Annotated in this window: 41 protein-coding genes (2 of these 41 only partly in view); 16 read left to right on the top strand and 25 right to left on the bottom strand. The window is 60.7% G+C overall.

Annotation, left to right across the window (positions count from 1 at the left end):
- Positions 1-184 carry the 3' portion of an aminoacyl-tRNA hydrolase gene (gene pth / locus B5G09_RS06465; protein ID WP_087404534.1) on the top strand. The gene continues 380 nt to the left of window position 1, outside the view, so the window shows 184 of its 564 coding nt (coding positions 381-564); its start codon lies beyond the left edge, outside the window; it ends in the stop codon at positions 182-184.
- Positions 185-707: 523 nt separating this feature from the next.
- Here pth and B5G09_RS06460 read toward each other — a convergent pair.
- The 8 genes from B5G09_RS06460 to rsmH form a co-directional block, all read right to left on the bottom strand.
- Positions 708-1,109 (bottom strand): RNA-binding S4 domain-containing protein, encoded by a 402-nt coding sequence (locus B5G09_RS06460; protein WP_087404533.1) that lies wholly within the window; start codon positions 1,107-1,109, stop codon positions 708-710.
- Positions 1,110-1,189: 80 nt separating this feature from the next.
- Positions 1,190-2,545 carry an FtsW/RodA/SpoVE family cell cycle protein gene (locus B5G09_RS06455; RefSeq protein ID WP_087404600.1) on the bottom strand — a complete coding sequence of 452 codons (1,356 nt, stop codon included), beginning with the start codon at positions 2,543-2,545 and terminating at the stop codon, positions 1,190-1,192.
- Positions 2,546-2,806: 261 nt separating this feature from the next.
- Positions 2,807-4,156, bottom strand: a complete 1,350-nt coding sequence (murD, locus tag B5G09_RS06450; protein ID WP_087404532.1) for a UDP-N-acetylmuramoyl-L-alanine--D-glutamate ligase — start codon at positions 4,154-4,156, stop codon at positions 2,807-2,809.
- Between the two features lie 10 nt (positions 4,157-4,166).
- Complete coding sequence (mraY, locus tag B5G09_RS06445) at positions 4,167-5,411, bottom strand: phospho-N-acetylmuramoyl-pentapeptide-transferase (RefSeq protein ID WP_087404531.1); 1,245 nt, start codon at positions 5,409-5,411, stop codon at positions 4,167-4,169.
- Positions 5,412-5,451: 40 nt separating this feature from the next.
- Positions 5,452-6,936 (bottom strand): UDP-N-acetylmuramoyl-L-alanyl-D-glutamate--2,6-diaminopimelate ligase, encoded by a 1,485-nt coding sequence (locus tag B5G09_RS06440; RefSeq protein ID WP_087404530.1) that lies wholly within the window; start codon positions 6,934-6,936, stop codon positions 5,452-5,454.
- 4 nt (positions 6,937-6,940) lie between these two features.
- Positions 6,941-9,199 carry a penicillin-binding transpeptidase domain-containing protein gene (locus tag B5G09_RS06435; RefSeq protein ID WP_087404529.1) on the bottom strand — a complete coding sequence of 753 codons (2,259 nt, stop codon included), beginning with the start codon at positions 9,197-9,199 and terminating at the stop codon, positions 6,941-6,943.
- A gap of 6 nt (positions 9,200-9,205) precedes the next feature.
- On the bottom strand, positions 9,206-9,733 hold the full coding sequence (locus tag B5G09_RS06430; RefSeq protein WP_087404528.1) for an FtsL-like putative cell division protein: 528 nt from the start codon (positions 9,731-9,733) through the stop codon (positions 9,206-9,208).
- Positions 9,734-9,737: 4 nt separating this feature from the next.
- The gene (rsmH, locus tag B5G09_RS06425; protein WP_087404527.1) at positions 9,738-10,640 is read right to left on the bottom strand and encodes a 16S rRNA (cytosine(1402)-N(4))-methyltransferase RsmH; all 903 of its coding nucleotides are present in this window, start codon (positions 10,638-10,640) and stop codon (positions 9,738-9,740) included.
- Positions 10,641-10,734: 94 nt separating this feature from the next.
- Between rsmH and B5G09_RS06420 the strand changes: the two genes are divergently transcribed.
- Both B5G09_RS06420 and B5G09_RS06415 read left to right on the top strand, forming a co-directional pair.
- Positions 10,735-11,568 carry an acyltransferase gene (locus B5G09_RS06420; protein ID WP_087309532.1) on the top strand — a complete coding sequence of 278 codons (834 nt, stop codon included), beginning with the start codon at positions 10,735-10,737 and terminating at the stop codon, positions 11,566-11,568.
- 37 nt (positions 11,569-11,605) lie between these two features.
- A complete protein-coding gene (locus B5G09_RS06415) occupies positions 11,606-12,598 on the top strand; it encodes a GNAT family N-acetyltransferase (RefSeq protein WP_087404526.1) in 993 nt (330 codons plus the stop codon).
- A gap of 348 nt (positions 12,599-12,946) precedes the next feature.
- Here B5G09_RS06415 and B5G09_RS06410 read toward each other — a convergent pair whose 3' ends face one another.
- The 3 genes from B5G09_RS06410 to B5G09_RS06400 form a co-directional block, all read right to left on the bottom strand.
- The gene (locus B5G09_RS06410; RefSeq protein ID WP_239403214.1) at positions 12,947-13,183 is read right to left on the bottom strand and encodes a hypothetical protein; all 237 of its coding nucleotides are present in this window, start codon (positions 13,181-13,183) and stop codon (positions 12,947-12,949) included.
- Between the two features lie 294 nt (positions 13,184-13,477).
- Entirely contained in the window at positions 13,478-14,839 is a 1,362-nt protein-coding gene (locus B5G09_RS06405; protein ID WP_087404525.1) for a sigma-54 dependent transcriptional regulator, read from the bottom strand.
- 4 nt (positions 14,840-14,843) lie between these two features.
- Positions 14,844-17,360: a hybrid sensor histidine kinase/response regulator gene (locus B5G09_RS06400; RefSeq protein ID WP_087404524.1), complete on the bottom strand. Its 2,517-nt coding sequence runs from the start codon at positions 17,358-17,360 to the stop codon at positions 14,844-14,846.
- A gap of 188 nt (positions 17,361-17,548) precedes the next feature.
- On the opposite strand from B5G09_RS06400, the gene B5G09_RS06395 reads away from it, so the two are divergent.
- The 4 genes from B5G09_RS06395 to B5G09_RS06380 all read left to right on the top strand — a co-directional run bounded on the left by B5G09_RS06395 (position 17,549) and on the right by B5G09_RS06380 (position 23,439).
- The gene (locus B5G09_RS06395; protein WP_087309536.1) at positions 17,549-18,475 is read left to right on the top strand and encodes an ABC transporter ATP-binding protein; all 927 of its coding nucleotides are present in this window, start codon (positions 17,549-17,551) and stop codon (positions 18,473-18,475) included.
- A gap of 34 nt (positions 18,476-18,509) precedes the next feature.
- Positions 18,510-19,838, top strand: coding sequence for an ABC transporter permease (locus B5G09_RS06390; protein WP_087404523.1), 1,329 nt, complete (start codon positions 18,510-18,512; stop codon positions 19,836-19,838).
- A 210-nt stretch (positions 19,839-20,048) separates the two neighbouring features.
- Complete coding sequence (locus B5G09_RS06385; RefSeq protein ID WP_087404522.1) at positions 20,049-21,311, top strand: phosphoglycerate kinase; 1,263 nt, start codon at positions 20,049-20,051, stop codon at positions 21,309-21,311.
- A gap of 127 nt (positions 21,312-21,438) precedes the next feature.
- Entirely contained in the window at positions 21,439-23,439 is a 2,001-nt protein-coding gene (locus B5G09_RS06380; RefSeq protein ID WP_087404521.1) for a M13 family metallopeptidase, read from the top strand.
- Positions 23,440-23,736: 297 nt separating this feature from the next.
- On the opposite strand, the gene B5G09_RS06375 is transcribed toward B5G09_RS06380, so the two are convergent.
- Positions 23,737-26,040: a patatin-like phospholipase family protein gene (locus B5G09_RS06375; protein ID WP_087404520.1), complete on the bottom strand. Its 2,304-nt coding sequence runs from the start codon at positions 26,038-26,040 to the stop codon at positions 23,737-23,739.
- A 76-nt stretch (positions 26,041-26,116) separates the two neighbouring features.
- Between B5G09_RS06375 and pheS the strand changes: the two genes are divergently transcribed.
- From pheS to mnmG, 5 genes are all read left to right on the top strand, one after another.
- Positions 26,117-27,142 carry a phenylalanine--tRNA ligase subunit alpha gene (pheS, locus tag B5G09_RS06370; RefSeq protein WP_087404519.1) on the top strand — a complete coding sequence of 342 codons (1,026 nt, stop codon included), beginning with the start codon at positions 26,117-26,119 and terminating at the stop codon, positions 27,140-27,142.
- A 12-nt stretch (positions 27,143-27,154) separates the two neighbouring features.
- The gene (locus B5G09_RS06365) at positions 27,155-28,954 is read left to right on the top strand and encodes a tetratricopeptide repeat protein (RefSeq protein ID WP_087404518.1); all 1,800 of its coding nucleotides are present in this window, start codon (positions 27,155-27,157) and stop codon (positions 28,952-28,954) included.
- Positions 28,955-28,964: 10 nt separating this feature from the next.
- Entirely contained in the window at positions 28,965-30,086 is a 1,122-nt protein-coding gene (locus B5G09_RS06360) for a peptidoglycan DD-metalloendopeptidase family protein (RefSeq protein ID WP_087404517.1), read from the top strand.
- Positions 30,087-30,264: 178 nt separating this feature from the next.
- Positions 30,265-30,696, top strand: coding sequence for an rRNA maturation RNase YbeY (gene ybeY, locus B5G09_RS06355; RefSeq protein WP_087404516.1), 432 nt, complete (start codon positions 30,265-30,267; stop codon positions 30,694-30,696).
- Positions 30,693-32,735: a tRNA uridine-5-carboxymethylaminomethyl(34) synthesis enzyme MnmG gene (gene mnmG, locus B5G09_RS06350; RefSeq protein WP_087404515.1), complete on the top strand. Its 2,043-nt coding sequence runs from the start codon at positions 30,693-30,695 to the stop codon at positions 32,733-32,735. Before ybeY ends, mnmG begins: the two co-directional genes overlap by 4 nt.
- A gap of 476 nt (positions 32,736-33,211) precedes the next feature.
- Here mnmG and B5G09_RS06345 read toward each other — a convergent pair whose 3' ends face one another.
- The 6 genes from B5G09_RS06345 to B5G09_RS06315 all read right to left on the bottom strand — a co-directional run bounded on the left by B5G09_RS06345 (position 33,212) and on the right by B5G09_RS06315 (position 41,461).
- The gene (locus B5G09_RS06345) at positions 33,212-34,246 is read right to left on the bottom strand and encodes a branched-chain amino acid aminotransferase (RefSeq protein ID WP_262481261.1); all 1,035 of its coding nucleotides are present in this window, start codon (positions 34,244-34,246) and stop codon (positions 33,212-33,214) included.
- Between the two features lie 35 nt (positions 34,247-34,281).
- Entirely contained in the window at positions 34,282-36,324 is a 2,043-nt protein-coding gene (gene metG, locus B5G09_RS06340; protein ID WP_087404513.1) for a methionine--tRNA ligase, read from the bottom strand.
- Positions 36,325-36,712: 388 nt separating this feature from the next.
- Positions 36,713-38,848, bottom strand: a complete 2,136-nt coding sequence (locus B5G09_RS06330; RefSeq protein ID WP_087404511.1) for a S46 family peptidase — start codon at positions 38,846-38,848, stop codon at positions 36,713-36,715.
- Positions 38,849-38,877: 29 nt separating this feature from the next.
- Positions 38,878-39,090 carry a hypothetical protein gene (locus B5G09_RS06325; RefSeq protein WP_087404510.1) on the bottom strand — a complete coding sequence of 71 codons (213 nt, stop codon included), beginning with the start codon at positions 39,088-39,090 and terminating at the stop codon, positions 38,878-38,880.
- A complete protein-coding gene (gene nadA / locus B5G09_RS06320) occupies positions 39,077-40,018 on the bottom strand; it encodes a quinolinate synthase NadA (RefSeq protein ID WP_087404509.1) in 942 nt (313 codons plus the stop codon). Before nadA ends, B5G09_RS06325 begins: the two co-directional genes overlap by 14 nt.
- A gap of 390 nt (positions 40,019-40,408) precedes the next feature.
- Positions 40,409-41,461 (bottom strand): Mrp/NBP35 family ATP-binding protein, encoded by a 1,053-nt coding sequence (locus tag B5G09_RS06315; RefSeq protein WP_087404508.1) that lies wholly within the window; start codon positions 41,459-41,461, stop codon positions 40,409-40,411.
- Positions 41,462-41,669: 208 nt separating this feature from the next.
- Between B5G09_RS06315 and sppA the strand changes: the two genes are divergently transcribed.
- The 4 genes from sppA to B5G09_RS06295 all read left to right on the top strand — a co-directional run bounded on the left by sppA (position 41,670) and on the right by B5G09_RS06295 (position 48,007).
- Positions 41,670-43,445 carry a signal peptide peptidase SppA gene (sppA, locus tag B5G09_RS06310; protein ID WP_087404507.1) on the top strand — a complete coding sequence of 592 codons (1,776 nt, stop codon included), beginning with the start codon at positions 41,670-41,672 and terminating at the stop codon, positions 43,443-43,445.
- Between the two features lie 119 nt (positions 43,446-43,564).
- Entirely contained in the window at positions 43,565-44,023 is a 459-nt protein-coding gene (locus B5G09_RS06305) for a 6-carboxytetrahydropterin synthase (RefSeq protein WP_197714849.1), read from the top strand.
- 14 nt (positions 44,024-44,037) lie between these two features.
- Positions 44,038-46,920, top strand: coding sequence for a DNA polymerase I (gene polA / locus B5G09_RS06300; RefSeq protein ID WP_087404506.1), 2,883 nt, complete (start codon positions 44,038-44,040; stop codon positions 46,918-46,920).
- Between the two features lie 85 nt (positions 46,921-47,005).
- Positions 47,006-48,007, top strand: coding sequence for an aldo/keto reductase (locus tag B5G09_RS06295; protein WP_087404505.1), 1,002 nt, complete (start codon positions 47,006-47,008; stop codon positions 48,005-48,007).
- Between the two features lie 70 nt (positions 48,008-48,077).
- On the opposite strand, the gene B5G09_RS06290 is transcribed toward B5G09_RS06295, so the two are convergent.
- The 7 genes in view from B5G09_RS06290 to B5G09_RS06260 are tightly spaced (at most 29 nt apart) and all read right to left on the bottom strand, a layout consistent with a single transcriptional unit that may run on beyond the window.
- Positions 48,078-48,986, bottom strand: coding sequence for a hypothetical protein (locus tag B5G09_RS06290; protein ID WP_087404504.1), 909 nt, complete (start codon positions 48,984-48,986; stop codon positions 48,078-48,080).
- Positions 48,987-48,989: 3 nt separating this feature from the next.
- Positions 48,990-50,474, bottom strand: coding sequence for a RagB/SusD family nutrient uptake outer membrane protein (locus B5G09_RS06285; protein WP_087404503.1), 1,485 nt, complete (start codon positions 50,472-50,474; stop codon positions 48,990-48,992).
- Between the two features lie 10 nt (positions 50,475-50,484).
- Positions 50,485-53,556 (bottom strand): TonB-dependent receptor, encoded by a 3,072-nt coding sequence (locus B5G09_RS06280; protein ID WP_087404502.1) that lies wholly within the window; start codon positions 53,554-53,556, stop codon positions 50,485-50,487.
- A gap of 29 nt (positions 53,557-53,585) precedes the next feature.
- Positions 53,586-54,938: an alpha,alpha-trehalase gene (locus B5G09_RS06275; protein WP_241147590.1), complete on the bottom strand. Its 1,353-nt coding sequence runs from the start codon at positions 54,936-54,938 to the stop codon at positions 53,586-53,588.
- On the bottom strand, positions 54,931-56,052 hold the full coding sequence (locus tag B5G09_RS06270) for a glycosyl hydrolase (RefSeq protein WP_087404500.1): 1,122 nt from the start codon (positions 56,050-56,052) through the stop codon (positions 54,931-54,933). Before B5G09_RS06270 ends, B5G09_RS06275 begins: the two co-directional genes overlap by 8 nt.
- A gap of 19 nt (positions 56,053-56,071) precedes the next feature.
- Positions 56,072-57,202 (bottom strand): glycosyl hydrolase, encoded by a 1,131-nt coding sequence (locus B5G09_RS06265; protein WP_087404499.1) that lies wholly within the window; start codon positions 57,200-57,202, stop codon positions 56,072-56,074.
- Positions 57,203-57,209: 7 nt separating this feature from the next.
- Positions 57,210-57,671, bottom strand: partial view of an AraC family transcriptional regulator gene (locus B5G09_RS06260; protein WP_087404498.1) — the 3' portion only. 432 nt of this gene lie beyond the right edge of the window; only the last 462 of its 894 coding nucleotides appear in the window; its start codon lies off the right edge, out of view; its stop codon occupies positions 57,210-57,212.

The following is a 57,671-nucleotide window of genomic DNA, read 5'->3' as shown; positions in this document are numbered from 1 at the left end:
CCGGATGCGCTTCGGCATCGGGGGCGACTTCCCGAAGGGGCACCAGGTGGACTACGTCCTGGGCGAGTGGACCGAAGAGGAACGGACGGCCATGCCCGAACGGCTGAAGGTCTTCATCGACGCCATCCGCTCGTTTGCCACGCAGGGATGCGCCATGACGATGAACTTCTTCAACAAGAAATAAGAGAGGACGGCAGCTGCGACCGCCCTGTGGATTCCGATCCGACCCCCCAAAAGAGCCCGACAGGATTTTCTTCATTGCGAGTAATTTCAAGCGAGAAAAGAGTTGCGTCACCCTGCCGCGGCTCTCTTTTTTTGCCCGGAGGGAAGATCCCGGCTGCGCAGCTACCCGACAAAAAGGACGGCACGGCAACACAACAACGCGGCGCCCTGACGGCTCAATGCCCCGGCAACCCGGCGCCCCGGCGACAAGAGCCGCACGACGGCATGGCGCCCCGACCAGCAAGTTCCCCGGCGACCCAACGCCCCGGCGCCCTGACAGCCCCCGGCAACAAGGCTCCACGGCGCCCTGACAGCCCCCGGCAACAAGGCTCCCCGTCCGCACGACGCCACTCCCCGCATTCAGCCGATAAGACCGACACCGAAGCCCGATTACAGGCCTGTTTCGGGCCGTTTCCGCCCCACGGGATAACATTGCCCCACAGACCGACGACCCGTCCTGCAGACCGGGCCAGGGGACTATTCCACTATTCCTCCTCGTCGTCGCCGTAATAGACTTCGTCCATCAGGGTGTCGAGCTCACGGCGCTCCTTCTTGGTAGGACGCCCCGTACCGCGGTCGCGGAAGACGAAGATCGTCTCACGCGGAACGTTCAGCTTGTCGAGTTCCTCCTGCGGGGTGATGTTGAGGCAGTAGGCGGGGACATTCTTGGCCGGCTGGCGGCTCGAAACCAGATCGAGTACCTTGTAGGAGTAGGTCACCTGCATCTTGCGCACGGCGATCACGTCGCCGATCTTCACCTCGCGCGAGGGTTTGGCATAGGAGCCGTTGACCGTCACCTTGTTGGTGCGGATGGCATCGGCGGCATCACTGCGGGTCTTGAAGACGCGCACGGCCCAAAGGTATTTGTCGAGACGGATATCGTCCATTGAATCTTCTGTTTTTACGGTTGCATTTGTTTTTCCTCCCGCGCTCCGGGGAGGGGTCGGCTTCGCGCCTCCCGGCGGCATCAGTCGCCGATCCGCAGCTCCTCGTTCTTCGGCCGGTCGTGCGACTGCTCGTCGTTCTGGCGGCTGACGCTGAGGATCATCCCCAGGGCGATGGTGGTGAAGAGCACCGACGAACCGCCGCGCGAGATGAGCGGCAGGGTCTGCCCCGTCTCGGGGATGAGGTTGACCGTCACCATGATGTGCAGCAGCGCCTGACAGGTGATCAGCAGGGCCAGACCCAGCACCAGCAGCCCCGGGAAGGCCGTACCGCAGCGGCGGAAGATCTCGATCGCCCGGAAGAAGATCCACAGGTAGAGCATCAGCAGCACCACGGCCAGAATGATGCCGTACTCCTCGACGAAGAAGGCATAGGCATAGTCGCTTTCGGGGTGGATCATCTCCACGCGCATGGCGCTCTGCCCGGCCCCTTCGCCCAGCAGGCCGCCGTTGTGGATGGCGATCATCGAGCGTTCGGTATCGGAGAGGTGTTCGATGGGCTTTTCGGTCTGGGACTGGGTCCAGAGGTGGATCCAGGTCGAGACACGTCCTTCGGCGGTCTCGCTGCGGCCCAGATTGAGGACCATGATGAGGACCACGCCGGCCAGCGCCCAGCCGACGAGCTTCATCAGTTCGCTGAAGCGCACGCGCCCGATGAGCATCATCACCCACGAGGCCAGAAAGACCAGCACGGCCGAAGAGGTGTGGGCCGGGAAGATCACCAGACACGACACCAGCACGGGCATCAGAATGGGCCATGTTCCCTCCTTCCAGATCTTGCGCTGCAGGGCCGACGAACGCCAGGTCCAGAACTTCCAGCTCGGGACGATGCGCAGGCGGTCGATCTTCGACTGCCGGCCGGCCAGCTGACGCGCCAGGAAGAGCACCGTAGCGACCTTCAACGCTTCGGAGGGCTGGAACTGGAAGGGTCCGAGGGGGATCCAGCGGGCGGCACCGTTGGTCGTGGCGCCGATGAAGTAGACGGCGACGGTCAGCGCCACCGAGACATAGTAGATCGGGCGCGAAAAGAGGTTGTAGACGCGGCAGTTGATCTTCTGCACGGCGATCATGATACCCAGACTGACGATGAGGATCATCAGCTGCTGACGCAGGAAATGGGCCGTCGTACGGGCCGTATGGGCGTCGTAGGCCATCTTGGCCGTCGAGGAATAGACAACCAGCACGGAGATGACCGCCAGCGCCGCAATGATGATCCACAGCACGCGGTCACCCGTAAAGAGGCGGAAGCGACTCTTCCCGGCCTCCCCGGCCCCGGCGACTGAGCCCGCAACCCCGGTGGACCCTGCGGCCGTCGACCGGGTGGAACCGCTCCGTCTCCGCATACCTCCACCGGCAGTGTCTGCGGCCCCGGTTTCCATACCGTTCAAGGCCGAAGCCCTTCCGGCAGCCTCCCGGCGGCCTCCGCGAAGGGTTGTCCGACCGTCATTCCGCAGCGGATCCTCCCCGCGCGAAACAGAGGCATCTTCGCGCTCCAGCTCGCGGGGCAAACGCCCCGGATCGCGCGCAAAGGCGCCTCCGGCCGGAGCCGTGCGTCCCGTCGCACGGTCTTCACCGCGCGGCGCGGCATCACGGGCCCATTCGGCCGCCGTACGCTCATCGTATGCGTCGCGCTCCATCGTTTAGGCGTGCTCGCGGACCCACTTCTTGAAGAGTTCGCCGCGTTGTTCGTAGTTGTGGAACAGATCGAAGCTGGCGCAGGCCGGCGAGAGCAGCACCACGTCACCCGGACGGGCCGCCCGCTTGCAGGCCGTGAGGGCCGCATCGAGCGAATCGGTCGAGATGATCTCGGGGATGACGCCGGTGAACTCACGCACCAGTTTGGCGTTGTCCAATCCCATGCAGACCAGCGTATGGACCTTCTCGCGGGCGAACTTCTTGAGAGGTTCGTAGTCGTTGCCCTTGTCCGTCCCGCCGGCGATCCACACCACGGGACGCGTCATGCTCTCCAAGGCGTAGAAGACCGAGTCGACGTTCGTCGCCTTCGAGTCGTTGATCCACAGCACGCCATCCTTTTCGAGCACGGGTTCGAGCCGGTGCTCGACCGGTGCGAAGTCGTAGAGCGAGCGGCGGATCTTCGTCGGCGCAACCCCGGCGGCCAGTGCCGCCAGCGAAGCGGCCATGGCGTTGTAGGCGTTATGCAGCCCCTTGATCTGCAGCTTTGCGGTGTCGATCTCCACGGCGTGCCGACCGACTGCGGCCGTGAACTTGCCGTCGCACAGGAAAGCGTCGCCCGCCCCGCTGGCCACGGCGCTGTGGGCCATGAAGGGGAGCTGGCGCATCCGCAGGTCGTACTTCGGCAGTTGCTCGCGGATCACCTCGTCGTCGCCCGAATAGATGAACCAGTCGCGCGAGGTCATGTTCTGCGTAATGCGCATCTTGGCGTCGATGTATTTCTGGAAGCAGTGGTCGTAGCGGTCCAGATGGTCGGGCGTGATGTTCATCAGCACGCCGATGTGGGCACGGAACTTGTACATGCCGTCCAGCTGGAACGAACTCAGCTCCAGCACATACCAGTCGTAGTTGCCCGTGGCGACCGAATAGGCGAAACTCTCGCCGATGTTGCCTCCCAGGGCGACGTTGTAGCCCGCGTCGCGCAGGATCTTGTAGATAATCGACGTGGTGGTGGTCTTGCCGTTCGAGCCGGTGATGCAGATGCACTTGGCGCGGCCCATGTAGCGGCCGGCGAACTCCATCTCGGAGATTAGCGGGATGCCCGCCTCGCGGATCTTGCGCACGATGGGAGCCGAATCGGGAATCCCCGGCGACTTGACGACCTCCGTGGCGGCGAGGATGCGCTCTTCGGTATGTCCGCCCTCCTCGTAGGGGACCTGCCACTCGTCGAGTTTGGCCCGGAAACGGTCGGCAATCTTTCCGGCATCGGAGAGGAAGACTCCGAAGCCCTTCTTGCGGGCGAGGATCGCGGAGCCGTAGCCGCTGATGCCTCCGCCCAGTACGACAATGTTTTTCATGATATCGGGATTATCGAATCTTCAACGTAACCAGCGTAATGGCTGCCAGCAGCAGCGAGATGATCCAGAAGCGGGTGACGATCTTCGTCTCGAAGATGCCTTTTTTCTGGTAGTGGTGGTGGATCGGGGACATGAGCAGCAGGCGATGTCCCTCGCCGTACTTGTGCTTGGTGTACTTGAACCAGCTGACCTGCAGCATCACCGAGAGGCTCTCGACCAGGAAGACACCGCACAGAATCGGCAGCAGCAGCTCCTTGCGGATGCAGAGGGCGAAGACGGCTATCACGCCGCCGATCGTCAGCGAGCCCGTATCGCCCATGAAGATCTGCGCCGGGAAGGAGTTGTACCAGAGGAAGCCGACCAGCGCTCCGACGAGTGCCGCGGCATAGACCACCAGCTCGCCGCTGTCCGGGATGTACATGATATTGAGGTAGTCGGCGTAGACGATGTGGCCCGAGAGATAGGCCAACGCCCCGAGCACCGCCACGATCGGGACCGAGACGCCCGTCACCAGTCCGTCGAGACCGTCCGTAAGGTTGGCGCCGTTCGAGACGGCCGTGACGACAAGGATCGCCACCACCACGTAGAGCAGCCAGGTGGCCGTTTCGTTGCCTCCGGTGAGCCAGCCGTAGTCGAACTCGTTGTTCTTGACAAAGGGGATGGTCGTCTGGGTGGTTTTGAGGCTCTCGGAGCTCAGCACGACGTTGCGCTGGACGCTCTCGATGACCGAACCGTCGGGATTCATGTAGACCGTCTGCACGGGCTGCGTCACCTTGTCGCGGACGACGATCTGGGGCGAGAGCCACATGGTCGTTCCGACGATGATTCCCAGCCCGACCTGTCCGACGATTTTGAAACGCCCCTTGAGCCCCTCCTTGCGGTGGCGGAAGACCTTGATGTAATCGTCCAGACCGCCGATGAGCCCCAGCCAGACGGTCGAGACGAGCAGCAGCTGCACGTAGACGTTGTCGAGTTTGCCGAAGAGCAGCATCGGCACCAGAATGGCCACAAGGATGATCACGCCGCCCATGGTCGGGGTTCCCTTCTTCTGGAGCTGGCCCTGGAGTCCGAGGTCGCGGATATCCTCGCCGATCTGGCGCCGGCGGAGGAAGTCGATGATCCGCCGGCCGAAGATGATGACGATCAGCAGCGAGAGGATGATGGCCGCCGCCGCACGGAACGAAATGTACTGGAACATGCCCGAACCGGGCAGGTCGTAGGCTTCGTCCAGGTATTTGAAAAGATGGTAAAGCATGATGTCTATCGAGTCAGTATGTTCTGTAAATCAAAGTGTTTCAGCATTTCGCAGCGGCGGGTCCGTCGGCCGGAGACAAGAGTCCGAAGGCGCGGCGCACCTCCTCACGGTCGTCAAAGTGGTGCTTCACGTCGCCGATGATCTGGTAGGTTTCGTGGCCCTTGCCGGCGATGAGGATCAGATCGCCCGGACGGCTCATCAGCACCGCCGTGCGGATGGCCTCGGCGCGGTCCGTGATGCGCACGTAGCGCGTGCCGGGCTGCAGGCCGGCCACCATCTCGTCGAGAATCGCCTCGGGCGACTCGTGGCGCGGGTTGTCCGACGTAAAGATGGCCGTCGTGGCGTAGCGGACGGCGATCTGCGCCATCTCGGGACGTTTCGTGCGGTCGCGGTCGCCGCCACAGCCGCATACGACCAGCAGCTGCTGCGAGGGCTGGCGCAGCTCCTCGATCGTCCGCAGCACGTTTTCGAGTGCATCGGGCGTGTGGGCGTAGTCGACCACGGCCACCGTGCCGTTGGCGGCGCGGACGATCTCGAAGCGCCCGCTCACGGGGTGGAGCGTCGACAGGACGCGCAGCACCTCCGCACGGTCAAGTCCCAGCAGCACGGCGGCGCCGTAGACGGCCAGCAGGTTGTAGGCGTTGAACCGCCCGAGGAGCCCCGTCCAGAGCTCCTGTCCGTCGATGCGCAGCAGCATGCCGTCGACGTGCATCTCGAGGATCTTGCAGCGGAAATCGGCCATCTCGCGCAGCGAATAGGTGCTCACGGCGGCCGCCGTGTTCTGTACCATGACGCGGCCGTTGCGGTCGTCGACGTTCGTCAGGGCGAAGGCCCCGGCCGGCAGGTGGTCGAAGAAGAGCTTCTTGGCCCGGATATACTCGGCGAAGGTCTTGTGGTAGTCCAGATGGTCGTGGGTGATGTTCGAGAAGATCCCGCCGGCGAAGTCGAGACCGCGGATGCGCTCCTGGACGATGGCGTGCGACGAGCACTCCATGAAGCAGTACTCGCAGCCGGCGTCGACCATCTCACGCATCATGGCGTTCAGGCGAATGGGATCGGGCGTCGTGTGCGTGGCCTCGATCTCGCGTCCGTCGATGCGGTAGACGACCGTCGAGATCAGTCCGGCACGGTAGCCCAGACCGCGCACCAGGTCGTAGAGCAGCGTGACGGTCGTGGTCTTGCCGTTGGTTCCCGTGATGCCCACCAGCCGCAGTTCGCGGCTCGGGAAGTCGTAGAAGGCCGCGGCCAGATCGGCCATCGCCCCCGACGAATCCCCCACCACGACATAGACGACGCCGGCAGCCGGCTCCTCGGGGCACCGCTCGCAGACCACCGCCGCAGCTCCCCGTTCGACGGCCATCGGGATATAGTCGTGGCCGTCGCTCTGCGTGCCCCGGATGGCGAAGAAGCAGTCGCCGGGGTTCACGTGCCGCGAGTCGTAGGTCAGCCCCCCGACCGCGGTTTCGGGATCGCCCGTCACCGCCACGACGGGCGTATGACGTATCAGTTCCGAAATTTTCTTCATCTCTCTATTTCAACGTTATGGTTACCGCCGCCCCCGGAGTGATGCGGGATCCGGCGGGAATCGTTTGCTGTATGACGGCCCCCTGGCCCGAGAAGCGGACCCGCAGGCCGCGGCTTTCGAGCAGGAAGAGGGCATCCTTCAGCCCCATGCCCCTCACGTCGGGCATCACGCCGGGCGTCTCGTCGATCGCCGTGACCACCACCCGCGAGAGGCTGTCGACGCGCGTACGGCCCCATCCCCGACGCGCCTCACACTCGGTGCGGGGCGAGAACTTGCCGGCCACACGGCGGATCTGGGCGATGTCGCCCCCCTTGATGCGGTCGGGATAGCGGCGCGGACCGTCCGCCTCGACCCTTCCGTACCAGTCGTTGCCGCGGTTGTAGATGTAGTCGACCATGCGTTTGACGACGGGACCCGCCAACGGACCTCCGTAGTAGGCCTTGCCCGGCTGGGCGCGGGTCTCGATGGTCGTCAGCACCGTATAGCGCGGCGCATCGGCCGGGAAGTAGGCGATCATCGAACCCAGATAGGGGCGGCCGCCCTCCGACGGGGCGGTAATCTGGGCCGTACCGGTCTTGGCGGCGACCCTCACGCGCGTCGTGTCGCGGAAGAAGGCGCTGGCCGTACCCTCGGTGCAGACCGCCTGCAGACACTGCTGCACCTCGTGCAGGGCCGCCCGCGAGGCGATCGACGAGGCGATCGTGCGGCTTTCGAAACGCTCCTCGACCCGATCGCCGCGCCGCAGCTCGCGGATCAGCACCGGCGAGATCATCTTCCCGCCGTTGGCGATGGCGTTGTAGAAGGTGATCATCTGAATCGGCGCCAGCCGCACGCGATAGCCGTAGGCCATCTTCACCAACATCACGCCGGGATCGGGGACCTTCCAGTCGGTGGTGATCGACGGCTGACGTTCGCCGAGGCGTTCGAGGCCGACGGTCTGGCCCAGGTGCAGCGTTTCGTGGAGGTAGCGGCTGTAGTCGAACTTCTTGCCCGTGATGCCGTAGCGGTCCCAGACCGCCTCGGCGAAGTAGACGTTCGACGACGAGGCCACGGCCCGCCGGAAGTCGATTTCGTGGTCGCCGCGGTGCGAATCGCGGATGTTGCGGGCCGGACCGACGGTCACCGGATCGCCGTTGTGGGTATCGTAGACGGTCGAGGGCGACATCCGCGCATCGTCGAGCAGCGTGAGCATCGTGGCCAGCTTGAAGGTCGATCCGGGCTCCATCGAGCGGCTCAGGGCGTAGTTCTCGCGTTCGGAGTAGCCGCCGCCGGGATCGCGCCCGAGGTTGGCCAGCGCCAGGATCTCGCCCGTATGGACCTCCATGACGATCGTCGTGCCCCAGACGGCATTCTGCTGTTCGAGCTGCCGGCGCAGCGCCTTGTCGGCCACATCCTGCAGATCGAGATCCAGCGTCGTCACCACATCACAGCCGTCGACCGGATCGACATGATCGGCCCCGGCCACGCGGCCGTAGAATCCGCGGGCGATGCGCTGCCGGATGGCCTGTCCGTCGCGGCCGGCCAGCTCCGTACGGTAGGCCTCCTCGATACCGTAGTTGCCGCGGTTGCCCGTCAGACCGATCGTCCGTCGGGCCAGTTCGCCCTGGGGGTAGATGCGTTCGTCGCGTTCGACGAGCGTGTAGACCATGCCCATGTTCCAGTTCAGCAGCGGATAGCGGCGCAGCACCTCCCATTCGGCATAGTCCACCTCGCGGGGGAAGATGTTCACCGGCGTATGGTCGCGCAGCGTGTCGTAGATGCGCCGCGTGATGTACTCTTCGCCGCGCAGGCGGTCGAAGAAGCGGGCGATGCGCCCCTCGGAGCGCAGACAGGTTGTATCGCGGGGCCGCACCAGCCGATAGCGCCGGGCATGCTCCTCGCGGAACATGCGGGCATAGGCCGAGGCGGGTTTGTCCCGGAAGAAGGCGGCGAGCAGTTTGGAGAGCGAATCGGCCTGTTCGCGGAAGGTGTCGAGCGAATCCAGACCGGGCGAGGCGAAGTCGAAGGCGGCCTGATAGCGGAAGATCGACGTGGCGAGGGGTTCGCCGTCGCGCGAGAGGATGCTGCCGCGCTGCGCCTTGATCTCCTCGCGGGTGAAGATGCGGCTCGAGAGGCGATCGGCGTTGTAGGCCACCTCGCGGCTGAAGAGCTGCACCCAGACGATCCGGGTGAGCACAACGGCCCCGGCGAGGATGAAGAGCACGTACAACAACCTCACCCGCAGCAGGATATCGCTTTTGACTTTCGAACGTTCCTCCTTCATGGCCGATCAGTTTTCGATGATTTCACCCGGTGCGAGCGGGTCGTAGAGGTCGATGCCCCGGGCATGGAGCTCTTCGATGACGGCCGAGTGGGTCGTGCGCTGGAAGCGCTGCTCCTGCAGGCGAATCGAGCGTTCGCGCAGCTTCTGCACCTCGCGTTCGAGACGCGTGTAGCGCATGTCGAGGTGCAGCGACCAGAACATCACCACGATGCTCAGGAAGAACATCCCGGCGATGGTCAGCAGATAGGGGTAATAGCGCGACACCCCGCGGCGCACGAGAATCGTCCCCGAGAAGAGCTGCCACAGGGTGCTCGACCGTCGGCGGCGTTCGCGGGCTTCGCGCCGGCGTGCTTCGGCCTGCCGGGCCTCCTCCTCGGCCGCTTCGGCCTCCTCCTCGGCGCGGATCTCCTCGTCGACCTCGCCGCGCTCCATGCGGCGCACCTCGCGGCGCACGCGGCGGGCGAACTCCGCCTCCTCGTCGCGCCGGGCCTGCTCCTCGGGAGTGATGGGATCGAATTCGTGGTCCTGATACATGGTGTCAGCGTTTTACGGCCGCCCGGAGTTTCGCCGAACGGGATCGGGGATTGCGCGCCAGCTCCTCGTCCGAGGGGGTGACGGCCTTGCGGGTCAGCGCCTCGAACGGGGCGAGCGGACGCCCGTAAAAGTCCTTTTCGACCTCGCCCGTAAAGTTCCCGCTGCGCAGGAAGTTCTTCACCAGCCGGTCTTCGAGCGAATGGTAGGAGATAACCACCAGCCGTCCGCCGGGTTTGAGGACCTTCAGACTCTGTTCGAGGGCCATCTTCAGCGCCTCCATCTCGCCGTTGACCTCGATGCGCAGCGCCTGGAAGAGTTTCGTGAGGAATTTCGAGGGATCCCGGGACGGCGTACAGGGCTTCACCGCCGCAACCAGTCCGGCCGTGGTCGTCAGGGGAGCCTCCGCCCGGGCCTTCACCAGACAGTTGGCCACCTTCCACGGAGTCTCCAGCTCGCCCCAGTCGCCCAGGATGCGGGTCAGATCCCCGCTCGGATAGGTATTGACCACATCGGCGGCCGTTAACCGTCCGCGCTGGTTCATGCGCATGTCGAGCGGGGCGTCGCCGCGGAACGAGAAGCCGCGTTCAAGATCGTCGAAGTGGTGGGACGAGACCCCCAGATCGGCCAGAATACCGTCAACCGCGGTCACGCCGCGCAGCCGCAGCGCCCCGCGCAGAAAGCGGAAGTTGCTCTCCACGTAGTGGAACCGCGCGTCGTCGGGGCAGTTTTCGCGGGTATCGCGGTCCTGGTCGAAACCATAGAGCCGCCCCTGGGGTCCGAGGTCGGCCAGGATGCGGCGCGAATGGCCTCCGCCGCCGAACGTCAGGTCGGCGTAGATGCCGTCGGGACGGATACCCAGCAGGGCCACAGACTCTTCCAGCAGTACGGGTGTATGGTAGGCAGACATGATTGCGGTTGACAAAGGTCTATTTGGGGTGTAAAGTTAGTGCTTTTCTGAAAAAGAATGCCTATATTTGTTCGATTAAATTTTCGAAGACTCCATGCCTCAGATAGACATCGGCGCCGTGCTGCGGGAAAAGGCCCCGCGTGCGGCCCGCTGGATCCCCCGCCCGATAGTCGGATGGCTCCGCCGTACGATCCACGAACGGGAGATCAACCACATTCTCGCCAGCTACTGGACGCTGCCGCCGCAGGAGTTCATCCGTGCGGCCTTCCGCGAGTGGCAGGTCACCTACTCCGCGCAGGGGCTCGAACGTCTCGACCCGCGCGGGCGCTACCTCTTCGTCTCGAACCACCCGTTCGGGGGCATGGACGGCATGATGCTGGCCGACAAGCTGATCGAACGTTTCGGCGATGCCCGCGTGGTGGTCAACGACCTGTTGATGCACCTCGAACCGCTGCGGCCGCTCTGGATCCCGGTCAACAAGCACGGCGCGCAGAATGCGGCCTATGCCCGCAAGTTCGACGAGGAGTTCTTCGGCGACCTTCCGATCCTGACCTTCCCGGCGGGGCTCTGCTCGCGGACGGTCAACGGCCGGGTCACCGACCCCGAATGGAAGGTGAGCTTTCTGAAAAAGGCCTACGCCTCGCAGCGGCAGATCGTCCCGGTCTTCGTCGAGGGGCGTCTGTCGAACTTCTTCTACCGCCTCTACCACCTGCGCAAGGCGCTGGGCGTGAAGTTCAACATCGAGATGCTGTGGCTCCCCGACGAGATGTTCTCGCAGAAGGGGCGCCACTTCCGCATCGTCGTGGGCGACCCGATTCCGGTGAGCGAACTCCAGCACCTGGGCTCGCTGCGCGAACAGGCCGAAGAGGTACGCAAAAAGGCGTATTTTCTGGAAAAAAAGCTCAAAGAACCGGCAAAATCCCGCTAATTGTGGTATTTTTGCCGCGTCAAAGCAACAGAAAAGCATGGAACCCATCATCGAACCCGTCGACCGGGAGCTGCTGCTGGCTGAACTGACCCCGGCCCGCAAAGTCCGCGACACCCATCGGGCCGGCAACGAAATCTATATCTTCCCGGCTGCGGAGTGTCCGGCGCTGATGCGCGAAATCGGACGACTGCGCGAAGTGGCCTTCCGGAGCGCCGGCGGCGGCACGGGCCACGAGGTCGACATCGACGAGGAGGATCTCGCCCCCGACGGCTACTACCAGCTCATCGTCTGGGACCCGGCCGCCCGCGAGATCATCGGCGGCTACCGCTTTATCATCTGCACGACGCCCAATCCGCGCCACCTCTCCACGGAGCACTACTTCCGCTTCAGCGAGCGTTTCCGCCGCAAATACCTGCCCCGCACCATCGAACTGGGGCGTTCATTCATCCAGCCCTCCTACCAGGCGCGCGGCAACTCGAAGAGCATCTATGCGCTGGACAACCTCTGGGACGGACTGGGGGCGCTGATCGTGCTGAATCCCAAGGCGAAATACCTCTTCGGCAAGGTCACCATGTACACCACCTACAAGGCTGTGGCGCGCAATGCGCTGATCTGGTTTCTGCGCCGCTACTTCCCCGACCGCGAGGGGCTGGTCGAGGGGATTCACCCGATCCGGCTCGATCTGGACGACCCCTACTACGAGGAGCTCTTTTCGGGCGAGACCTATATGGAGAATTACCGCATTCTGATCCAGAAGGTGCGGGAGTTCAACGAGAACATTCCGCCGCTGATCAACGCCTACATGAATCTCTCCCCGACGATGCGGGTCTTCGACACGGTGTCGAATCCCGACTTCGGCGGCGTGGAGGAGACGGGCATCCTGGTGACGATCCGGGACATCTACCCCGAAAAGAGGCTTCGCTATACGCGCTGGCAGGGGTGGCGGGCCAACCTGAAGCACCGCCGCGAGGAGTTCAGCGAACAGTTGCGCCAGCATCTCGGGCGCATCACCAAAAAACGGGACGTCTGACCCGCCCGACAACCGTTTCATTCCATCTGCAGGCTTCGGAGTGTCCGGAGCCTGTTTTTTGATCCTCCACCGACTCTGTCGCCCGCTTCCGGGATCTACACTCCGCCACGACCGCACCTTCCCCGTCCGGCCATCGGCTCCGGGCAACCCGCCTCCCGGTCACCGGCCTTGTCCATCCCAGACCCCATACCCAAAAAAAATCCCTGCCCGAAGGCAGGGAACCAGGCAAACAATTGTTTAACTAAAAATAAATTAAATGAAAACTAAAAAGGACGGAGGTCCGCGACGATCCTTCTCAAGCTCACTCTCCACACAAGGGATCTTCGCTGAGCCCGTCCAGATCAAATATTATTCAATCGACAGCGATACAGGGTCTGCAGGAGTCTGATCAGGAGTCGAAGGCTCCTCCTCGGGTTTCTGATCAGGCGCCGAAGGCTCCTCCTCGGGCTTCTGGTCGGGCGCAGGCTGCTCGTCGGGCACCGGGCAATCCTTCTTCGGGGGTTCCTGCTTCTCGGGCTCCTGAGCCATTACCAGACCTCCAGCCATCAACATCATCACTGCCAACATTACCATTGTCTTTTTCATAACTCACAATTTTTAACAGGTTGGACAATCATTTTTCGGTGAACGGTGTCTCAGTTACGTTCTGTCTCCCTGAAGTTCAAGCCCGGTGCCAAAAATTCAGCAAGATTGTAACTCGCTGTTTATCAGGAACAATAAACTTCGGCGACACCCTGGGACCATTTGTCGGAGGTGTGGAAAAGCGGTCGCAGGTGTGGCATTTTTCCACAATCCGGCCGAAAGGGCCGAAAAACGAAAAGTTCCGGAGCTCGGCCCCGGAACCCTGGTCGTAAACAAGAGCGGCAAAGGTGCGCGATGTCACTCGATGCCGTACAGATGCAGTTTGTTGTAGAGCGTCTTGCGGTCGATGCCGAGCAGTTTGGCGGCCTGCGACTTGTTGCCGGCCGCCGCAGCCAGCGCCCGCCGGATCTGCTCCTCTTCGGTGGCGGGGTCGTGGAGCGAATAGCTCGGAACCGGCCCCGACGCCCCGGTAATCTCGCGCGGAAGATCTTCGGCAGTGATGTATTCGCCCGCGGCCAGCAGCGTCGCCGACATCACCGTGTTCTTCAGTTGGCGCAGGTTGCCCGGCCAGTCACAGGCCGTCAGCGCCCGCAAGGCCGACGCATCGAAACCGACAATCCGTTTGTCGAGTTCGCGGTTGGCCTGGTCGAGGAAGAAGTCGGCAAAGAGCGGAATATCCTCGCGTCGTTCGCGCAGCGAGGGGACCCGCAGCATAAAGGAGTTGATGCGGTGGTAGAGATCGGCGCGGAACGTTCCGCGCACGATGGCAGCCTCGAGATCCTCGTTCGTGGCGGCCACCAGCCGGATATCGACCGGGATTTCGCGATTCCCGCCCACGGGACGGATCCGCCGCTCCTGCAGGGCGCGCAACAGCTGGACCTGCGTCTCGTAGGTGAGGTTGCCCACCTCGTCGAGGAAGAGCGTTCCGCCGTCGGCCAGCTCGAAGGCACCCTTCTTGTCGCCCACCGCACCGGTGAACGAACCCTTGACATGACCGAAGAACTCCGAGGCGGCCAACTCCCGGGGAATGGCGCCGCAATCGACCGCCACGAAGGGTTTCCCGGCGCGTTTGCTGTTCTGATGAATGAGTTGCGCGACGTGCTCCTTTCCCGTACCGCTGGCGCCGTTGACGAGCACCGACATGTTGGTCGGGGCCACCAGCCGGATATACTCGTACAGACGTCGCGAGGCATCGCTGCGCCCCTCGATGTAGTTGAGTTTCGCACGCTTCGCATCAACGGCCGACGTGGAGCCGGAGCCGCCGCGGCGTGCGGGTTTTCCGGCCGGCTCCGCTTCGGTGGAGGGTTCCAGCGCCTCGCCGATCTTCTTGAGCAGCTCGTCGGGATTGACCGGTTTGGCCACGTAATCCCGCGCCCCGAGCTTCATGCAGCGCACGGCGTTCTGAATATCGGCATAGCTCGTCATGACGATCACCGGGGCCGTCATGCCCTGTCCGGCCATCCACTGCAGCAGGGAGATCCCATCCTCGTCCGGGAGCCGCATATCACACAGAACCAGGGAAAAGGCCTCTTCGGAGAGGCTCTTGCGCGCCGCGGCGACCGTCGATACGGCCGCCACCTCGAAACCGCGTTTCGAGAGCCACGTCCGCAGCATCAGCGCAAAGGTGATATCATCGTCAACAATCAGAATTCGTTTCATCGTATTACAAAGATAAGATTTTTTCCGCTTCTGCGACCAGAGCACGGATTTTCGCCGCCGTCTGCCGCAGTTCGCCACAGTGGATCAGGGGTTCGTCGGCGGTTTCGGCCCGGCGCAGCTCCTCGGCGATCTCCCGCGCGCGGAGCATCGTGAAGATCGGCAGCATCTTGTGCGAGAGGGCCTTCACGGCGGCGGCATCCTGCCGGTCGAGCGCCTCGGAGAGGGCCGTAAAGTTGGCCGTCGTCTGTTCGACAAAGGAGTGCAGGATGCTCCGGGCCGCCTCGCGGTCGTCGCCGGCGTAGGCCGTCAGGGCTCGGAAATCCGCCCCGGCAGCCGGTTGCTCCGTCCCGTCGGCAATCGCTGCGGCGGCGGTTGGCGTCGTCGTCCCGTCCGGCAAGACACCGCCATGCCGCTCCGAACCGGCAGTCGGACCGGCCGCCGAAGCCGCCGGAACCGCCGCCCGGATCGCCTCGACGAGCTCCTGCGAGGTGAAGGGCTTGCGCAGACACCCGGCAAAGCCCCGCTGCGTGAGGTCGGCCGCATCCAGTTCGCCACGCGCCGAGACGGCCACCACGGGCAGTTCGGGATCGACCCCGTGTACGGTCTTCAGCACGGTGAATCCGTCGGCCGACGGCATCTGTATGTCGGTCATCACCAGGTCGAAATGGCCCTCGGCGACGAGTTTGCCCACATATTCGGGGAACTGGCAGCTTTCGGCCGTCATCCCGGCCCGGCGGCACATCGCCGCCGTCATCTCCAGCTGCAGCGGGTCGTCATCGACCAGCAGCACGCGCCATTCGCCCCCTTCGGCCGACACCGCGGCCGGACACGCCGCGGGCCGATCCGCCTCCGCGCCGGCGGCAGCATCCCTCACCGTCTCACAGCCCCCGCCCGCCAGTCCCGTTTCGCGGACGGGCAACGTCACGATGAAGCGGCTTCCTTCGCCGGGCCGGCTTTCGAGCGAGATCCGCCCGCCGAGCAGCTTCACGAGCCGGTCGACGATCGAAAGGCCCAGTCCGAAGCCGTCAACCCCGCGGGCCGAACTCAGCCGGACGAATTCACCGAAGATCCGTTCGCGCTCCTCGCGGCCGATGCCGCGGCCCGTGTCGCGCACCGAGAAGATCAGCTCGCCGCGGACGACGTCGACCCGCAGTTTCACCCATCCCCGGTCGGTGAATTTCAAGGCATTGGACAACAGGTTGTCGGCAATCTGCCGGATATGGAAGGCATCCCCCTCCACCGTGCGGGCGGCCCCCTCACCGGTTTCGAAGCGCAGGTCGAGCCCCCGGGCCGCGGCCGAAGCGGCGAATCCCGCCCGGATGGCCTCGAAGAGCTGTGCCGGACAGAACGCCACGCGATTGACCTCGATCTTGTTGATATCCAGCCGGTAGAAATCCAGCAGGCTGTTGACCAGCGCCAGGAGGTGTTCCGACGAGTCCTTCATGTTGTGCAGATAGAGCTCCTGGCGCTTGTCGTCGGTCAGTCGCGACAGGAGGTCGATATAACCCATCACCGACCCCAGCGGAGCCTTGATGTCGTGCGTGATGGCCAGCATCAGCTGTTCGCGGGCAGCCAGCAGCGACTCCTTCTCGCGGTTGGCGCGTTCGAGTTCGCGGCGGTAGCGGTTCCCGCGGTTGACGTCGCGCCAGAGGATCCCCACGAAGAAGAGCATCAGCAGGATCGAACCGCCGGTCACCCCGCCCAGGATGTGCGACGCGCGGCGCCGGATCCCCTCCGAACGACGGATGCGCCGCATCAGCAACGCCGTATCCTCGGCCTCGAAGTCGAGGATCAGGCTGTAGATCTTCATGTTCACCAGATCGTTGCTGTAGCTGAGGCGCAGCCCCTCCTGCCAGGCGCGGTCGTAGATCAGCAGGCGGTTGCTCGTGACGCTGTCCTGCAGGGCCTGGAGCACCAGTTCGATGGTATCCCGGACCACCCCCACGGGCAGCATCGGCCTGCCGGCCCCGCGGCGCGGGACCATCTCTCCCGAATCCGCCGGCGCACCGAACAGCCCGGAGACCTGCTGCAGCCGTCGCAAGGGGGTCGTATCGGCCACGATACTCGTCTGCGGGCCGATCAGTTCGCGGATGTTCTTGTCGAGCAGTCCGGCCGTGGATCCGGCACGGATCGTCTGCCGCAGACGCATCGTACGGCGTTCCTTGTCCCCGAGCAGCCGCGTGATGCTGTCCAGCCGCAGCCGCTGCAGGGTATCCTCACGCCCGGTCAGCGCACGCAGCGAGTCGATGCAGCCCTGCACGGTGCGCAGTTCGCTGCGGTAGCGGTTCTCGTAGGAGAGGTAGCCGGCAATCATCAGCTGGCCGTAACTCTCGGCCTGATAGAGGTGGTAGAGCGTGCGGTTGACGGCCGTACGCTTGGTATGGAGGAGAGCATAATCCCGATCGGGCGCCGAGAAACGCACCACCGCCCGGTAGACATAGGCGACGGCGAGGATACTGACGGCCACCAGCAGCACGTAGCCCGCCACGATCTTGGTTTTGACGAATTTCGACTCCTTCACGGCACCAAAGATAGGGAAAGTTCCGCCAACGGACAACTTCCCGGCCGGGGCAAGGCCCGTTTTCCACCGCTCACCGCATGGGGAAAGTCCCCGCGGCATATCGAAAAACGATAAAAAATCTTTTGACCTTTCCGATTTGTCCGTATATTTGCAGGGATAACGATCCGAAAACAGCCACGCAAATCAACATGAAGGATTTACTCACGGTCGAGCACGTCTCGAAACGCTACGCCGAACATACGGCCCTCGACGACGTCTCGCTCTCGATCCCCGAAGGATCGGTCTACGGACTGCTCGGCCCCAACGGCGCCGGCAAAACGACCCTCATCCGCATCATCAACCGCATTACGGCTCCCGACAGCGGCCGCGTCCTCTTCGACGGCCGCGAAATCGCTCCCGAGGATGTCCGCCGCATCGGCTACCTGCCCGAGGAGCGCGGTCTCTACAAGAAGATGAAGGTGGGCGAACAGGCCCTCTTCTTCGCCCGGCTGAAGGGGTTGTCGCGCCGCGAGGCGACGGCGCGCCTGCGGGAGTGGTTCGAGCGGTTCGGCATCGAGGCGTGGTGGGACAAGCGCGTCGAGGAGCTCTCGAAGGGGATGGCCCAGAAGGTGCAGTTCATCGTCACGGTGCTCCACCGGCCGCGGCTGCTGATCTTCGACGAACCCTTCTCGGGCTTCGACCCGATCAACGCCAACCTGCTCAAGGAGCAGATCCTCCGCCTGCGCGACGAGGGGGCCACGGTGATCTTCTCGACCCACAACATGTCGTCCGTGGAGGAGATCTGCGACCACATCACGCTGATCAACCGTTCGAAGAACATCCTCTCGGGACGCGTCGACGAGATCCGCCGCCGCCACGGTTCGAACCTCTTCGAAGTGGCCTTCCGCGGTGACGAGGCGGCGCTGCGCCGCGCCGTCGAGGGGCGTTGCGAGATCCTCGACGGCGCCGAAGGGGAGGAGTCCCTCTACCGGACGCTGAAGCTCCATGTGGCCGGCGACGACGAGGTGCGCGGCGTCATTGCGGCCGTGAACGAGGCGGTCGACCTGCGCTCGTTCCGCGAACTGATCCCCTCGATGAACGACATCTTCATCCGCGCCGTCAACGGCACCCTCTGATCCGAACGATCCACCCAAAAATACGAAACACACCATGGCCCGATCCAACATACTGCTGATCATCCAGCGCGAATTCAACGAACGCGTCCGCAAAAAGACCTTCATCCTCTCGACGCTCATCACCCCGATCCTGATGATTGCGCTGATGGCCGCCCCGGCCCTCATCATGAAGTACTCGCGCGGGGAACAGAAGCACATCGCCGTCATCGACGACAGCGGCGTGGTGGCCCCGCACCTCGAAAGCAGCAACGGGATCCGCTTCGAGCCGACCGACCTGCCCCCCGAAGCGGCCCGCCGGGAGCTGACCGACCTCTTCGGCGTGCTGTGCATCGGTCGGGACATCCTCACCAACCCGAACGACGTGCAGCTCTACGCCAACGCCTCGACATCGCTTTCGCTCGAAACCGACATCACCGACCAGATCGCCAAGATCCTCGAGACCGAAAAGCTCAAGGCCTACGACATCAAGGATCTCGACCGGATCCTCGCGGAGGTGAAGACCACGGTCACGATGAAAACCTTCCGCAACGACAAGTCGCAGGAGGAGGATACACAGGCGCAGTCGTCGGTCGCCGCCACGGCCATCGGCTACGTGTTGGGATTCATCCTCTACATCTTCCTGCTGACCTACGGCTCGATGGTCATGCAGTCGGTCATCGAGGAGAAGAACAGCCGCGTGCTGGAGGTGATGGTCTCGTCGGTAAGGCCCTTCGACCTGATGATGGGCAAGATTCTCGGCGTGGCGGCCGTCGCCGTGGTGCAGATCCTGCTGTGGGGGCTTCTCGTGACGGTGGTCGGAGGGGTCGTGATGCCCCGACTGCTGCCCGCCGATGCGCTGGCCGGAGTGCAGGCCATGCAGCAGGGGATGCCCGACGCCGCCTCGATGAGCGGTCTGGATCCCGAGATGATGCAGGCGCTGGCCACGATGACCGATCTGGGCTACATGCTCAAGATCTTCGGCTGTCTGCTGCTGTTCGTCGTGGGGGGCTACCTGCTCTACTCGGCGATGTTCGCCGCCGTGGGGTCGGCCGTCGACAACATCCAGGACGCCTCGCAGCTGCAGATGCCCATCACGCTGCCGATCATCCTCGCCCTGCTGGCCATGCTGGCCGTCATCGAGGACCCCAATTCGCAGCTCTCGTTCTGGTTCTCGATCATCCCCTTCACGTCGCCCGTCGTGATGATGGCGCGCATCCCCTACGACATCCCCTGGTGGGAGATCGGCCTCTCGCTGGCGGTGCTCTACGCCTCGTTCGTGGGGATGGTCTGGCTGGCGGCCAAGATCTACCGCGTGGGCATCTTCATGTACGGCAAGAAACCGACCCTGAAGGAGCTCGCCAAGTGGGTGCGGTACAAATACTGACCCGCCGGAAAAGGCCCTCCGGCGACGAAAACCCCGCCGCGCCGCCCGAAAACGAAGGCTTTCTTCAGGAAAACCCCTTTTTTTCTGTTATCCGAATAACAGTTTTCCTGAAAATTTTTTCTATTTTTGTCGCGGATTCGGAAGGCGGTTGCCGCCGGCCGGATCACGAAAAGAGTAAGATTTCTACAAAATACTTAAAATCAAGGAGCTATGAACTCGATTGACACGTACGATTTCAAAGGCAAACGCGCGATCATCCGCGTGGATTTCAATGTGCCCCTCAACGAGAAGGGCGAGGTAACCGACGACACGCGTATCCGTGCCGCCATGCCGACGATCAAGAAGGTCCTGGCCGAGGGCGGTTCGGTGATCCTCATGTCGCACATGGGTCGCCCGAAGAAGAACCCCGATCCGAAATATTCGCTCGAGCAGATCATCCCCGCCATCGAGAAGAACCTGGGCGTAAAGGTTCAGTTCGCCGGCGACTGCATGGGTGAGAAGGCCGCCGAGATGGCCAGGAACCTCAAGCCGGGCGAAGTGATGCTGCTAGAAAACCTGCGCTTCTACGCCGAGGAGGAGGGCAAACCCCGCGGTCTGGCCGAGGACGCCACCAAGGAGGAAAAGGATGCCGCCAAGAAGGCCCTGAAGGAGGGTCCGCAGAAGGAGTTCGTCAAGAAGCTGGCCTCGTATGCCGACTGCTACATCAACGACGCCTTCGGTACGGCACACCGCAAGCACGCGTCGACCTACCTGATCGCCAAGTACTTCCCCAACGACAAGATGTTCGGCTACCTGATGGAGAAGGAGGTCAAGGCCATCTCGTCGCTCATGGAGGCTCCGCAGCACCCGTTCTGCGCCATCATCGGCGGTTCGAAGGTTTCGACCAAGATCGGCGTCATCAAGTCGCTGATCGAGAAGGTTGACTCGATCGTCATCGGCGGCGGCATGACCTACACGTTCGCCGCAGCCCAGGGCGGTAAGGTCGGCAACTCGATCTGCGAGCCCGACATGTTCCCCGTAGCGCTGGAGATCCTCGAGCTGGCCAAGAAGAAGGGCGTACAGCTCGTCATGTCGCCCGATGCGCTGATCGCCGACGCCTTCTCGGCCGACGCCAACACCTCGACGGCTCCGGCCGACAACATCCCCGACGGCTGGGAGGGTGTCGACATTGCCGACGAAGGCAAGAAGATCTTCCGCGAGCACATCCTGGGCTGCAAGACCATCCTGTGGAACGGCCCGGTAGGCGTCTTCGAGATCGACAAGTTCGCCACGGGTTCGAAGGAGGTGGCTCTGGCCATCGCCGAGGCTACGAAGAAGGGCGCCTACTCGCTCATCGGCGGCGGTGATTCGGTAGCCTGCATCAACAAGTTCGGTCTGGCCGACCAGGTATCCTACATCTCGACCGGCGGCGGCGCCCTGCTCGAGTACATCGAGTTCGGCACGCTGCCCGGCGTAGAGGCCATCCGCGAATAGAACGGAGCGACAAATACGCAATTCCGAAGCGGAGATTTCCGGAACTCCGGAAGTCTCCGTTTCTCATCGAAAACCCGAACACAACGATATGAAACGTATCATTCTTTTAGCAGCAACCGTCGCCTGTATGGCAGCCTGTCAAAACAATAACAGCAACAAGGTTCCGGCCATCGACCTCAACAACTTCGACCTGTCGATAGCCCCGAACGCCGACTTCTACCAGTATGCCACGGGCGGCTGGCAGAAGAACAACCCGCTCAAACCCGAATTCTCGCGCTACGGATCGTTCGACGTCCTGCGCGAGAACAACGAAAAACGCATCAACGAGCTCTTCCAGGCCATGGCCAAGACCGAGGCCGTGAAGGGGAGTGTCGAGCAGAAGATCTCGGACCTCTACAAGATGGGGCTCGACTCCGTGCGTCTGAACGCCGAAGGGGCCGCACCGCTGGAGGCCGACCTGCAGATGGTCGAGGGTCTGACCGACCGCGCCCAGCTTCCCGACCTGCTGGCCCGGATCCACATGGCACTGGGCAATCCCTTCTTCGGCATCGGCGTGATGGCCGACCTGATGGACAGCAACGTCAATACGCTCTACGTCGGCCAGTCGGGCATCTCGATGGGCGACCGCGACTACTACGTGGCCCCGGAGAACGCCAAGATCAAGGAGGCCTACAAGGCCTATCTGGTCAAACTCTTCACGCTGTGCGGCTATGAGGCCGAGGCAGCCGCCACGGCCGCAGCCGATGCGCTGGAGATCGAGGATTCGCTGGCCGAAGTCTTCTTCTCGAACGTCGAGCAGCGCGACATCCCGGCGCAGTACAACCCGATGACGCGCGAGGAGTTCGCCCGGACATACGACGCGCTGGACTGGGACGTCTACTTCAAGGGCATGGGTCTGGAGCAGGTCGACCGGCTGATCGTGGAGCAGAAGCGCGTCATGGCGCGCGTCAACGAGATGCTCAAGACGCTTCCGCTCGAAAAGATCCGCCACTACCTGGCCGCGCAGATCATCAACGGCGGCGCCTCGTCGCTGAGCGACGACTTCCAGACCGCCTCGTTCGAGTTCTACGGCCGCACGATGTCGGGCCAGCAGGAGCAGAAACCCCGCTGGAAACGCGCCATGTCGGTGCCCAACGGACTGCTGGGCGAGGCCGTGGGCGAGATGTACGTGGCCAAGTACTTCCCCGAGAAGGACAAGCAGCGCATGACGCAGCTGGTGAAGAACCTGCAGACGTCGCTCTCGCAGCACATCGCCGCCCTGGACTGGATGTCGGACGCCACGAAGGCCAAGGCGCAGGAGAAACTGGCCGCCTTCACCGTGAAGATCGGTTACCCGGACAAGTGGAAGGACTACTCGACGCTCGAGATCGACCCCGCGAAGAGCTACTACGAGAACCTGCGTGACGCCAGCATCTGGGCCACGAAGGACAACCTCTCGAAATACGGCAAGCCGGTGGATCGCGCCGAGTGGGGCATGACGCCGCAGACCGTAAACGCCTACTACAACCCTACGACCAACGAGATCTGCTTCCCGGCCGCCATTCTGCAGCCGCCGTTCTACAACCCGGATGCCGACGATGCCGTCAACTACGGAGCCATCGGCGTGGTGATCGGCCACGAGATGACCCACGGATTCGACGATCAGGGCCGTCAGTTCGACAAGGACGGCAACATGAACAACTGGTGGAGCGAGGAGGATTCCGAAGCCTTCAAGGCCAAGACGGAGGTGCTGGTCAAGCAGTTCGATGCCATCGAGGTGCTTCCGGCCAAGGACGGACAGCCGGCGCTGCATGCCAACGGAGCCCTCTGCCTGGGAGAGAACATCGCCGATCAGGGGGGTCTGCGCGTGGCCTGGACGGCCTACCAGAACTCGCTCGAGGGCAAGGGACATCCGGCCCCGATCGACGGCTTCACCGATGCCCAGCGCTTCTACCTGGCCTACGCCACGCTCTGGGCCCAGAACATCCGCGATGAGGAGATCGCGCGTCTGACCAAACTCGACGTACACTCGCTGGGCAAGTGGCGTGTCGATGCCACGCTGCGCAATATCCAGGACTTCTACGACGCCTTCAACATCACCGACGGGGCGATGTTCCTGCCCGAGGAGGAGCGCGTGATCATCTGGTAACTCCGGAGGCGGTGTGGGGGCTCCCCAAACCAACCCGAATGAAAAAACCGTCCGACTTTCATCGGACGGTTTTTTTGTGGGTTTTCGGACCGTTGAACTACCGCGCCGGAGGGTGGAGTGCGGAATGAGGGTCCGGTTCAAGAAAACACGCCGTTTCCGAGCCATTTCACGCGCCGGACTACCGCGCCGGAAGGTGGAGTGCGGAATGAGGGTCCGGTTCAAGAAAATACGCCACCACAAAGCCTTTTGAGCCTTGAAATACCGCACGGTAGAGACAAAGCGTAAAAAGTCCGCGGTTCAATAAAAGGTGCCCTTGGGAGCGAAAATGGCGTATCCGAAGTTGAAGGTCAAATACATGTTCTTCCAGCTCTTCAGATCGTATTTCGTCAGCGAGAGACTGACGGGCCCGATCGGCGAATGGTAGACCAGCGACGCCTCGGCAATGTAGTGCCAGCGTTCGTCGGGAACGCCCAACGGATTGAAGTCGCGCTTGCGGCGGAACATCGTGTAGAAACCCGTGCGGAAGAAGAAGTCGGGCATCAGATCGAAGGTGGGCATGACGCCCCCGGCCACGAAACGGTCCGAACGGAAGTCGGGCATGAAGATCATCCGCGCATGGGAGACCGGTGCATACTCGGGCATGGCCATCAGCGTGGCGCTCTGGGTCGAGAAGTCGGGCTGGTTGGTGTAGACGGCATCGACGTTGACCCCGAAGGAGAACCAGCCGCTCTGGGGCATGTCGAAGAACTTGTTCCAGGTGAAACGCCCGCCGAACCACTGCCTCCGCTCACGCGACATGAAGACCTCGGCATCCCAGGGTTTGAACTTGTCGCGACCGTTGACGTAGATGGCCGAGAGGTAGAGCTCCGACCCGCGGCGCGGATAGAGGAACTTGTCGAGCGTATTGCGGGCCAGCCCGGCGCGCAGACCGTAGAAGACGAAACGCGACAGATCGGTGTCGTCGGCAAAGAGATCCTCCGCATCGTAGCGGTAGTTGACGTGTCCGCCGTTGAAGCGCAGGGTAAAGACGCTGCGGTGGGTGAGCGGCATTCCGACCCCCACGGAGAAGAAGCTCTCGCTGCTCTTGACCTGTTCGGCATTGTTGATGCGCGAGACATTGCCGAAGTAACCATGGCGGAAGTTGCTTACCGAGAAGTTGTAGGCGTAGTCGATGAAGAGCGGTTCGATGGCGTAGAAATCGGTCCGGCCGCCAAGCGAACCCCACGTGTAGAGGGGTCCGAGGTAGAGTTCGGCCCCCAACTGCTGCGAGACACGCCCGATCCAGCGGTAACTCATGCCGATGTAGGCCTGGTTGAAGGCCGTCGAGGAGACGTTTCCGCCGATGGTGATCTTGAAGCTGGGTCGTGTGTGGAGCCGTGTGGCAAAGGAGTAGCGCCCCGAGAGCGAATCATAGGCGACCGTGGGGAAATCCATCGTAAGGTTTCCGTCGGCCAGAATCTCGAAGAGGTTGTCGCGCAACTCGGAGAAACCCATGGGACGCTGCACGCCGGGCGTACGACGGTCCATGTGGAGGAAATCACGGATGTATTCGCGCTGATCATGCTGCAAGCCTTCGATGCGGTAGTTGTCGAAGACCAGTTCGGGCGACCGTTTGCGGAAGGCCTCGCGGCGTTGGGCATACCAGCTCGAATCGCGGCGTTCGGCAACCTTTTCGAGCAGTTGCGGCATGGCGGCCATGGCATCCAGGTAGCCGAGGTCCATGATCATCTCGGCCTGGTCAAAATCAAGCATCGAAACCTCCACGGCACGCCGAATCGTGACGCTCCGCTCCTCGGGCAGCGTATAGTCGGTCTCCTGCATGGCGAGCATGAAGGCCTGATCGAGGATGCTGTTCTCCGCGCTGGGCGGGGTATTTCCGCCGGTGCAGATCGACCCAATGATCAGATCGGGATGAAACTCCTCGTCGAGGGGCCGCCAGGGGAAGTTGTCGTAGATACCGCCGTCGTAGAGCAGCATCGAATCAATCTCCATGGGCTTGAAGACCAGCGGAATGGACATCGACGAACGGACGGCCCCTCCCAGATCGCCGCTGCGCATGACCACCGGCCGGCGGTGGTTCATGTCGCTGGCCACGCAGCGGAACGGCACCATCAGGCGGTCGAAATCGCCTCCCGAAGCGGCCGTGGCCGGGGCAAAGAGATCGATCAGCGCCAGGTCGATCTGTGTCGAGGAGATGAGACTGGTCGGGAACTGGAGCCGTTCGCCGGCCGGATTGCCGAGATTCACGCGCACGTTCAGAAAAAACGAAGGGTTGCTGCCCAACTGCCGGTAATAACTCATGTAGCGGTTGGGATCGATGCGTCCCGAGACCCACTCCTTGACCACGCCCGAACTGACGATGGCCCTCATCTCGGCAGGGGCGTACCCGGCAGCGTACATGGCGGCGATGATCGACCCCATGGAGGTCCCGGCCACGTAGTCGATCGGGATGCCGTTCTGCTCGAGGGCCTCCAGTACGCCGATGTGGTAAAGGCCCTTGGCACCGCCTCCGCTCATCACCACTCCGACGCCGCCCCGGGCCTCGGCACGAAGCCCCAGGAGCAGCAGCAACGCCACAAATGAGCCTATTTTACGCAACATATCTCAATTTTTTTATAACTTTGCACGTTACAAGGATGTCCTTCAAAAGTAGACAAAAAAGAAACACACGCAAAATATGATCGAGAAAATCAATGAACTTCTGCGACAAGTCGAGGAGTTCAAACCCAAGGCAGCCGGCGAACTCGAGGAGTTCCGCATCCGGATTCTGGGCAAAAAGGGCGAACTGAACGCCCTGATGGAGGAGTTCAAGACGGTGGCTCCGGAGTTCAAGCGCGAACTGGGCCAGCAGCTCAACCGCCTGAAGAGTGCCGCCACGGAGCGCATCGCCTCGCTGCGCGCGGAGCTGCAGCATGCCGCCGAGGAGCAGACCGCTTCGTCGGGTGACCTGACGCGCCCGGGCTCGGCCGAACACCTCGGCTCGCGCCACCCGATCACGCTCGTGCGCAACCAGATCGTCGAGGTCTTTTCGAGACTGGGCTATACCGTGGCCGACGGCCCCGAGATCGAGGACGACTGGCACGTCTTCTCGGCCCTGAACTTCCCGCCCGAACATCCGGCACGCGACATGCAGGACACCTTCTTCATCGAGAAGAATCCCGACATTCTGCTGCGCACGCACACCTCGTCGATCCAGGTGCGCACGATGGAGCACCAGCGGCCGCCGATCCGGGTCATCTGCCCGGGCCGCGTCTTCCGCAACGAGGCCATCTCCTACCGCGCCCACTGCATCTTCCACCAGATCGAGGGTCTCTACATCGACGAGGGGGTTTCGTTTGCCGACATGAAGCAGTCGCTGCTCTACTTTGCCAAGGAGATCTTCGGCGAGCAGACGGCCATCCGCATGCGTCCGTCGTACTTCCCCTTCACGGAGCCCTCGGCCGAGGTCGACGTCTCGTGCAACCTCTGCGGAGGCAAGGGCTGCGCCGTCTGCAAGGGGACGGGCTGGCTCGAGATCATGGGGTGCGGCATGGTCGACCCGAACGTTCTGAAAGCCAATGATATCGATCCCGAGAAGTATTCGGGATTCGCCTTCGGCATGGGTGTTGAGCGCATCGCCATGCTCAAATACGGCGTCAAGGACCTGCGCCTCTACTTCGAGAACGACGTGCGTTTCCTCCACCAGTTCGACCAGGCGCTCTAAACCCGCTTGCCCATGAAACGACTCCCGGTGATCACGATCTGCTGCGTGGCATTCTTCTCGGCGGCCTTCGTCTCGGGGAAGAGTCTGCGGACAACGACCCCGGGGTATTCCGATACGCTGCCGAGCGTGTGGTTCTACACCGAGGGGATCAAGCAAAACACCATCTTCGGGGATACGACCCGGGCCCGGGAGCTCTTCGGGGAGGCGATCCGACGCGATTCATCCTACGCTCCAGCCTGGTTCGAACTGGCCGGAATGCTGTTGCACACCTTGCCCGACCGGGCCATCGATGCGGCACGCCGCGCCTGGCGCCTCGACACGGCCAACCTCTGGTACCACCGGCTCTACGCCCAGACGCTGCTCGTGACCGAACACTACAACGATGCGTTGAATGTCTACCGGCAGCTGCTGGCCGCCGACCCGAAGGATCCGGACAACTACCGTCTGGTGGCCGCCCTCTACGAGCAGGCCGACCGTCCCTTCACGGCGCTCATCACGCTCGATTCGGCCGAGGTCCGATTCGGACGCATACCGCTGCTGAGCAGCATGAAACGCCAGCTGCTGGTGGCCACGAACCAGATCGACAAGGCCATTGACGAAGCCCGAGCCCTGGTCGACGAAGTCCCCTACGACGCCGACAACCATGTGGTGCTGGCCAATCTCTACGCGGCTGACAAGCAGGATTCGCTGGCGATGGTCGAATACCGGGCGGCCCTGCGGATCGACTCGACGAACGTGCAGACGCTGGCTGCGCTGAGCGATTACTACGCCCGCAGTCAGGACTACCGGTCGCTGCTTTCGGTCACGCGCAAGATCTTCCTCTCGGAGGAGATGCCCCTCGAACTGAAGGTCAAACGTTTCGAGAACCTCACTTCCGACACGCGGTTCTACCGCGAATACTACTTCCAGCTCAACGATCTGGCCGCCACACTTGCGATCCGCTATCCGAACGATCCGCGGGTAGTGGAGCTCTACGCCGGACACCTGATCGCCTCGGGCGAACTGGAGCAGGCGCTGGCGCTCTACAAACGCCATCTGAACGACCGGCCGCCCGTCGAGCAGTACTACCGCATGGTGATCGACATCGAGAGCTATCTCCAACATCCGGACTCCGTGGAACACTACGTGACAAAGGCGCTGTCGATCTTTCCGGAGAAGATTGACTTCCATCTGGCGCGGGGCCACGCCATGGTGCAGACGAAACAGTACGACAAGGCGATCCGTGCCTACCGCGAATCGCTTCGCTACGCCGCCACGGACTCGCTGCGCAGCGTCATCTGGGGCATGGTCGGCGACACATGGCATCTGAAGGCCGTCGGCAACGATTCGATCCCCGAAGAGGAGCTCTTCGCCCGCTCGAAGGCCGGCCGCGGAGGCATCAACCGCCGCGACATGAACCAGTGCTACAAGGCCTACGACCGCAGTCTTCGCTATTGGGCGGACAACACGCTGGTAATGAACAACTACGCCTACTTCCTCTCGCTGGAGGAGCGGGATCTGGAGCGGGCCCTTGCCATGGCAACGCGCGTGACGGATCTCACGGACAACAACCCCACCTACCTCGATACGCGGGCCTGGGTGCTCTACAAGATGGGGCGCATGGAGGAGGCCCGCCAGATCCTGAAACGGGCCGTGGCACTGGACGGTCAGCAGAGTCCCGAGTTGATGGTCCACTACGGGGATGTGCTCCACCAACTGGGCGAACAGTTCATGGCAGAGATCTACTGGCAGATGGCCCGCGAGAAGGGCTACAACGCCGCACTGATCGACGAGCGGCTCAAGCAGCCCGCCCAAACCAAACCCGCAGAATAACCGCCGTACCATGAAACCAGCACTTCTGTTGACCCTTGGTATGCTGCTTTTCACGCTCGGCGCCTCGGCCCAGACCGACAGCCGCATCGAGAAGCAGAAACGGGTCATTGCCGACCTCGAAAAGCGCATTGCCAACGAGGAGCGGGAGATCTCGAAGCTCCAGAAGGGACGTGCGGCCACCGAGGAGCGGGTCCGGCGCCTGGCCCGGCAGATCGACTCGCGGAGCCAGCTGCTCGACGAGACCGAAAAAGAGGCCTCGCTGCTGCGTGAGGAGATCGCCCGCAGGGACAGTGTGGCGGGAGATCTGGCCTCGATGCTCGAGCGCAACCGCGCCCAGTATGCCGAAATGGTGCGCGAAGCCTACCGCAACTACCGTCAGAACAACTACCTGACCTACCTCTTTTCGTCGCGGGATTTCGCCGACGTGGCGCGTAAACTGACCGCCCTGCGCGAGATAGCCTCGGTGCGCGAACGCAAGATGCGTGACATCGAGGCCCTGACCGAACAGGTCCGCTCCGAAAAGGAGGAGTTGGACCGCCGTCACCGTTCGCTCGATTCGGTAACGCAGAAGCTCTCGGCGCAGCGCGAGAAGCTCCAGCGGGATTCGCGCAATGCGCGGGCCTCGATCCAGTCGATGACACGGCAGGAGAAGTCGGCCCTGCAGCGCAAGATCGCCCAGGAGCAGAAACTCGACGTGGCGATCAACGAACTGCGCAAGCTGACGAAGGGCAACAAGGAGGGAGCCTCCTTTTCGTCGAAGACCACGGGACTGCGGCTTCCGGTGGTCGGGGGACGGGTGAAACGCTACCGCGAAAACATGGCCGAGGTAACGGGACCGCGCGGTGCGCAGGTGATCTCGATCTACGAAGGCAAGGTGATCGACATCAAAAGCAACCGCATAACGAACAAATACGACGTTTACGTGGCTCACGGCGAGTATCTGACCTCCTATGCCAACCTGGGGACGATCAGCGTCGAAAAGGGCCAGAAAGTGGCCAGAAACCAGGCTTTGGGAACCATCGGTTCGGCCGTTGACGTGATGACCATGGAGACGGAGTACAAACTCGTCTTCGGTATCTACCCGCCCGATCCGAACCAGAAGATGCGCGCCGAGAACTGCTTCAAGCGATAAGGCCCCATCCGCACCCGTCCGAAGGAAAACACCCGAACGGGGGAGGTGAGAAGCCAAACGACTGATCGGACGGAGGCACAAGATCAAAAAAAGTCTCAGAAAGGCCGGAAAGGGCTCGATTTTGCCGTTTCTTCCGCAATACGGGTTCCCCAGCCTTTCCAATAAAGATTCAACGAAAATGGCAGTAAAATACTATACGGATGATTGCAGCTACCGCTACCCGCAAAAACGGCTGACGGCCGAGTGGCTGCGCGAGGTGGCCCGGGCCGAAGGCTATACGCTGGGCGATGTCTGCTACATCTTCTGCTCGTCGCAGCGACTGCTGGAGATGAACCGCCAGTACCTCGGTCACGACTACTTTACCGACGTCATCACGTTCGACTACAGCGACCGCAAAAAGCTGCGCGTGGTCTCGGGCGACATCTTCATAGACGTGGAGACCGTGGCGGACAACGCCCGTCAATACGGCGCCACGACACTGCAGGAGATGCGCCGCGTGGTGGTCCATGGCGTGCTGCACCTGTGCGGCCAGAACGACAAGACGCCGCGAACCAATGCACAAATGCATCATAAGGAGGATAAATATCTGAAATTCTGGGAGAAACAATGACTCTTGATTACGATATCATCGTCATCGGAGGCGGACATGCCGGATGTGAGGCGGCCTCAGCGGCCGCCCGTCTCGGTTCGCGGACGCTGCTGCTGACGATGGACATGACGAAAATGGCCGTCATGTCGTGCAATCCGGCCGTAGGCGGAGTAGCCAAAGGCCAGATAGTCAGAGAGATAGATGCATTAGGCGGAGAAATGGGGCGCATTACCGACCATACGGCCGTCCAGTTCCGGATGCTGAACATGTCGAAGGGGGCGGCCATGTGGAGTCCGCGCGCCCAATGCGACAAGACCCGCTTCTCGGAGGAGTGGCGCCATACGCTGGAGAATACGCCGAACCTCTATATCTGGCAGGATGCCGCTACGGAACTTCTCTTCGCAAAAGCCGATGAGGCTTCGTCAGCAGACCATGAAGAGAAAAGACACAACACATCGGAGGCCTCCGAACCGCATGCTGCAGAGAGTCAAAAAACAGTTCGTCCGACCGCCGGTCATCCGAAAGAGAACACCGTGAGATCCGATCCAGCCGCCGAAAGACGCTCCGAAACCAGCCGACTCCGGATCCGTGGAGTCCGAACCCGTATGGGGGTAGAGTTCAGCTGCCGGGCCGTAGTGCTGACGGCCGGAACGTTTCTCGACGGCATGATGCACTGCGGTGCGGCGCATGCCGAGGGGGGACGGGCCGGAGATGCCGCCTCGCACGGAATCACCGGATGTCTCGTACGGATCGGCTTCGAAACCGGCCGCATGAAGACCGGAACCCCGGCCCGGCTCGATGCCCGAACGATCCATTTCGAAGAGTTCGAGCCGCAATACGGCGACGAAAAACCTTCGAAATTCTCCTTTTCGCCCGATACGGAACCCGTCAAGGATCAAATGCCGTGTTATCTGGTCTACACTACACCGGAAGTTCACGCCATACTTCGTTCGGGATTCGACCGTTCGCCGCTCTTCAACGGAACGATCCACGGTATCGGCCCGCGCTATTGCCCCTCGATCGAGGATAAACTGCGCACCTTTGCCGACAAGGATCAGCACCAGCTTTTCCTCGAACCCGAAGGGCGGTCGACCAACGAATACTACCTGAACGGTTTCTCGTCGTCGCTTCCGTGGGAAGTGCAATGGGAGGCGCTGCACAAGATCCGTGGGTTCGAAGATCTGCACATCTACCGACCGGGATATGCCATCGAATACGACTATTTTCCGCCCATACAGCTTGAACATTCGCTCGAAACGAAGCTCGTTTCAGGGCTCTTTTTTGCCGGACAGGTCAACGGAACGACCGGTTACGAAGAGGCCGCAGCCCAGGGTCTGATGGCCGGCATCAATGCCCATCGGAAGCTGAAAGGGGAGGAGCCTATCGTACTGAAGCGCGACGAAGCCTATATCGGAGTGCTGATCGACGACCTGGTGACGAAAGGCGTGGACGAACCTTATCGGATGTTCACCTCGCGGGCCGAGTATCGGATTCTGCTCCGACAGGACAATGCCGACATGCGGCTCACTCCACTGGGGTATAAAATCGGGTTGATTTCCGAGAAAAGATACGCGCATTTCGAACAAAAAAAATCGAATGTAGAATCGCTTGTAGCCTTTGCGCGTGAGACAAGTGTCAAGGCAGCCGAAATTTCAGACTACCTGAAATCGGTCGGATCGGAGCCTCTGACCCAAGGTCGGAAGCTGCACGACATTCTGATGCGCAACAACGTGACCTTCGAATCGCTGGAAAAGGTACTTCCGAAGCTGCATCGTTTTATCGAATCGCACCGAATCGATGCCGAAGCAATCGAGGAGGCCGAGATTCAGATCAAGTACAAAGGGTATATCGAACGTGAAAAATTCATAGCCGAGAAGCTACGCCGGCTCGAAAACATCCGTATTCCGGGTGATTTTGACTTCTTCTCAATGAATTCACTGACTATCGAAGCCCGGCAAAAGTTGAGTCGAATCCGTCCGAAGACGATTGTACAGGCCTCACGCATCCCGGGCGTATCACCCGCCGATGTAAATGTATTACTGATCAAATTCGGCAGATAAAACACACACGCCGCAAATCTAAAGGAGTGTTCCACGTGGAACACTCCTTTTATTTTACAACAAACAAAGAAACAATAATCTTAACTGAAACATAAAAACACCCGTTAAAAAAAACACCTCGGTATAAACACACACAAATAAAAATGTTCCACGTGGAACATTTTCATATCTTATTCATACAAACTTAAAAAAACGATATCAAATATGGATAAATAAACACTCCATAGAGCAAAATATATGATACAAAATAAGGCAAATACACAAAAGAGAAGATAAAAAATTCCACATAAAACGAAACAAAAAGCAGTTTACAAATCAGATAACTAAAAAAAGTGTTCCACGTGGAACAAAACGAGAAGTAGAAAAGAAGGTAAAAAAGATTACAAGAAAGAGAAGTATAATAAAAAAGTTCCGCACCAAAGAGCGGAACTTAGTACTAAAAAATTCAACGAAAAATCTAAACAAGAAAACGCTGTTTAGAGAACAATCGTGCACCAGCCGTATTTATCCTCGGTACGACCATACTGAATGTCCTGCAAAGCGTTGTAGAGTTTCATGCAAGTCTTGCCAACTTCATTACCGTAGTTGTACGAAGCACCGGTCTGCATGTCATAAATATAGCCGATGGGGGAGATGACGGCAGCCGTACCGCAGGCACCACACTCCTCGAAGGTCGGAAGCTCCTCAACCGGAATATGACGCTCCTCAACTTCGAGACCCATATCCTTGGCCAGCTGGCGAAGGCTCTTGTTCGTAATCGAGGGAAGAACCGACTGCGATTTCGGCGTAATATACTTGCCATCCTTAATACCGAAGAAGTTGGCGGCACCACACTCTTCGATGTACTTATGCTCGGCCGCATCCAGATACATGATATTCGAGTAACCGAGTTCGTGACCTTTTTCACCCGACATCAGACTGGCAGCATAGTTGCCGCCGACCTTCACGTCGCCTGTTCCACGTGGAGCAGCACGGTCCTGTTCACGGTCAATGGCAACACGGATCGGTTTGATGCCCGATTTGAAATAGGCGCCCACGGGCGAGCAGTAGACAATCAGCAGGGCATCCTTGGCGGGTTTCACACCCAGACCGGCCGTCGTTCCGAACATCACGGGACGCAGATACAGCGAAGCCCCAGTCCCGTAGGGCGGAATGAAACGCTCGTTGAGCTTGACAACCTCGATGCAGGCCTTGACGATCATCTCCTCCGAAGGAACCGGTAGGCAGAGTCGCTTGGCTGACGACTGCATGCGACGGGCATTCTCCTCGACACGGAAAAGCCGTACCTTGCCGTCGACACCCCGGAAAGCCTTCAAACCTTCGAAGAGCTCGACGCCATAATGCAGACACGAAGCCGACATGTGCATCTGGATGTACTCATCCTGTGTAACGATCATATCGCTCCACTTCCCATCGGTATAGACATAGCGGACGTTGTAATCCGTCTTGAGATAGTCGAAACCGAGTGCACTCCAATCCGTATTTTCCATATTTTTGCTGTTTTTAACGATTTTCGCTACTGAAAATAAATCAAAAAATCTCGGGCTTATCCGACAATGGCTCCATTGTTGGTCACATCGCCGGGCTGCAGCAAACGTAATTTTCCGGAGGCATCCTCAGCCATCAGAATCATTCCTTTGGAGAGAATTCCCTTCAATTCGCGCGGAGCCAGGTTGACCAGCACCAACACCTGTTTGCCGACGAGCTCTTCGGGCGAGAAGTGCTCGGCAATACCCGAGACGATTTCGCGCTTATCGATTCCCGTATCAACAGTCAGTTTCAACAATTTCTTGGTTTTTGCCACCTTTTCGGCCGCCAAAATGGTCGAAACACGGATATCCATCTTCTGGAAATCGTCAAACTGAATTGTATCTTTCTGAGGTTCAACGTGTTGAGCTGCTTCAGCAGCCATATTGGCAGCCTTCGTGGCCGCCAGTTTGTCCAACTGACGCTGAATAACGTCATCCTCGATCTTCTCAAAGAGCAGTTCGGGTTCACCAATCTCGTGGCCGGCAGGAATCAGATCGACCGCGCCCAGACGTTCCCATCCGAACTTGTCAACGGCCAGCATCCGGAGGATCTTCGCCGACGAGAAGGGCATGAAGGGTTCGATGGCAATGGCCGTATTGGCGGTGATCTGCAGGGCTACGTAAAGAATGGTCTTCACACGCTCGGGATCGGTCTTGATCACCTTCCAGGGCTCCGTATCGGCCAGATACTTGTTACCGATGCGGGCCACGTTCATGGCATCCTTCAACGCTTCGCGGAAGCGGTAGTTCTCGATATTGGACTCAAGCGACGCCTTGACGGCAGCCACATCGGCAATCGTCTGACGGTCATAATCATTCAACTCGCCACAGGCAGGCACACGGCCGTTGAAATACTTCTTGGTCAGCACCAGCGCCCGGTTGACGAAGTTGCCCAGGATGGCCACCAACTCGTTGTTGTTGCGGGCCTGGAAGTCCTTCCACGTAAAGTCGTTGTCCTTAGTCTCGGGGGCATTGGCACACAACACGTAACGCAGTACATCCTCCTTGCCGGGGAATTCGTCGAGATACTCGTGCAGCCAGACGGCCCAGTTGCGCGACGTGGAGATCTTGTCGCCCTCGAGATTGAGGAACTCGTTGGCCGGCACGTTTTCGGGCAGGATATAGCCGCCATGGGCCTTCAGCATCGACGGGAAGACAATGCAGTGGAAGACGATGTTGTCCTTGCCGATAAAGTGGACCATCTTCGTGTCATCCGACTTCCAATATTTCTCCCAATCTGGCGTAAGTTCCTTGGTAGCAGATATATAACCGATCGGAGCATCGAACCACACGTAGAGCACCTTTCCCTCTGCCCCCTCGACCGGAACGGGAATACCCCAATCCAGGTCGCGGCTCACGGCACGGGGTTGCAGACCGCCGTCCAGCCAGCTCTTGCACTGACCGTAGACGTTCGATTTCCACTCCTTGTGACCCTCGAGGATCCACTGACGCAGGAATCCCTCATACTCGTTGAGCGGGAGATACCAGTGCCTGGTTTCACGCTTGACGGGCACCGAACCCGAGACGGCGCTGTGAGGCTCGATCAGTTCGTCGGGCGAGAGCGTCGATCCGCACTTCTCGCACTGGTCGCCATAGGCACGGTCGTAGCCGCACTTGGGGCAGGTACCGACGATGTAGCGGTCGGCCAGGAAGGTCCGGGCCTCCTCGTCGTAATACTGCATCGAGGTCTTCTCGATGAACTTGCCGTCGTCGTAGAGTTTGCGGAAGAAGTCCGAAGCCGTCTTGGCATGGACGGGCGACGAGGTGCGCGAATAGATGTCGAACGACATGCCCAGACGCTCGAACGAACGCTTGATCAGCTCGTGGTAACGATCGACGATCTGCTGGGGCGAAACACCCTCCTTGCGGGCCTTGATGGTGATGGGCACACCGTGCTCATCGGAGCCGCAGACCGAAATGACGTCGCACCCCTTCAGACGAAGGTAGCGCGTATAGATATCCGAAGGTATGTAAACTCCCGCCAGGTGACCGATATGGACAGGGCCGTTGGCATAGGGGAGCGCCGATGTAACGAGATAACGTTTGAACTCTTTGGCCATAAACAGGTAGAATATTGCTAATTTCCGTCAAAAGTACGAATTTTTGAGGGAATCCGGAACGAAAAGGGGAGAATTTGTCACCCCTGCGGGGAAAAAGCCGCGAAGCCGGGAAAGAAGTGCCTGAAACGGAAGCAACAACCGGTGGAACAAGGCGGTCGAAAGCCTGCAGACAGAGCGCGATCATCTCCGGCGAAACGGAAGCCGGAAAGGGTGCAACCCTCGCAGGTGCCGACCGAAACAGAGATGAAAAACCGGAGAGAGAAGCAACTGCCGAAGGCGGTACGAAGGACATCTCGGAGAGCCCGGAAATAAGTCTGCGGCAGGAAAACGGCAACAAAAAAAGAGGGCCGTCTGAAAGACAGCCCCCGAGGTAAAATCGCCCCAAATACTATTCAAACTGCAACTCGTCGAGCAGCCAGCCGGCACCGGCAAACTTGTCGACGATGAAGAGCACGTAGCGGATATCGACCGAAATCGTGCGCTGCAGTTCGGGCTCGAAGGCCACATCACCCGACATGGCCTCCCAGTTGCCGTCGAAGGCCAGACCGATCAGCGCGCCGCGGTCATTCAGGACCGGCGAGCCGGAGTTTCCGCCCGTGATGTCGCAGTCGGCCAGGAAGGCAACCGGCAGTTCGCCCTTGCGGTTGGCGTAGCGTCCGAAATCCCTGGCGGCATAGAGCTCCTTGAGCTTTTCGGGCACGTAGAACTCCTGCGGATTCTTCGGATCCTCCTTCTCCATGACACCCTTCAGCGTCGTGTAGTAGTTATATTCGATACCGTCGGCCGGCGAATAGGGGAGTACACGCCCATAGGTCAGACGGATCGTGAAGTTGGCATCCGAAGCCCAGGCCTTGCCGGGATTCTGCAGCATCAGACCGGCAATGTACTTGCGATGACCCTCCTTGTAGAGCGTCTGCGGCTCCTTCAGCTCGTCCGAGAGCTTCGCAAAGAGCTCCATGACCGACTTGGAGAGTGCCACGGCCGGATCTGCGGCCACCTTCTCGGGATCATAATGGTCGATGAGGTCCATCAAGCGCTCCTCCGATGCGAAGACCGAACGGTCGTAGAGGTCGTCGACATAGGCGTCGATGTCACCGCCGAACTCCTTGTCGACAATCTCCGCGTAGAACGACGGCAGCACCTTCATGTTCTCACGTGCGATGCGGAGCATGCGCTTGGCCACCTTGCGGTCGGTCGAGGGGCTGTAATCCTTGTACCAGTCAGCCAGTTCGGACTTCAGCTCGTCCGTATTACCCAGCTCTTTTTTGACCTCCATCGTACGCATGCTGCCGATAAAGCGCCGCGCCGGCGAGAGCAGCTCGACCGAAGCCAGGAAAGCCTCCGACAGATACTGACGCGCAGCACCGATGGGCGACATTTTCTCGACGGCCAGCCGGATCTTCGACAGCGCATCGGTGTATCCCTCCTCAGGCAGCGTGTTCTTCTCGGCCCAGGCCTGGAACGAAGCCTCCTGCGCCTCCTTGCGGGCCTTTACGTCGAGTTTCTCGATGCCGCGCGACATACCGATCGAATTCTTCCAGTAGTTCGACGATCGGGCGTATTTCGAGGCATACTGGATGCGGATGGCATCGCTCGAGAGCATATCCTGCCAGAGGATGGCCTGGCGCTCGCCGCGGATGAAGATCCGCTGGGGATTCTCGACCTTGAGCAGGTTGTCGATCTCGTACGAGGTAGCGTAACGCTCCGTCGAGCCGGGGAATCCCATGATCATGGCAAAGTCGCCCTCGTCGTAACCGTCGAGCGATACCTTGAGGAACTTCTCAGCCTTGTAGGGGACATTTTCGGGCGAATAGTCGGCCGGGCGGTTGTCCTTGCCGGCATAGACGCGGAAGATCGAGAAATCGCCCGTATGACGCGGCCACATCCAGTTGTCGGTGTCGCCACCAAACTTGCCGATCGACGAAGGGGGCGTACCGACCAGACGCACGTCCGTATAGACCTCCTTGACGAAGGCGAAGAACTGGTTACCGCCGAAGAACGACTCGACGGCAACCTCCATGCCGGGGTTCTCCTTGCGCAGACGCTCCTTGACGGCCTGAATGTTCTCTCGCGTCAGCCGCTGGTATTCCTCCTGCGAAGCGATCGAGGGGACGTTGCCCATCACCTCGGGCGTCACGTCCGAAATCTTGCGGATGAAGCGCACCTCAAGGCCGGGAGCCGGGAGCTCCTCCTGGCGGGACATGGCCCAGAAGCCGTACTTCAGGTAGTCGTGTTCGACCGACGAGAGGCTCTGGATCGAGCTGTAACCGCAGTGGTGGTTCGTAAAGAGCAGGCCTTCGGGGGAGACGATCTCTCCCGTGCAGCCGCCGCCGAAGATCACGACGGCATCCTTCAGCGAGGAGTGGTCGATGCTGTAGATCTCCTCGGCGGAGAGCTTGCAACCGCGCTCCTTCATCTGCTTGATGTTCATCTTCTGAAGGTAGGGCAGCAGCCACATGCCTTCATCGGCAGCGGCGGAGAGGGTCATCCCCACGGCCGCTGTGAGTAACAGGAATTTTTTCATACAATAAAGGATAAAGTTTGTTTCCATCATTAGACACGCTTGCCCTTGGCGCTCACCGCAAGGATCTCGAGCCGCAGGATCTCGGTCCGCGCAAAGGAGCGTTCGGCATAGTGCAGGCGCGTTTCACACTCGCCGGGGGCACAATGCACATAGATACACCCCGCGCCGTCCCATACGTAGCTGAGCGGAACACCATAGGCATCCCCCTTGTCGGCCCTCGGGTCTTCCTTACCGGATGGCAATCATGTTGCGGATCGAACGCTCGGCGGCACGGCGCACCTGCTCGTCGAGGAGGATTTCGGGCGACTCCTTTTCGAGAGCCGAACAGATGTTTTCGAGCGTCACCATCTTCATGTAGCGGCAGTTGTTGCAGCCGCACGCCTCGTCGTCGGGCGGCGCCGGGATAAAGAGCTTGTCGGGATAGCGCTTGCGCATCTCGGCCAGGATGCCGGCCTCGGTAACGACGATGAACGCGCGGGCGTCGCTGCGTCCGCAGTAGTCGAGAATCCCGGCCGTCGAACCCACGTAGTCGGCCACCTGCACGATATAGTCGCGGCATTCGGGGTGGACGACCACCTTTGCCTCGGGATGTTCCCGCTTGAGCTGCAGGAGCTTTTCGAGCGAGAACTCCTCATGGACATGGCAGGCGCCGTTCCAGAGCACCATGTTCTTCCGCCCGGTCAGCTTCTGAATATAGGAGCCCAGGTTGCGGTCCGGGGCGAAGATCAGCGGCTGGTCGTCGGGCAGCGACTGAACGACCTTCAGGGCGTTGGACGACGTACAGCAGATATCCGTCAGGGCCTTGACCTCGACCGTCGTATTGACATACGAGACCACCTTGTATCCGGGATAGCGGGCCTTGAAGGCGGCAAACTCCTTTGCGTCGCACGATTCGGCCAGCGAGCAGCCCGCCTCGGGGCAGGGGATGAGCACCTTCTTTTCCGGGCAGAGTACCTTGGCCGTTTCGGCCATGAAGTGGACGCCGGCGAAGAGGATGATCTGCGCGTCGACCTTCTGTGCCTGGATCGAGAGGGCCAGCGAATCCCCCAGGAAGTCGGCTACGGCCTGCACTTCGGGTGTCGTATAGTAATGCGCCAGGATCACGGCATTCTTCTCGCGTTTGAGCGCCTCGATGCGGCGGGAGAGTTCGGCGGAGTTTTCGACGTTCATTTTCTTTTTTATTCCTTTAATAAATTTTAATAAATAAGAAAGAAGAAGAAATATAATAGCTGTTGATACTGTTTACAACTTCCACTGTTAGTTCTCTATCAACATTTTCTCGGTTTTCTTTTCTTTATTTTTCTTCTTTGTTATTTGAAATACAAGAAAATAGAAAATTATTCAACAATTGTTGACAACGGTTTTCGACATTTCGACAGCCTGAAACTTTCAACATCCGCTTCCCGTTTCGTGAGGATTTCGCGGCGGACAACTTTTTATAAAAATTTTTGGTTTCGGGGTTTTCTTGTATATACCCTGCCTGATTTTCGAAAAGCAAATTTTCGGGCCCCGACTTTTCCTTTTTTATCATCCGTTGTTGAACCGGTTGTCGACACTTTGTCAACCATTTTTCATCACTTTGCTGACAATCTTCTCCGCAATCGAGCGGTAGCGCTCCTCCACTTCGGGATGCGTCGCCGTAGCCGGACGTCCCTCCTCTGCGCCCTCCATAATCGATTGAACGATAGGTATTTCACCCAGGAAATCCACTCCGCTCTTCTCGGCATAGGCCCGGGCTCCGCCCCGTCCGAAGAGGTAGTAGCGGTTCTGCGGCAGTTCGGCCGGCGTAAACCACGCCATGTTTTCGATGATGCCCGCCACCGGGATGTTGACATTCTCGTTGCGGAACATCTCCACGCCGCGCACCACGTCGGCCACGGCCACCTGCTGCGGCGTGGAGACGATCACCGCAGCGTCGATCTTCAGTTCGCCGATGATCGACAGATGCACGTCGCCCGTTCCGGGAGGCAGATCCGCCAGCAGGAAGTCCAGCGTCCCCCACCGCGTCTGGTGAATCATCTGCTTGAGGGCGCTCACGGCCATGGCACCGCGCCACAGCAGCGCATCGGTCGGCTTGATGAAGAAGCCGATCGACATGAGCTTGATGTCCATCGATTCGGCCGGGACGATGTGTTCGGCGCCGTTCTCCTCGACGGCTTCGGGCAGGTAGCCCTCCACGCCGAACATCTTGGGCTGCGAGGGTCCGTAGATGTCGGCATCGAGCACTCCGACGCGGAATCCCATGTTGCGCAGGGCGATGGCCAGGTTGGCCGTGACGGTCGACTTCCCTACCCCACCCTTTCCCGAGGCCACGGCAATGACCTTGGCGATGCCGCCCGTGGTGGTCGAGAGTTTGGGTTCGGGACGCGGTGCGGCGCCGCCCTCCTTGATGACGACGAGCACTTCGGCGCCGGGGAACGCCTCACGCAGCAGCGTTTCGGCCTGGTTTTTGATCTTCACGGCAAAGGGATCGCGCGGCTTGGCGAAGCGCAGCACGACGGTCACCTTGCCCTCGGCCGTAGCCAGGTGTTCGATGAATCCGCTCGAGACGATATCCTTTCCGGTTTCGGGATGGACGATCGAGGCGAGCAGTTGCCTTATTTTTTCCTCCATGGTTGCGAAAAGTTACTTTTTCGCAAAGATAACGCATATTTTCAGTATTAAATATAGGGTGTGGATTTATTTTATCGAAAAACGATAAATTTTATTTGTTTTTCGTAAAAGATCCTTATCTTTGCGAGGGAAGCATATCCGATCGCGGGGCCGTTGCCGGGTCGGTCGGATCTCGATACGGGAAACTCGAACGAAAAATAATCGCAACATGAATTTCTGGAAAACCTTTTTGGCCGGCGTGCTTGCCGTGGTGGCGGGAACGATTCTGGTCTTTTTGTTTTGGATTTTTCTGCTGCTCGGGATCGCCGGGTCGATGGAGAAGAGCGTGACGGTCGCCCCCGGGTCGATTCTGAAGATCGACTTTTCGGAGTTGTTGACCGATGCCCCGTCGAACGATCCGCTGGCGGGCATCGACGTGCTGACGCTTCAGAATACGCCGCAACTTGCATTGTTCAAGGCTTTGCGGGCGCTTGAAGCCGCGGCGGCCGACGACCGCATCCGGGGCATCTACCTGCGGATGAACGGCACGGGCGGAATTGCCGGAACGGCCCTGCTCGAGGAGCTGCGCACGGCCCTCGAGGAGTTCCGCCAGAGCGGCAAGTTCATCGTGGCCTACAACGAGACCTATTCGCAGGGACAGTACTACCTGGCTTCGGTGGCCGACCGCATCTATCTGCAGCCGCAGGGGGGCATCGACTGGACGGGACTGGCTTCGAATGTCACCTTCTACAAGGGGCTTCTGGACAAACTCGACCTGAAGGTCGAGGTCTTTCGTCCGACGGCCTGCCGTTACAAGAGCGCCGTCGAACCCTTTCTCCTCGAGCGTATGTCGCCGGCCAACCGCGAACAGATGCAGGAGCTCATCAATTCGATGTGGGGAACCATTTCGGGCGACGTCTGCGCGGCGCGCGGAATCGACTCCGTGGAGATGCGCCGTCTGACCGACAACCTGGAGGTTTCGCTGGCCGACGAGGCGCTGAAGGCGGGATTTGTCGACGGGCTCCTCTACGAGGACCAGATGAACGACGTCTTTGCCGAACTGGGCGTGGAGGCCGACGGGGATGACTACCGCTTCGTGACGCTGGGACAGTATGCGGCCCAGGTGGGCGCCGATCTGAAGAATATCTCGGCCGATCAGGTGGCGATCGTCTATGCCGACGGACAGATCGTCGACGGCGAGGGTTCCGGCCGTGCGGTCTATGGCAATACGCTGGCCGCGACGCTGGCCGACGTGCGTCGCAACGACCGGATCAAGGCCGTCGTGCTGCGGGTCAACTCCCCCGGAGGCAGCGCACTGGCTTCGGATGTCATCTGGCGTGAGATGGAGCTGCTGCGGGAGGAGAAACCCGTGATCGTTTCGATGGGCTCCTATGCGGCCAGCGGCGGATACTACATTTCGTGTCCGGCCGATGCAATTGTGGCCGACCGGCTGACGCTGACCGGCTCGATCGGAGTCTACGGCATGGTGCTCGATTCGCGGGAGGCGCTGAAGAACAAACTGGGCATCACGGTCGACGGCGTGCAGAGCAACACCTCGTCGGATTTCATGGGCCGTGGGCCGCTGACTTCGGTCCAGCGGGCGATGTTGATGCGTGGCGTGGACCAGGTCTACGAGACCTTCACGCAGGATGTCTCCGAGGGGCGCAATCTGCCGTTGGAACGGGTGCTGGAGATTGCCGGCGGCCGGGTCTGGTCGGGTGAGGATGCCCTTGGAATCGGGTTGGTCGACGGCTGCGGAGGTTTGAAGACGGCCCTTGCCGTTGCCGTGGAGAAGGCCGGATTAGGGGACAATTACCGGGTGGTGGAGGTTCTCGACCAGCCGACGGGTTTGTCGGCCATCCTTTCGTCGCTGAACGCCAGCCTGCGGATGGCCTTCACGCGTTCGGATTTGGGCGACATGATGAAGGAGTACGGCGAGGTCCGCGAGGCGTTGAGCCAGCAGGGAGTGGTGATGTACTCCCCTGTCCGGGTCGACATGCAGTAACGGCCTGCTGACAGAATTTATCCTCAGAGAGGGCGTCCCGAAAGGGGGCGCCCTCTCTTTTTCGGGAATAATTTTGCGCGGCGGAGCGGAATTCTTTTGGCTTTCGCTATCTTTGCAATATGGCAGTAATTCGATTGACCAAGGAATTCTCCTTCGAGGCGGCACACGCGCTCGAAGGTTACGACGGCCCGTGCCGCGAGATTCACGGGCACTCCTATCGCTTTTTCGTCACGGTGAAGGGAACTCCCCTCTGCGATGCGTCGAACCCCAAATGCGGCATGGTGATGGATTTCGGCGTGCTGAAACGCATCGTCAACGAGGAGATCGTTTCGCGCTTCGACCATTCGCTCGTCCTCAAGGCCTCCGAGACCGGCGAGGAGCTTTACCGGGTTCTGTCGGCGCGCTTCGGCAACATCATCACCGTCGACTACCAGCCCACGTGCGAGAACATGCTCGAGGACTTTGCCGCACGCATTTCGGCGCGTCTGCCCCAGGGTGTGACGCTCCATTCGTTGCGGCTGCACGAGACGGCCACCTCGTTTGCCGAGTGGTTTGCCGAAGACAACATCCGACAATAAAGAGCCTGCAGACGATGAAAAAACTCTTTCTGGTCGACGCCTATGCGTTGATTTTCAAGTATTATTACGCCTTTCTGGGGCGGCCCATGCGCAACCGTGCGGGGATGAACACCTCGGTGGTGTTCGGCTTCGTGAAGTTTCTGCGCGATATGCTCAAGCGCGAACATCCCGATCTGCTGGGGGTGGCGTTCGATCCTCCGGGCGGCAGTTTCCGGCGCGAGATCTTCCCCGAATACAAGGCCAACCGTACGGAGACCCCCGAAGATATCCTGCTCTCGGTGCCCTACGTCAAACGGGTGCTGGAGGCGATGCGTATCCCGATCCTCGAGGTTCCGGGCTACGAGGCCGACGACGTGATCGGCACCCTTTCGAGGAAGGGGGCCGAGGCGGGTTATGACGTCTACATGGTGACCCCCGACAAGGATTACGGACAGCTGGTGCGCAACCACTGCCGCATCTACAAGCAGCGCGGATCCGAGGGGAGCATCGAGATTGTCGGCCGCGACGAGATCCGCGAGAAGTACGGCATCGACGACCCGCAGCTGGTGCGCGATATTCTGGCCCTGTGGGGCGATGCGTCGGACAACATCCCCGGCGTGCCGGGCATCGGCGAGAAGGGGGCCTGCAAACTGGTCCGCGAGTGGGGTCCGGTGGAGAACATTCTGGAGAACGTGACGAAGATCCCCGGCAAACAGGGTGAGAAGATCGCCGCGTGGGCCGACAATCTGCGGCTGGCCAAACGGCTGACGACCATCTGCCTCGACGTGCCGATCGACCTCAGCGAGGAGGAGCTTGCGGTGAGCGAGCCCCGGCTGGACGATCTGCGTGCGGTCTTTGCAGAACTGGATTTCAAGGCTTTTCTGAACGATCTCTTGAATCTGGCCCCGGCCGAACCCCTTTCGGATGTTCCGCGCCTGGAGGCGCAGACCCAGTTGTCGGACATGGCGCGGGCCAAGTCGGCTGCGGCGCGCCGGGCCGCCATGGCGGGTCAGGGGAGTCTGTTCGGTGAGACGCCCGTCATCCCGCCGCTGCCGACCGTGAAGCCCGTTCCGGCGGCCGAACTGCAGGCCGAGGCGGCGGAGGAGCCCTTTGCCACGGCCCAGACCACGCCCCATGAATATACGCTCGTCGAGACGGCCGACCAACTGCGCGAGGTGATCGCCGCCGTGGGCCGCTACGAAGAGTTCTGCTTCGATACGGAGACCACGGGACTGGACATCTTCAACGACCGCATCGTGGGTCTTTCGCTGGCCGTCGAACCCTTCCGGGCGTGGTACATCCCCTTCAACGAGGCCAATACGCGCGAATACGTCGAGATTATCCGCCCGCTGTTCGAGAATGAACACATCGCCAAGATCGGCCAGAACGTCAAGTTCGACCTCATGGTGCTGCGGCAGCTGGGCATCACGATCCGCGGCCGCTTCTACGATACGATGATCCTCCACTACCTGCTCGATCCCGAGTCGCGTCACAACATGAACGTGCTGGCTGAGCGCTATCTGAACTACCGCCCGATCGAGATCGAGACGCTGATCGGCAAGGGTTCCAAACAGTTGACGATGGATCTGGTCAACGTCGAGCGGGTGAAGGAGTATGCGGCCGAGGATGCCGACGTGACGCTGCGGCTGAAGCAGGTGCTCTACCCCATGGTCGAACAGATCGGCATGCACGACCTCTACTTCGAGATCGAGGAGCCGATGATCACCGTGCTGGCCGACATCGAGATGGCGGGTGTTCGGATCGACACCGAGGCGCTGGCGCTCTATGCCGTGGAGCTGAACCGCAAGCTGGCGGAGCTGGAGGCGGCCGTACGGGCCGAGGCCGGCGAGCCGAATCTGAACATCAACTCGACGCGTCAGCTGGGCGAGGTGCTCTTCGCGAAGATGCGCATTGCCGAGAAGCCGAAGATGACCCGCACGAAGCAGTTCTGCACCGACGAGGAGTACCTGCAGAGCTTCGCCCACAAACACCGCATCGTCGATCTGATTCTCGAGTACCGCGGTGTGAAGAAGTTGCTGTCGACCTACGTCGAGGCGCTGCCGCAACTGGTCAACCGCCGTACGGGACGCATCCATACGTCGTTCAACCAGGCGGTGACGGCCACCGGGCGCCTCTCGTCGACGAATCCCAACCTGCAGAACATTCCCGTGCGCGACGAGATGGGGCGCCGCATCCGCAAGGCCTTCATCCCCTCGGATGAGGACCATCTGCTGCTGTCGGCCGACTACAGCCAGGTCGAACTGCGGCTGATGGCCCATCTGTCGGGTGACGAGGCGCTGATCGCCGCCTTCGAACACGGCGAGGATGTCCATGCCGCGACGGCCGCCCGGCTCTTCAACAAATCCATCGACGAGGTGACTCCCGAGGAGCGGCGTCGGGCCAAGACGGCCAATTTCGGCATCATCTACGGCATTTCGGCCTTCGGGCTGAGCCAGCGGCTGGAGATCCCGCGCAAGGAGGCCAAAGAGATCATCGACGGCTATTTCGCCTCCTACCCCAAGGTCCGCGAGTATATGGAGCAGGTGGTGGTGAAGGCCCGCGAGGACAGCTTCGTGACGACGATCTTCGGACGCCGCCGCTATCTGAACGACATCACGTCGCACAACGCCGTGGTGCGGGGCCTGGCCGAGCGCAACGCCGTGAATGCCCCGATCCAGGGTTCGGCGGCCGACATCATGAAGATCGCCATGATCAACGTCCACCGGCGTTTTGCCGCTGAGGGGATCCGCTCGCGGGTGATCCTGCAGGTGCACGACGAACTGGTGGTCGACATGCTGCGCGAGGAGCAGGATCGGGTCGTGCGCATCGTCACCGAGTGCATGGAGACGGCCGCGAAGCTCCGCGTACGGCTCATCGCCGATGCCGGCGTGGGCGAAAACTGGCTCGAAGCCCACTGATCCGGCCGGGTGAGGGGGGGGGAGAGGAAAAAAGAGACCTCCCGCACGGAGCAAACAAATCGTAGACAACCGTAAAACGAATGGTATGATCGAACCGATTTACAACCCTTCGCCGTCGCGTTACGACGGCATGCATTATCGGCGGGCGGGCCGCAGCGGAATTCTGCTGCCGTTGCTGTCGCTCGGGATGTGGCACAATTTCGGGAGTCGGCAGACCTTCTCGAAGGTTCGCGAGATGGCCCATTACGCCTTCGACCGGGGCATCGTCCACTTCGATCTGGCGAACAATTACGGCCCGGAGTACGGCACGGCCGAGGAGAATTTCGGGCGTCTGATGGAGACCTCGTTCCGCCCCTACCGCGACGAACTCTTCATCTCGACCAAGGCCGGTTATGACATGTGGCCGGGTCCCTACGGCAACTGGGGTTCGCGCAAGTACCTCATGGCGAGCCTCGACCAGAGTCTGCGCCGCATGAAGCTCGACTACGTGGATCTCTTCTATTCGCACCGTTTCGATCCCGCGACGCCGCTCGAGGAGACGCTGCAGGCCCTGGTCGACATCGTTCGCAGCGGCAAGGCGCTCTACGTGGGGCTGTCGCGTTATCCGCTTGAGGCGGCGCGGTTTGCCTTCGACTATCTGAAGCGGCGCGACGTACCCTGCCTGCTCTTTCAGGACCGTTACAACCTGCTCGATCGCATGCCGGCGGAATCGGGCGTACTGGATCTCACGGTTGCCGAGGGTTCGGGCTTCATCGTCTTCTCGCCGCTGGCGCAGGGGTTGCTGACGAACCGCTATCTGAACGGCATACCGACCGATTCGCGCATGGCCGAGAACCGGACGCTTCACAGCGAGGTGCTCGACGAGACGATGTTGCGGCGTCTGCGGGGGCTCGATGCCCTGGCGCGCGAACGCGGACAGTCGCTGGCCGAGATGTCGCTGGCGTGGCTGCTTCGCGACGAGCGCATCACCTCGGTGATCATCGGCGCCAGCTCCACGGCGCAGATCGCGGACAATCTCCGGGTGATGGAGCATCTGGAGTTCTCCGCCGAGGAGCTTGCGCGCATCGAGGAGCTGCTGGGAGCGTGATCCCGACCGGAACAAAAAAAGAGCCGCCCTGCAAAGAGGCGGTTCTTTTTTCATGTCCTGAGGGCCGGGATCATTCCGCGGCGTGGACGATGTAGGAGAACTGGTAGGAACTGCGCCAGAAATTGTTGTAGAAGTTGCTTCCAGGGGTGTCCGCAGAGGCATCGGGCAGTGCGAAATTGAGGAAGAGGTTGCCCGAGGCATCACGGCTGAAGGTCATCGTCGAGGTGATGTTGTTCTTCGAGATCTTCATTTCGTTGGTCGAGAGGTTGAGCTCCCAGTCGGATTCCCCTTCGGGGATCAGATGGCGCAGGCGCGGATCCATGTCCAGGGGCTCCTCTTCGGTGTATTCGCCGGGATAGACCCCCTTGAAGGAGCCGTATTTGCCGTCGGCTCCGGCATCGTTGACGATCTTGCCGACGAACTTGCCGTCGACCATCTCCTCGTCCATCGTAATGGTGATGATGTTGTCCAGTTCGGGCGAGGCGAAGGTTCCGAATTCGGATCCGCCCATCGAGGTCTCCCACTTTCCGGTACCGTTTCCGCTGATGTTCTGGTCGACATAGATCTTGATGTCGGTGATGGCCCACGTTCCGATGTAGAAGGGGTCGTAGGGTTTCAGATAGACGGTCCAGAGCACCTGTTTGCCGCTCTGCGAGCGGACGATGATCCGCGCCTTGTGTTCCGGGTTGCGGAAGTCGAGCGTTTCGCCTTCGGCCACATCGGCCGTGGCGTAGGCCGACAGGGCAAGATTTTCGACCGTTACCGACGACCAGGGATAGTCGTCCTGTTCGAAGATATAGAGCGTGACGCTGCCCTCGTTGTCGTCCAGGCGTTCGATCGTAGCTTTGCCGAGCTGCCCCGCCAACTGGATTTCAAGAATCGAACATTCGTTGCTCGGATCGACCTTGTCGATCTCTTTCGTGCAGGCGCTTCCCAGCAGAAGCGTCAGCAGACTGTATGTAAAAAGGAGTTTTTTCATGGTTTACAGATTGGGATTCAGGTCGATTTCGCGTTGGGGAATGGGATAGTAGGCGGCTTCCGCCTCGCTCAGTCCTGCGGCCTTGATATCGGTGGTGGTGACGGACGCCGTGCGTCGCAGGTCGTAGAGCCGGTTGCCCTCGAAGGCCAGCTCCAGGGCCCGTTCCTTGATGACGGCCTTGCGGAACTCGTCGAGGGACATCCCTGCCGGCAGCGGCGTGATGCCAGCCCGTTCGCGGATGTGGTTGACGTAGGCCAGCCCCTCTTCGGGACCGACGGCTTCGGCATAGACCAGCGCGATGTCCGAGAAGCGGATCAGATAGGGTCGGGCGCTGGTTCGCTCGCCGATGAAGTCGGGATCGACGTATTTGCTCGAGAAGTAGCCCTTGATCTGGTTGGGCACGATCGCATTTCCATCCTCGTCGTATATATCGCGATGGATGAGTTCCGTGCGGCGCTTGTCGGTGGTGCTGAACTGCGTCTCGACGAACTCGTCGTTGCAGAGGAAGACACCCCATCCGTTGCCGTTTGCGCGCTGCAGATCGCCGTTGGCGTAGCGGATGTAGAACGGAACCGAGTTGTTCGAGGGGAGGAAGAGCAGCGGCAGTTTGGAGTAGTTGCCCTCCTGCGTACCGCTGCGGTCGAACGGCATGATGAAGATGTGTTCGGGCCCCGTGGGTTTGTTCACGTCGTAGATGTCGCGCAGATTCTCGTCGAAATAGTAGGTGTCGTTGTAGTCGCGGACGACCTTTCCGGCCCAGTATGCGGCGCTGTCGTACATGATCTGCGGTTCACGCCGCGACTCGGTGTAGCGGTATACGTTGTGCTCCTTCGAGGAGGCGATCGTCAGGTAGGCCTTTGCCATGAGCGATTCGGCGGCGACCTTGTCGGCGCGGCCGAAGACCTTGTTGACCTCAAGCAGCGCGTCGGCGCGGGTCAGGTCGCCCAGGATCAGATCGTAGAGCTGGTCGAGACTCGTGGCCATGGGCGGAGTGGTCAGGGCGAGTTCGTCCACCATCTGCGTCTGGACGGGGACCAGACCGAAGGTCCTGACCAGATTGAAGTAGTTCCAGGCCCGCAGGAAAAGGGCTTCGCCGAGGATCCGGTTCCGGGCCGAATCGCTGATTGCGGAGCTGTTCTGCACGTGGTCGATGACAGTATTGGCCCGGTTGATGGCGATATAGCAGTACTTGAAGTAGTATCTTAGCTGTTCGGTTTCGCGTCCGGCGATCCAGTTCTCCAGCTGATAGACGTCGCCGGCCTCATCGCTTTTCGGGGACATGGTTTCGGTGGGGATGTCGCCGATGTAGAAGATACCGCGCGAATACTCGAGGAACGTCAGGGCATTGTAGGCGTAGAGCAGACCCGATTCTGCATCGGTTTCGGTCTTGTAGAAGTTGTCGTCGGAGTAGAATCCGTAGGGCTCTTCCTGCAGGCTGCAGGCCGTCAGTGCACCGCACAGGGAAAGGATATAAAGAATCTTTTTCATGGTTGTCAGTTTAGAATTTCAGATCCAGACCGATGGTGTATTTTCTCAGTCGGGGATACCCGCCCCAGTAGATGCCTTCGACGCCGACCTCGGGATCATATCCTTCGAAGCGGGTGAAGGTGTAGGCGTTTTCAATGTTGGCGAAGATCCGCACGCTGCGGATGAAGGCCTTGCGCACGGGGATCGTATAGCCGACGTTGATGTTCTGCAGCCGGACGAACGAACCGTCCTGGATGAAGTAGTCGGAGAAGAGATAGCTGCGCGTCGAGTTGAGCCGGGGATAGTCGTTCGTGGGGTTGTCCGGGGTCCAGCGTTTGACCTTGATGCGCGGGTCGTAGGTGTATCCGTTGTAGATGACGTCGTTGCCGAAAACTCCGTTGAGGAATACCGAGACGTCGAGATTCTTGTAGTTGAACGTCAGGTTGAGGCTGGCCGTGAAGTCGGGATTGGGGTCTCCGATGATGCAGCGGTCCTTCTCGTCGATGGCGTAGTCGCCGTTCAGATCGACATACTTGAACTCTCCGGGCTGATCCTTGCCGTCGGAGCTCATGAAGCCCGGATCCTCGCCCTGCTGGATAATGCCGTCCACCCGGTAGCCGTAGAAGGCGTACATCGGATAGCCGATGGCGTAGATGCTCGGATTGGCGTTGAACATCGAGAGCGACTGCCCGCAGAATTCATACTGCATACCGGTCAGGTAGTCGGTGTTCAGACCGCTGGAGAGGGTGTTTCCCAGATCGGTGACCTCGTTGCGGTTTCTCGAGAAGATGAACGTGGCGGAGAGCGAGGTGTTCTTGCGGCTGATGATGTCTCCCTCGAGGGTGAATTCGAAACCGCGGTTGCGGATGTTTCCGTCGTTGACCCACATCTTGTCGTAACCGCTCGAGAGCGGGAGGTACTTTTCGCGCAGCAGGTCGGTCGTGTACTTGTCGTAGTAGTCGAACGTCAGGCGGAGCCGGCGCTTGAAGAAGGCCAGATCGGCACCGATGTTCCACTGGCGGGTCGACTCCCAGCGCAGGTCGGGGTTGGAGATTCCGCCCCAGAGGATATAGCGGTCGTTAGCGCCTTCGCGACCGGCCTCGTAACCGGGACCGATGGCCGTCTGCCACTTGTCGGCATACCAGTACTTTTCGGTTCCGTAGCGGTTCAGGGTCTGGTAGGGCGAGATTCCCTGATTGCCCGAGAGGCCCCAGCTGGCGCGGATCTTGAACTCGTCGAAGACGTTGAGCCGCTGCATCCAGGGTTCGTTGTGGAGTTTCCAGCTCACGGCGCCCGAGGGGAAGTAACCCCACTTGTTGTTCTTGCCGAACTTCGAGGAGCCGTCGGCACGCATCGTGAAGGTGAAGAGATACTTGTCGTCGAGCGTGTAGTTCAGACGTCCGTAGAAGGAGAGCAGCTTGCTGTTCTGATAGGTGTTGTTGATGACGTTCTTTTCGGGATTTCCGGCCTGCATGTTTTCGTTGCCCAGGGCGTCGTTGACGAATCCATAGGCCGTCGTACTGAGCGAGCGTGCCATGTTGTAGTCGTACGAGTGTCCGGCCATGACCGTCAGATTGTGCCGTTCGGCGAAGGTCCGCTGGAAGGTCAGGTAGGTTTCGCTCAGCACGTCCTGCGAGAGCGTGGTGTTCATCTGCGCGATACCGTCCATGTCGTGCGCATCCTGCGAGGTGTTCGAGGCGTTGTAGACATCCTGGATGGAGGTCGAGTAGTTGTAGTTGATCTGCGTGCGGAGTTTCAGCCCCTCGATGATTTCCCATTCGGCGGCCAGCGACGAGATCAGGTCGCGACCGACGGTTTCGTTCTTCACGTTTTCGGTGATGATGAGCGGGTGCGAGAAGTCGGTTTCCGACGAGACGTAGTAGTTGCCCTCCTCGTCATAGACGGGCCAGAGGGGATTTCGGCCGTATTCGAGCGAGTTGTTGACGTGGCGTTTGTCGATCGAGAAGATGTTCGAGGTCTGGAGCGTGAAGTTTTTGGCCAGGTTGTAGGAGCCGTTCAGGTTGATGTTTCCCTTGCGGTAGCTGTCCTTCTTGTAGACGCCCTCGTCGTCGAAGTAGTTGAGGCTCAGGTTGACGGACCCTCTGTCGGTGGAGTGTGCCAGCGATGCCGTCGTGTTGTTCACCACGGCGGTGCGCAGACACAGGTCGGCCCAGTCCGTATTGGACCACTTGCCCTGCTGGATCTCGATGAGCGACGGATAGTAGGTTCCGTTGTTGTACTGACCCGTGTAGAGGGCCGGCAGGCCGGCGTTTGTGAGCTCTTCGTTGGCGATCTGGGCCATCTCGAGGGGATTGCGCCAGATGTTGAGTTCGTCGGAGAACTGGCCGATGGTGGTGCGGTGGTTTACGGAGACCTGCGTCTGGCCGCCCTTGGCGCGGCGAGTCTGGATCAGGATGACGCCATTGGCGCCGCGCGATCCGTAGATGGCGGCCGAGGAGGCATCCTTCAGGATCTCGACCGACTCGATATCCGAGGGGTTGATCTGCGAGAGGTTGCCGGCATCGCCGATCGGGAAGCCGTCGACGACGATCAGCGGAGTGTTCGAACCGTTGAGCGAGCTGTTACCGCGGATTCGCACGACGGCTCCGGCACCGGGATCCTGCGAGGTGTTCATCACCTGCAGACCGGCGGCACGGCCCTGGAGAAGTCCCTCGATCGAGGGCGAGGAGATATCCTTGATGGCATCCATCTTGACGGAGACCACCGAACCGGTCAGATCGCTCTTCTTCATGCTTCCGTAGCCGATGACGACGACGTCGTCGATCAGGGCCTCTTCGGTTTCGAGGGCGATTTCGAGGAATGAGGTTCCGGGGGTTACGGCCACTTCACGGGTTTTGTAGCCGATGAATCCGATGGAGAGGACGGCGCCGTCCTTGGCCTGGATGGCAAATTTTCCATCGCTGTCGGTGCTGGTTCCGGTGGTGGTGCCTTTGACGATGATGCTGGCGCCGACGAGCGGGAGACCTTCGGCGGTTACGCGGCCCCGGATCTCGGTTTGCGCCTGTGCGCCGATCGAGGAGAACAGCAGAGCCAGGAGCAGCAACAGCCGTCTGCATCCCGAAGGTAGGTTGAAGTTGTTCATATTGCTTGGTCTTTTTTGTTGTTTTGAATTCAAAGTTGCTTTTCGGCGAGGAAGTCGCAGACGTAGACGAACGTTCCGGCGCTCCAGCCGAGCATGGGCGGAGTCTGGTATTCGTGGCTGACGTTGGCGTTGCCTTCGCGGACGTTGTATTTTTCCCAGAGGTTGTGTGTCTGGGCAAAGGTGGCGACGACCGTAGCGACGTATTTGCGGGCGATTCGGCGGGCCTTGGCCGAGAATCCGTAGCGGTCCAGCCCCCGGATGGCCAGGTAGGTGATCGGCGCCCAGCCGTTGGGATAGGACCACTGGTAGACATATTCGTAGGGTTTCTCCTCGCAGACGGCGATTCCGTATTCGAATTCCAGTCGCGGGAGGGCCTTTTTGACCAGCCGGCGGGCCTGTTGTGCGTCGGGAAGTCCGGCGTAGAGCAGGCTGAACACGGCGCCCGAAACTACCGTCGAACGACGGTCGTTGACGTAGTCGTAGTCGTAGTAGATGCCGTCGTCGGCCAGACAGAGCCGGTTGATGCGTTTGCGCCGCACGTCGGCCGCACGTTGCCACTCGGCCGCGGAGGCCTCATCGCCGAGCAGGGCGGCATAGCGTGCGAATGCCGTCTCATAGAAGTAAAGGTTGGCGTTGAGGTCGACGGGGCAGAAATCCTCGCAGCGGCGTTCGAACCGCGGATTGAAGTCCCAGCCGGATTCGGCTTCGGCGGCGAAATGGGCGCCGAGTTTCAGGAGTTCCGATTCGGAGAGTCCCTTTTTGCGGAAGTCGGTGCCGAGGCGCTGTCCGGCCGTGGCGACGAACTCCAGCCTGAGGGCCGTATCGGCCGACGAGGCGTAGTGGTTCAGTCCGCAGGGGGCGATGCGCCGGGTCATCCAGAAGTCGTATTCGCGGCGCAGGGTTGGGAATACCTCGGCCAGCCAGGCCGTATCGCGGGTCTGTTCGAAGATGCGGTCGACCATCATGCAGAGGAACGGCGGCTGCGAACGGTTGAGGTACCACGTCCGGCTTCCGTTGGGCATGAATCCGTAGCGGCGGACCAGATAGAGCATGTCTTCGGTGTTGTTGCGGGCCTGATCGAGGTGTCCATCGCGGATGAGACCTTCGTTGGCGAAGAAGGTGTCCCAGTAGTAGAGTTCCTGAAAGGTCTCGCCGGCACAGGGCACGGTATAGGGGCGAGGCAGACCGATGAGGGTCTGCGAATCGGTCGGGTTGAAGCGTACGGTGCCCTCCCACGAGGTGCGGATGAACTCCCTGACCCGGGCGATCTCCTCCTCGGAGCTCTTCGGGGCGGGGTTACAGGCCATGGATGCAGCCGCGAGCAGCAGCCAGAGACCATTCCGGAGAGCGTGCAGCGTAGTATGCGAACGATGGCTATTCATAGATTCCGGCAATTTCGTTTTCCGTCAGGATCTGCGGATTGGCGACAAACTCCTTGAAGTCCTCCTCCGAGACGCATCCGGGATAGGGCCCGAAGAAGTGGCTGGTATCCTTGTTCCGCCAGACAAGAACGTAGGCTACGGGCAGGCCCTCGATGGCTTTCAGCAGGGTTCTCGTCCACCAGTTGGCGACCGAGGTGTTGTTCTCCAGGCCGGTTTCGGTGAAGGCGAAGGGTTTGTTCTTGATTCCGGAGATGTGGTTGAGCAGGCGCATCAGCCGCAGCCCCTCCGTGGCGACGGACCACGAACTGCGGTCGTAGGCATCCAGTCCGAGGATGTCGACATATTCGTTGCCGGGCCAGAATTCCAGATAGGTCTCCTGCGAGCTGACGATGTCGGGCGAATAGACGTAGAGCAGGTTGTGGACCTGGCGCGTGTCGCGGAGGTACTCGACCGTAAAGCGCCACAGGGCGACATACTCTTCGGCCGTGCAGTTGCCCTTGCCCCACCAGAAACCGTTTCCGGTGTGTTCGTGGAAGGGACGGAACAGCACGGGGACATATTCGCCGCTTTCGGTTCGGAGCGAAAGCAGGAAGTCGGCCACCTTGTCGAGCCATTTGCAGTACTTTTCATGGAGTTCGCCTCCGGGGATGATTTTCCCCACGGCGGGGGTCGTGTCCCAGGCCGTGCCCTCGGTGACGGGGTTGGTGGTGTGCCATCCGATAGTGGTCACGCCGCCGCGGGCGTACGACTCCAGGATCCGGGCCTTGATATCCTCGAAGCGGTCGCCGTCGATGTTGGCCTCCTTGCCGAGTTCGATTTCGGCCAGGTCCCAGCCCATCAGCGCCGGATAGTCACCGCAGACGCTCTTGACATCCGAGCGGTCGGCATCGCCCGACCAGCCGATTCCGTAGAGCGACGAACATTGATGGCCGAAGAGCGTGTGGCCGTTTTGGGCCAGCGAGCGCAGATTCTCCAGCAGGTTTCGGGTTTGTTCGGTGGCCTGCGTATCGGTGACGGCAATCGGATCGGGTTGCGGTTGCGGGTAGTCACGGTCGGTGATGTCCGAACATCCGATCATGACCCATGAGGTGAGAAGAATGATTTGTTTCCACATAGTTGCAGGATTTTAGGTCTTATTTTTCGATATGATACATGTCCGGGAGTTGCGATTCGAGCAGGACGGGTTGCTGGTCGTTGGCGACGAAGACGCGGAAATCCTCCTCCGAGGCGTGCCCGACCCAGGGACCGAAGAAGTGGTCCGCGCGGTCGTGGGCGTTGCGCCAGACCAGGACGTAGCAGAGCCCTTTTCCGCGGATGACCGGCAGCAGCCATCGGGTCCACCAGTGGGGATCGGGGATTCCCTCGAGTCCGGTTTCGGTAAAGGCCGTGGGTTTGTGGTGCTGTTCGCCGAGCGACTGCAGTGTGGCGAGCATGCGCCGTCCGCCCGAGAGGAAGTCCCAGTCCTGCTGGCGGTGATAGGCGTCCAGTCCGAGGATGTCGACCCATTCGTCGCCGGGATAGCGTTCCAGATAGTGGCCGGCGTCGCGGAAGAGGTCCGGTGAGTAGATGTAGAGCAGGTTGTGGAGCCCCTTTTCGTCGCGCAGATAGGAGACCGTGAAGCGCCACAGCGCCTTGTATTCGTCGGGCGTGCACTGCTTTTCGCCCCACCAGAAGCCGCTCCCCGTGTTCTCGTGGAAGGGGCGGAAGAGAACCGGCACGGACGAACCGTCCTTCCCTTTCAGTGAGGCGAAGAAGGCGGCCAGCCGGTCGAGCCAGAGACGGAACTGGGCATGGTGTTCTCCGCCCGGGAGGATAGACCTGACGGCCGTGGTCGTTTGGCAGTCCCAGGCTGTGCCGCCGGTTTCGGGATTTTGGGGGTGCCAGCTCATGGTGTTCACCGCACCGCGTTCGTAGGCGGCGCAGAGCAGGCGGGCGATGGTGTCGAAGGGAACGTCGTCGATGCTTTGTTCGCAACCGGCCTCCAGTCCGCCGAGCTCCCATCCCGCCACAGCGGGATAGTCGCCGCAGCACTCCTTCACGTCGGAGCGGTCGGGTTCGTATTTCCAGCCGTGGCCGTAGAGCAGGTCATCCTGATGTCCGAACATGATCCCTTTCGACGGGATGCGGAAGAGATTCTCGTAGAGGGCGGCGGTGGCTGCGTCGGCCTGCGGATCGCAGGGACGGTGGCCGGCCGGGGCGGCGTCCCGGGAGCATGCCCCCAACAGCATGGAGGAGAGACAGGTGCAGAGTATGAGTCGGTTCATGGTTCGGTCAGATGATGATTTTTTTCTTGTCGTAATATTCGCGGAAGTTGTGCGGCGTGTAGCCTTTCCGTTTTTTGAAGATGCGGTTGAAGTTCGAGAGGTTGTTGAAACCGCACTTGTAGGCGATCTCGGCGATTGTGCTGGCGGGTTCGTCGATCAGCAGTCGGGAGGCGGCGCTGATGCGGATGTTGTTCAGGCAGTCGACGAAGTTGTAGCCGGTGTGTCGTTTGATGAAGCGGCTGAACGAGGGTTCGCTCATATTGACCAGCTCGGCCATTTCGCTCAGACGCACCGGACGTTGGTAGTTGCTGTTGAGATACTCCATGACGGTGCGGATGCGGCGGCTGTCGTAGGTATCCTCGAGTTTGCTGAAATGTGAGTGCGAGAGGACGGTGTAATCGGGGTCGTGCGCCAGCTGGTTGAGCAGCGAAAGGAAGATGAGCACCGAATTGAAGTTGTCGGTGCTGTG

The organism is Alistipes sp. An54, from assembly GCF_002159375.1.
Lineage (GTDB): Bacteria > Bacteroidota > Bacteroidia > Bacteroidales > Rikenellaceae > Alistipes > Alistipes megaguti.
Note: the sequence above shows the minus strand (reverse complement) of the source record. Positions and strands in the feature narration are given on the sequence as shown.

Coding starts and splice junctions, on each gene's coding strand:
- B5G09_RS06435 (WP_087404529.1), bottom strand. CDS start 9,199: ATGAAGGAGGAACGTTCGAAAGTCAAAAGCGATATCCTGCTGCGGGTG.
- B5G09_RS06270 (WP_087404500.1), bottom strand. CDS start 56,052: ATGTGGAAACAAATCATTCTTCTCACCTCATGGGTCATGATCGGATGT.
- pheS (WP_087404519.1), top strand. CDS start 26,117: ATGATCGAGAAAATCAATGAACTTCTGCGACAAGTCGAGGAGTTCAAA.
- mnmG (WP_087404515.1), top strand. CDS start 30,693: ATGACTCTTGATTACGATATCATCGTCATCGGAGGCGGACATGCCGGA.
- B5G09_RS06460 (WP_087404533.1), bottom strand. CDS start 1,109: ATGGACGATATCCGTCTCGACAAATACCTTTGGGCCGTGCGCGTCTTC.
- B5G09_RS06365 (WP_087404518.1), top strand. CDS start 27,155: ATGAAACGACTCCCGGTGATCACGATCTGCTGCGTGGCATTCTTCTCG.
- B5G09_RS06420 (WP_087309532.1), top strand. CDS start 10,735: ATGCCTCAGATAGACATCGGCGCCGTGCTGCGGGAAAAGGCCCCGCGT.
- sppA (WP_087404507.1), top strand. CDS start 41,670: ATGAATTTCTGGAAAACCTTTTTGGCCGGCGTGCTTGCCGTGGTGGCG.
- B5G09_RS06290 (WP_087404504.1), bottom strand. CDS start 48,986: ATGAAAAAACTCCTTTTTACATACAGTCTGCTGACGCTTCTGCTGGGA.
- B5G09_RS06440 (WP_087404530.1), bottom strand. CDS start 6,936: ATGAAGAAAATTTCGGAACTGATACGTCATACGCCCGTCGTGGCGGTG.
- B5G09_RS06315 (WP_087404508.1), bottom strand. CDS start 41,461: ATGGAGGAAAAAATAAGGCAACTGCTCGCCTCGATCGTCCATCCCGAA.
- B5G09_RS06405 (WP_087404525.1), bottom strand. CDS start 14,839: ATGAAACGAATTCTGATTGTTGACGATGATATCACCTTTGCGCTGATG.
- B5G09_RS06330 (WP_087404511.1), bottom strand. CDS start 38,848: ATGAAAAAATTCCTGTTACTCACAGCGGCCGTGGGGATGACCCTCTCC.
- ybeY (WP_087404516.1), top strand. CDS start 30,265: ATGGCAGTAAAATACTATACGGATGATTGCAGCTACCGCTACCCGCAA.
- B5G09_RS06380 (WP_087404521.1), top strand. CDS start 21,439: ATGGCAGCCTGTCAAAACAATAACAGCAACAAGGTTCCGGCCATCGAC.
- B5G09_RS06295 (WP_087404505.1), top strand. CDS start 47,006: ATGATCGAACCGATTTACAACCCTTCGCCGTCGCGTTACGACGGCATG.
- B5G09_RS06280 (WP_087404502.1), bottom strand. CDS start 53,556: ATGAACAACTTCAACCTACCTTCGGGATGCAGACGGCTGTTGCTGCTC.
- metG (WP_087404513.1), bottom strand. CDS start 36,324: ATGGCCAAAGAGTTCAAACGTTATCTCGTTACATCGGCGCTCCCCTAT.
- B5G09_RS06275 (WP_241147590.1), bottom strand. CDS start 54,938: ATGAATAGCCATCGTTCGCATACTACGCTGCACGCTCTCCGGAATGGT.
- B5G09_RS06395 (WP_087309536.1), top strand. CDS start 17,549: ATGAAGGATTTACTCACGGTCGAGCACGTCTCGAAACGCTACGCCGAA.
- B5G09_RS06305 (WP_197714849.1), top strand. CDS start 43,565: ATGGCAGTAATTCGATTGACCAAGGAATTCTCCTTCGAGGCGGCACAC.
- B5G09_RS06265 (WP_087404499.1), bottom strand. CDS start 57,202: ATGAACCGACTCATACTCTGCACCTGTCTCTCCTCCATGCTGTTGGGG.
- B5G09_RS06415 (WP_087404526.1), top strand. CDS start 11,606: ATGGAACCCATCATCGAACCCGTCGACCGGGAGCTGCTGCTGGCTGAA.
- murD (WP_087404532.1), bottom strand. CDS start 4,156: ATGAAAAACATTGTCGTACTGGGCGGAGGCATCAGCGGCTACGGCTCC.
- B5G09_RS06390 (WP_087404523.1), top strand. CDS start 18,510: ATGGCCCGATCCAACATACTGCTGATCATCCAGCGCGAATTCAACGAA.
- B5G09_RS06360 (WP_087404517.1), top strand. CDS start 28,965: ATGAAACCAGCACTTCTGTTGACCCTTGGTATGCTGCTTTTCACGCTC.
- B5G09_RS06385 (WP_087404522.1), top strand. CDS start 20,049: ATGAACTCGATTGACACGTACGATTTCAAAGGCAAACGCGCGATCATC.
- B5G09_RS06285 (WP_087404503.1), bottom strand. CDS start 50,474: ATGAAAAAGATTCTTTATATCCTTTCCCTGTGCGGTGCACTGACGGCC.
- rsmH (WP_087404527.1), bottom strand. CDS start 10,640: ATGTCTGCCTACCATACACCCGTACTGCTGGAAGAGTCTGTGGCCCTG.
- polA (WP_087404506.1), top strand. CDS start 44,038: ATGAAAAAACTCTTTCTGGTCGACGCCTATGCGTTGATTTTCAAGTAT.
- nadA (WP_087404509.1), bottom strand. CDS start 40,018: ATGAACGTCGAAAACTCCGCCGAACTCTCCCGCCGCATCGAGGCGCTC.
- B5G09_RS06410 (WP_239403214.1), bottom strand. CDS start 13,183: ATGAAAAAGACAATGGTAATGTTGGCAGTGATGATGTTGATGGCTGGA.
- mraY (WP_087404531.1), bottom strand. CDS start 5,411: ATGCTTTACCATCTTTTCAAATACCTGGACGAAGCCTACGACCTGCCC.
- B5G09_RS06375 (WP_087404520.1), bottom strand. CDS start 26,040: ATGTTGCGTAAAATAGGCTCATTTGTGGCGTTGCTGCTGCTCCTGGGG.
- B5G09_RS06430 (WP_087404528.1), bottom strand. CDS start 9,733: ATGTATCAGGACCACGAATTCGATCCCATCACTCCCGAGGAGCAGGCC.
- B5G09_RS06455 (WP_087404600.1), bottom strand. CDS start 2,545: ATGGAAACCGGGGCCGCAGACACTGCCGGTGGAGGTATGCGGAGACGG.